Annotated in this window: 50 protein-coding genes and 1 tRNA gene (1 of these 51 running past the window's edge); 35 read left to right on the top strand and 16 right to left on the bottom strand. The window is 65.7% G+C overall.

The window, feature by feature from the left end; all coding sequences use genetic code 11:
- Positions 1 to 349, top strand: partial view of a hypothetical protein gene (locus NQJ30_RS01575; RefSeq protein WP_255767981.1) — the 3' portion only. Its footprint begins 32 nt before the window's first position; the window shows 349 of its 381 coding nt (coding positions 33–381); its start codon lies beyond the left edge, outside the window; its stop codon occupies positions 347 to 349.
- A gap of 77 nt (positions 350 to 426) precedes the next feature.
- On the opposite strand, the gene NQJ30_RS01570 is transcribed toward NQJ30_RS01575, so the two are convergent.
- Both NQJ30_RS01570 and NQJ30_RS01565 read right to left on the bottom strand, forming a co-directional pair.
- Positions 427 to 2,022, bottom strand: a complete 1,596-nt coding sequence (locus NQJ30_RS01570) for a S53 family peptidase (protein ID WP_255767980.1) — start codon at positions 2,020 to 2,022, stop codon at positions 427 to 429.
- Positions 2,023 to 2,072: 50 nt separating this feature from the next.
- The gene (locus NQJ30_RS01565) at positions 2,073 to 3,194 is read right to left on the bottom strand and encodes an AI-2E family transporter (RefSeq protein WP_255767979.1); all 1,122 of its coding nucleotides are present in this window, start codon (positions 3,192 to 3,194) and stop codon (positions 2,073 to 2,075) included.
- Positions 3,195 to 3,497: 303 nt separating this feature from the next.
- On the opposite strand from NQJ30_RS01565, the gene groES reads away from it, so the two are divergent.
- Together groES and groL are read left to right on the top strand one after the other, a co-directional pair.
- Positions 3,498 to 3,791 carry a co-chaperone GroES gene (gene groES / locus NQJ30_RS01560; protein ID WP_003805290.1) on the top strand — a complete coding sequence of 98 codons (294 nt, stop codon included), beginning with the start codon at positions 3,498 to 3,500 and terminating at the stop codon, positions 3,789 to 3,791.
- A gap of 78 nt (positions 3,792 to 3,869) precedes the next feature.
- Complete coding sequence (groL, locus tag NQJ30_RS01555) at positions 3,870 to 5,480, top strand: chaperonin GroEL (protein ID WP_255767978.1); 1,611 nt, start codon at positions 3,870 to 3,872, stop codon at positions 5,478 to 5,480.
- Between the two features lie 66 nt (positions 5,481 to 5,546).
- Here groL and NQJ30_RS01550 read toward each other — a convergent pair whose 3' ends face one another.
- The gene (locus tag NQJ30_RS01550) at positions 5,547 to 6,146 is read right to left on the bottom strand and encodes a dihydrofolate reductase family protein (RefSeq protein ID WP_255767977.1); all 600 of its coding nucleotides are present in this window, start codon (positions 6,144 to 6,146) and stop codon (positions 5,547 to 5,549) included.
- Between the two features lie 63 nt (positions 6,147 to 6,209).
- On the opposite strand from NQJ30_RS01550, the gene NQJ30_RS01545 reads away from it, so the two are divergent.
- Positions 6,210 to 7,733, top strand: coding sequence for an ATP-dependent DNA ligase (locus NQJ30_RS01545; protein ID WP_255767976.1), 1,524 nt, complete (start codon positions 6,210 to 6,212; stop codon positions 7,731 to 7,733).
- Positions 7,734 to 7,739: 6 nt separating this feature from the next.
- On the opposite strand, the gene NQJ30_RS01540 is transcribed toward NQJ30_RS01545, so the two are convergent.
- A complete protein-coding gene (locus NQJ30_RS01540) occupies positions 7,740 to 8,708 on the bottom strand; it encodes a DUF389 domain-containing protein (protein WP_255767975.1) in 969 nt (322 codons plus the stop codon).
- Between the two features lie 133 nt (positions 8,709 to 8,841).
- Between NQJ30_RS01540 and NQJ30_RS01535 the strand changes: the two genes are divergently transcribed.
- The 3 genes from NQJ30_RS01535 to NQJ30_RS01525 all read left to right on the top strand — a co-directional run bounded on the left by NQJ30_RS01535 (position 8,842) and on the right by NQJ30_RS01525 (position 14,492).
- A complete protein-coding gene (locus NQJ30_RS01535; RefSeq protein ID WP_304663743.1) occupies positions 8,842 to 10,908 on the top strand; it encodes an acyltransferase family protein in 2,067 nt (688 codons plus the stop codon).
- 225 nt (positions 10,909 to 11,133) lie between these two features.
- Positions 11,134 to 12,645, top strand: coding sequence for an IMP dehydrogenase (guaB, locus tag NQJ30_RS01530; protein ID WP_255767973.1), 1,512 nt, complete (start codon positions 11,134 to 11,136; stop codon positions 12,643 to 12,645).
- Complete coding sequence (locus NQJ30_RS01525) at positions 12,588 to 14,492, top strand: ABC transporter ATP-binding protein (protein ID WP_374113207.1); 1,905 nt, start codon at positions 12,588 to 12,590, stop codon at positions 14,490 to 14,492. Before guaB ends, NQJ30_RS01525 begins: the two co-directional genes overlap by 58 nt.
- Here NQJ30_RS01525 and NQJ30_RS01520 read toward each other — a convergent pair.
- Complete coding sequence (locus NQJ30_RS01520; protein WP_255767971.1) at positions 14,489 to 15,109, bottom strand: hypothetical protein; 621 nt, start codon at positions 15,107 to 15,109, stop codon at positions 14,489 to 14,491. The two genes, NQJ30_RS01525 and NQJ30_RS01520, sit on opposite strands and share 4 nt — an antisense overlap.
- Before the next feature lie 47 nt (positions 15,110 to 15,156).
- On the opposite strand from NQJ30_RS01520, the gene NQJ30_RS01515 reads away from it, so the two are divergent.
- The 7 genes from NQJ30_RS01515 (at position 15,157) to NQJ30_RS01485 (ending at position 26,050) form a co-directional block, all read left to right on the top strand.
- Positions 15,157 to 16,293, top strand: a complete 1,137-nt coding sequence (locus NQJ30_RS01515) for a GuaB3 family IMP dehydrogenase-related protein (protein ID WP_255767970.1) — start codon at positions 15,157 to 15,159, stop codon at positions 16,291 to 16,293.
- An 83-nt stretch (positions 16,294 to 16,376) separates the two neighbouring features.
- Positions 16,377 to 18,116 (top strand): glycerol-3-phosphate dehydrogenase/oxidase, encoded by a 1,740-nt coding sequence (locus NQJ30_RS01510; RefSeq protein WP_255767969.1) that lies wholly within the window; start codon positions 16,377 to 16,379, stop codon positions 18,114 to 18,116.
- A 46-nt stretch (positions 18,117 to 18,162) separates the two neighbouring features.
- Positions 18,163 to 18,651, top strand: a complete 489-nt coding sequence (locus NQJ30_RS01505; RefSeq protein WP_255767968.1) for a PTS sugar transporter subunit IIA — start codon at positions 18,163 to 18,165, stop codon at positions 18,649 to 18,651.
- 117 nt (positions 18,652 to 18,768) lie between these two features.
- Positions 18,769 to 19,629, top strand: a complete 861-nt coding sequence (locus tag NQJ30_RS01500; protein ID WP_255767967.1) for an SURF1 family protein — start codon at positions 18,769 to 18,771, stop codon at positions 19,627 to 19,629.
- Complete coding sequence (locus tag NQJ30_RS01495) at positions 19,626 to 20,126, top strand: DUF3817 domain-containing protein (RefSeq protein WP_255767966.1); 501 nt, start codon at positions 19,626 to 19,628, stop codon at positions 20,124 to 20,126. Before NQJ30_RS01500 ends, NQJ30_RS01495 begins: the two co-directional genes overlap by 4 nt.
- A gap of 102 nt (positions 20,127 to 20,228) precedes the next feature.
- Complete coding sequence (gene guaA / locus NQJ30_RS01490) at positions 20,229 to 21,818, top strand: glutamine-hydrolyzing GMP synthase (protein WP_255767965.1); 1,590 nt, start codon at positions 20,229 to 20,231, stop codon at positions 21,816 to 21,818.
- Positions 21,819 to 21,946: 128 nt separating this feature from the next.
- Positions 21,947 to 26,050 carry a DUF4011 domain-containing protein gene (locus tag NQJ30_RS01485; RefSeq protein WP_255767964.1) on the top strand — a complete coding sequence of 1,368 codons (4,104 nt, stop codon included), beginning with the start codon at positions 21,947 to 21,949 and terminating at the stop codon, positions 26,048 to 26,050.
- 16 nt (positions 26,051 to 26,066) lie between these two features.
- Here the strand turns inward: NQJ30_RS01485 and cpaB are convergent, their stop codons facing one another.
- From cpaB to NQJ30_RS01470, 3 genes are all read right to left on the bottom strand, one after another.
- The gene (cpaB, locus tag NQJ30_RS01480; protein WP_255767963.1) at positions 26,067 to 26,813 is read right to left on the bottom strand and encodes a Flp pilus assembly protein CpaB; all 747 of its coding nucleotides are present in this window, start codon (positions 26,811 to 26,813) and stop codon (positions 26,067 to 26,069) included.
- A 182-nt stretch (positions 26,814 to 26,995) separates the two neighbouring features.
- Positions 26,996 to 27,262 carry an FmdB family zinc ribbon protein gene (locus NQJ30_RS01475; protein WP_255767962.1) on the bottom strand — a complete coding sequence of 89 codons (267 nt, stop codon included), beginning with the start codon at positions 27,260 to 27,262 and terminating at the stop codon, positions 26,996 to 26,998.
- Positions 27,263 to 27,398: 136 nt separating this feature from the next.
- Positions 27,399 to 28,019, bottom strand: a complete 621-nt coding sequence (locus tag NQJ30_RS01470; protein ID WP_255767961.1) for a 5-formyltetrahydrofolate cyclo-ligase — start codon at positions 28,017 to 28,019, stop codon at positions 27,399 to 27,401.
- Between the two features lie 142 nt (positions 28,020 to 28,161).
- On the opposite strand from NQJ30_RS01470, the gene galU reads away from it, so the two are divergent.
- The 6 genes from galU (at position 28,162) to NQJ30_RS01440 (ending at position 32,532) form a co-directional block, all read left to right on the top strand.
- Positions 28,162 to 29,067: a UTP--glucose-1-phosphate uridylyltransferase GalU gene (gene galU, locus NQJ30_RS01465; RefSeq protein ID WP_255767960.1), complete on the top strand. Its 906-nt coding sequence runs from the start codon at positions 28,162 to 28,164 to the stop codon at positions 29,065 to 29,067.
- 5 nt (positions 29,068 to 29,072) lie between these two features.
- A complete protein-coding gene (locus NQJ30_RS01460; RefSeq protein WP_255767959.1) occupies positions 29,073 to 29,690 on the top strand; it encodes a GNAT family N-acetyltransferase in 618 nt (205 codons plus the stop codon).
- A 108-nt stretch (positions 29,691 to 29,798) separates the two neighbouring features.
- Positions 29,799 to 30,719: a hypothetical protein gene (locus NQJ30_RS01455; RefSeq protein ID WP_255767958.1), complete on the top strand. Its 921-nt coding sequence runs from the start codon at positions 29,799 to 29,801 to the stop codon at positions 30,717 to 30,719.
- An 82-nt stretch (positions 30,720 to 30,801) separates the two neighbouring features.
- A tRNA-Ala gene (locus NQJ30_RS01450) sits at positions 30,802 to 30,874 on the top strand.
- Positions 30,875 to 31,148: 274 nt separating this feature from the next.
- A complete protein-coding gene (locus NQJ30_RS01445; protein WP_255767957.1) occupies positions 31,149 to 31,352 on the top strand; it encodes a helix-turn-helix transcriptional regulator in 204 nt (67 codons plus the stop codon).
- The gene (locus tag NQJ30_RS01440; RefSeq protein WP_255767956.1) at positions 31,345 to 32,532 is read left to right on the top strand and encodes a type II toxin-antitoxin system HipA family toxin; all 1,188 of its coding nucleotides are present in this window, start codon (positions 31,345 to 31,347) and stop codon (positions 32,530 to 32,532) included. The genes NQJ30_RS01445 and NQJ30_RS01440 overlap by 8 nt, the downstream gene beginning before the upstream one ends.
- 90 nt (positions 32,533 to 32,622) lie before the next feature.
- Here the strand turns inward: NQJ30_RS01440 and NQJ30_RS01435 are convergent, their stop codons facing one another.
- The gene (locus NQJ30_RS01435) at positions 32,623 to 33,789 is read right to left on the bottom strand and encodes a cytochrome P450 (protein ID WP_255767955.1); all 1,167 of its coding nucleotides are present in this window, start codon (positions 33,787 to 33,789) and stop codon (positions 32,623 to 32,625) included.
- Between the two features lie 276 nt (positions 33,790 to 34,065).
- Here NQJ30_RS01435 and NQJ30_RS01430 point away from each other — a divergent pair, with 276 nt between their 5' ends.
- A complete protein-coding gene (locus NQJ30_RS01430) occupies positions 34,066 to 35,661 on the top strand; it encodes an ABC-F family ATP-binding cassette domain-containing protein (RefSeq protein ID WP_255767954.1) in 1,596 nt (531 codons plus the stop codon).
- A gap of 20 nt (positions 35,662 to 35,681) precedes the next feature.
- On the opposite strand, the gene corA is transcribed toward NQJ30_RS01430, so the two are convergent.
- The gene (corA, locus tag NQJ30_RS01425; protein ID WP_255767953.1) at positions 35,682 to 36,677 is read right to left on the bottom strand and encodes a magnesium/cobalt transporter CorA; all 996 of its coding nucleotides are present in this window, start codon (positions 36,675 to 36,677) and stop codon (positions 35,682 to 35,684) included.
- Between the two features lie 23 nt (positions 36,678 to 36,700).
- Entirely contained in the window at positions 36,701 to 37,186 is a 486-nt protein-coding gene (locus NQJ30_RS01420) for an Lrp/AsnC family transcriptional regulator (protein WP_255767952.1), read from the bottom strand.
- 168 nt (positions 37,187 to 37,354) lie between these two features.
- Between NQJ30_RS01420 and NQJ30_RS01415 the strand changes: the two genes are divergently transcribed.
- Complete coding sequence (locus NQJ30_RS01415) at positions 37,355 to 38,593, top strand: MFS transporter (RefSeq protein WP_255767951.1); 1,239 nt, start codon at positions 37,355 to 37,357, stop codon at positions 38,591 to 38,593.
- A gap of 11 nt (positions 38,594 to 38,604) precedes the next feature.
- Here the strand turns inward: NQJ30_RS01415 and NQJ30_RS01410 are convergent, their stop codons facing one another.
- Complete coding sequence (locus NQJ30_RS01410; RefSeq protein ID WP_255767950.1) at positions 38,605 to 39,108, bottom strand: Lrp/AsnC family transcriptional regulator; 504 nt, start codon at positions 39,106 to 39,108, stop codon at positions 38,605 to 38,607.
- 141 nt (positions 39,109 to 39,249) lie between these two features.
- Complete coding sequence (locus tag NQJ30_RS01405) at positions 39,250 to 40,506, bottom strand: MFS transporter (RefSeq protein WP_255767949.1); 1,257 nt, start codon at positions 40,504 to 40,506, stop codon at positions 39,250 to 39,252.
- 127 nt (positions 40,507 to 40,633) lie between these two features.
- Between NQJ30_RS01405 and NQJ30_RS01400 the strand changes: the two genes are divergently transcribed.
- The 8 genes from NQJ30_RS01400 (at position 40,634) to NQJ30_RS01365 (ending at position 48,599) form a co-directional block, all read left to right on the top strand.
- Complete coding sequence (locus NQJ30_RS01400; RefSeq protein ID WP_255767948.1) at positions 40,634 to 41,620, top strand: LysR substrate-binding domain-containing protein; 987 nt, start codon at positions 40,634 to 40,636, stop codon at positions 41,618 to 41,620.
- Positions 41,621 to 41,727: 107 nt separating this feature from the next.
- Positions 41,728 to 42,645, top strand: coding sequence for an N-acetylglucosamine kinase (locus tag NQJ30_RS01395; RefSeq protein WP_255768191.1), 918 nt, complete (start codon positions 41,728 to 41,730; stop codon positions 42,643 to 42,645).
- 186 nt (positions 42,646 to 42,831) lie between these two features.
- Entirely contained in the window at positions 42,832 to 43,932 is a 1,101-nt protein-coding gene (locus tag NQJ30_RS01390) for an ABC transporter ATP-binding protein (RefSeq protein ID WP_304663730.1), read from the top strand.
- Positions 43,932 to 44,642 (top strand): ABC transporter permease, encoded by a 711-nt coding sequence (locus NQJ30_RS01385; protein WP_255767947.1) that lies wholly within the window; start codon positions 43,932 to 43,934, stop codon positions 44,640 to 44,642. Before NQJ30_RS01390 ends, NQJ30_RS01385 begins: the two co-directional genes overlap by 1 nt.
- Entirely contained in the window at positions 44,639 to 45,385 is a 747-nt protein-coding gene (locus NQJ30_RS01380; protein WP_255767946.1) for an ABC transporter permease, read from the top strand. The genes NQJ30_RS01385 and NQJ30_RS01380 overlap by 4 nt, the downstream gene beginning before the upstream one ends.
- Complete coding sequence (locus tag NQJ30_RS01375; RefSeq protein ID WP_255767945.1) at positions 45,382 to 46,338, top strand: ABC transporter substrate-binding protein; 957 nt, start codon at positions 45,382 to 45,384, stop codon at positions 46,336 to 46,338. Before NQJ30_RS01380 ends, NQJ30_RS01375 begins: the two co-directional genes overlap by 4 nt.
- Before the next feature lie 136 nt (positions 46,339 to 46,474).
- The gene (locus NQJ30_RS01370) at positions 46,475 to 47,695 is read left to right on the top strand and encodes a pyridoxal phosphate-dependent aminotransferase (RefSeq protein WP_255767944.1); all 1,221 of its coding nucleotides are present in this window, start codon (positions 46,475 to 46,477) and stop codon (positions 47,693 to 47,695) included.
- A 49-nt stretch (positions 47,696 to 47,744) separates the two neighbouring features.
- The gene (locus NQJ30_RS01365; RefSeq protein ID WP_255767943.1) at positions 47,745 to 48,599 is read left to right on the top strand and encodes a polyphosphate kinase 2 family protein; all 855 of its coding nucleotides are present in this window, start codon (positions 47,745 to 47,747) and stop codon (positions 48,597 to 48,599) included.
- Here the strand turns inward: NQJ30_RS01365 and NQJ30_RS01360 are convergent.
- Both NQJ30_RS01360 and xseA read right to left on the bottom strand, forming a co-directional pair.
- A complete protein-coding gene (locus NQJ30_RS01360; protein WP_190989285.1) occupies positions 48,596 to 48,814 on the bottom strand; it encodes an exodeoxyribonuclease VII small subunit in 219 nt (72 codons plus the stop codon). The genes NQJ30_RS01365 and NQJ30_RS01360 overlap by 4 nt on opposite strands.
- A gap of 13 nt (positions 48,815 to 48,827) precedes the next feature.
- Complete coding sequence (gene xseA, locus NQJ30_RS01355) at positions 48,828 to 50,132, bottom strand: exodeoxyribonuclease VII large subunit (RefSeq protein WP_255767942.1); 1,305 nt, start codon at positions 50,130 to 50,132, stop codon at positions 48,828 to 48,830.
- 198 nt (positions 50,133 to 50,330) lie between these two features.
- Here xseA and NQJ30_RS01350 point away from each other — a divergent pair, with 198 nt between their 5' ends.
- Both NQJ30_RS01350 and NQJ30_RS01345 read left to right on the top strand, forming a co-directional pair.
- The gene (locus NQJ30_RS01350; protein ID WP_255767941.1) at positions 50,331 to 51,182 is read left to right on the top strand and encodes a hypothetical protein; all 852 of its coding nucleotides are present in this window, start codon (positions 50,331 to 50,333) and stop codon (positions 51,180 to 51,182) included.
- 9 nt (positions 51,183 to 51,191) lie between these two features.
- A complete protein-coding gene (locus NQJ30_RS01345; protein ID WP_255767940.1) occupies positions 51,192 to 52,268 on the top strand; it encodes a 4-hydroxy-3-methylbut-2-enyl diphosphate reductase in 1,077 nt (358 codons plus the stop codon).
- Positions 52,269 to 52,375: 107 nt separating this feature from the next.
- On the opposite strand, the gene NQJ30_RS01340 is transcribed toward NQJ30_RS01345, so the two are convergent.
- A complete protein-coding gene (locus tag NQJ30_RS01340; protein WP_255767939.1) occupies positions 52,376 to 53,605 on the bottom strand; it encodes a DNA recombination protein RmuC in 1,230 nt (409 codons plus the stop codon).
- A 140-nt stretch (positions 53,606 to 53,745) separates the two neighbouring features.
- Between NQJ30_RS01340 and ychF the strand changes: the two genes are divergently transcribed.
- The 3 genes from ychF (at position 53,746) to NQJ30_RS01325 (ending at position 57,510) form a co-directional block, all read left to right on the top strand.
- Entirely contained in the window at positions 53,746 to 54,831 is a 1,086-nt protein-coding gene (gene ychF / locus NQJ30_RS01335; RefSeq protein ID WP_255767938.1) for a redox-regulated ATPase YchF, read from the top strand.
- Positions 54,832 to 55,020: 189 nt separating this feature from the next.
- Positions 55,021 to 55,326 (top strand): hypothetical protein, encoded by a 306-nt coding sequence (locus tag NQJ30_RS01330; RefSeq protein ID WP_255767937.1) that lies wholly within the window; start codon positions 55,021 to 55,023, stop codon positions 55,324 to 55,326.
- A 309-nt stretch (positions 55,327 to 55,635) separates the two neighbouring features.
- Positions 55,636 to 57,510, top strand: coding sequence for a hypothetical protein (locus NQJ30_RS01325; RefSeq protein ID WP_255767936.1), 1,875 nt, complete (start codon positions 55,636 to 55,638; stop codon positions 57,508 to 57,510).
- The last annotated feature ends 161 nt before the right edge of the window (positions 57,511 to 57,671 follow it).

Genomic DNA, 57,671 nt, shown 5'->3' with positions numbered 1-57,671 from the left:
AACGCCCCAAAACAGCCGCACGGATCTGGTGAAGATCGCCCGCCCCGCCCTGATTGCCGGAGCCGCGGTAGCCGTTGTCTGCATCGCCCTGCTGGTGATCATCTTCTTCCTGGACACCTTCAACGCCACGGTGTATTCCGTGGGCGGCAAGGACATCCAGGACGCCACGGACGAAGCCCGGCAGATCCGGGACCTGTACTCCGGGGCCCGCGTGGGCGCCATCATCCTGCTGGTGATTTCGCTGCTGGCCGCCGTGGGCGGCGCCGTGGTGCTCTACCTCAAGCGCGGCACCGCTGATGAAGGTGACGACGGCGACGAGGACGTGGATTTCGACGACCTCGCGGGCTGAGGCGGCACCCCGTCAGGCACGGCGGGGTGCCGCAGTTGCGGGCGGTCCTGAACGTCCCAGCCCTGCTCCGCGCCCCCTTAACTGCCGGAGTTGATGGCCGCCAGCAGTGCCTTTCCGTCCGGGCTGCCGAGGCCTGTGCACGGATCCCAGCCGGCAGCGGCCTGGTAGGTGCCGTTGTTGCCGGCAGTGACATCGCGGAACCCCGCCGTCCGGCTGTAGAGCAGCGGCTGGATCTGCCCGAAATGCCGGTTGGTTGACTGGGCAAACAGCGTGATGAGGGCGGCCCAGAGGGGCGCGACGGCGCTGGTTCCCCCGATGACCATGTCCTTGCCGTCCACCCTGACCTTGTAGCCCGTCTGCGGGTCCGCGACCCCGCTTACGTCCGGGACCCCTCGGCCCCGGCCCCCGGGGACGGGTTTCGGGACCGGCGTGTGGTGGCCGCCGTGGGTGGCTGCTTTTTTCTGCCACGCCGGGGTGGGGAAAGTATCGCTGTAGCCGCCTCCGGTGGCTGAATGCGGTCCGTCGTTCCAGACGGTTTCGGCGCTGATGGTTCCGGTGGAGGGGTTGGCATCGAGGCGGGTGCCGCCGCAGGCCAGCGCGTGCGGGCTGGAAGCGGGGAAATCGGCGTGGTCTTTGCCGTCCGTCGCCCCGTCGGTGCTGCCGTTATCCCCGGCCGCCGCAGTGACGGTGACGCCGAGAGCTGAAGCATCCGCCAGGGCCTGGTCAAAGGCCGTCCGGGCCTGGGCGGTCCATTCGTCCTCGCTCTGGCCCCAGCTGATGCTGATGGCCGCCGGCGTCGGGGTTGCGTGGGACGCGTTGATGATGGCGTCGAGGAAGCCGGCGTCGGTGTTTGGTGCGAAGTAGACCAGGACGGCTGCCTTCGGGACCAGGGCGCCGACCACCTCGATGTCGAGGAGTACTTCGCCGTCCGCCCCGGTGGGATCCTGCCCCGGCTGGTTGGCGGCGCCGTCGACACCAACGGCGGTGACGGTGGGCCCGGTGATCCCCAGGCCTGCGAAGTAGGTGTCCAGGTCCGCCTGGCCGAAACCGCCGCCGAGTTCGATGATGGCGACGCTCTGGCCGCTGCCGTCGGCGCCGGCGGGGAAGTCGTAGATCCGTGCCAGTTCCGGCGGGGTGTAGCTGGTACGGGCCGCGGCCAGCGGGATGGCGTGGAACTGCGCACGTGCCTGAGGGCGGTCGTCCAGGCCCAGCACGGCCGTGACGATTCCGTCCAGTTCGCGCGGGATTCTCAGCGTGCCGGTCCGGTGCCGGTGGGTGATGTCGTGCCCGTGGGGGCCGCTGCTGGTCACTTCTTCCAGGCGGGTGCCGAAAAAGCGGCTTAACTGTTCGACGGTTCCGGCCAGCCGCAACCGGCGGGAGGCCGGGTCGGCGTCGAGGATTTCCGCGCCGAGCCGGGTGAACGTATCGGTGGCAAGCCGCAGGTCGTCGGCGGCGGCTCCGTGGCGGTCCGCGAGCTCCTCGCGGGACATCGGTTCGGCGGGCATCTGCGTCAGCGGTTCCTGACGGCGCAGGATTACCGTCACCTCGATTCTGCGGGCTGGATCGACAGGGCCGTGCGTGGCCTGGATCCTTGCCGCTGCCGGGCGTTCCGAGCCGGCGAGGGGGACGCTGTCCCCGGCGGGTGCGGGCGTGGCGTTGCTGTGCTCAGACATGAAATTGCTCCATCCGTAGGAGGGTCATAGTTCAGGGTAGGGCGCTGCGCTTAGTTTGTGGTCCGGCTCGCTGCCACCGTCCGGTAGATGGTCCAGCCGACGGCGGTGAGCGGGACCGCGAGCAGGGCGCCAATGACGCCGGCCAGTGTTGCCCCTGCCGCCAGCGCCAGGATGATCACCAGTCCATGGATCCGCAGGACGCGGCCCATGAAGATGGGCTGCAGTACGTGATGTTCGAACTGATTGGCGACCACCAGGATGATCAGGACTATCAGGGCGGGCACGGGGCCGTTTTCCACCAAGGCCACCAGGACCGCCAGGCTCCCGGCGGCGGTGGCCCCGATGATTGGTACGAAGCCGCCAAGGAACACCACCGCAGCCAGGGGCACCGCCAGCGGAACCCGCAGGATCAGCAGTCCTGCCAGGACCATGACGGCGTCGATGGCGGCGATGATCAAGGTTCCACGCACATAACTGCCCAGCACCAGCAGGCTGCGTTCGGCGGCCAGGTGCGCTGTCCCTCGGTGGCCGGCCGGAAGGAAGCCGATGAGGAAGGTCCGGATTTTCTCTCCGTCCTTGAGGAAGAAAAACAGGATCACGGCGGTGAGGACGGTGCCGGCGGCGATCTCCCCGGCGGTCCGCAGGCCCGTCAGGGCGTCGGCGCCCAGGCTTCCGCCGGAGAGGAACTTCTGGAATTCGGCCTGGGCTGCACTGATCTGGTCCTTGGAGAAGGGCAGCGGCCCCGTGGTGATGGACTTTTGCAGCTCGGCGATGCCGGCTTCCGCACGGACCGCGAGGGCTCCGGCCTGCTGCCGGACCAGTGTCACGATTCCCCCGATAATTCCGGCGCTGGCGGCGAGGATCACCAGGAACGAGGAGAGCACGGCCAGGGCCCGCGGCCATCCGTGGCCGGCCAGCCACCGGACGACGGGCGCCATGGCTGACGCCAGGATCAGGGCAAGCAGGACAGGAGTGGTGACCAGCGGAATCCGGGTGGCGGCGACAACCGCCGCCCAGGCGACGGCGCCCACGGCGAGTACTTGGATGGACCGGACTGCGGCCTTGCCCAGGCCATCCCCCCACAGCACGGCCATTCTGGCCGAAAACGAGGGCGGCGGTGGCTGGGGTGACGGAACGCCGTTGGATGTGCCGGGGGTTTCGTTACTGTCCATCAGGCCATTATCCGAACCTGCGCTGATATCAAACAGGCCGGCCCGCCGCGCGCCCGCGGCCGGTGAGGTCCGGGCAGCGGTTTCCAGAGCAACAGGTTGTTCACCAGGGACATAATTCTGGCACTCGCCTTGACCGAGTGCTAACGAGTACATAGAGTCGTCATTAGCACTCTCCCTAGGAGGGTGCTAACACATGAAGAGCTGCCAGCCAGGCTGCTGCCGGCACCGCGACGACGGTTTGCCAGCCACGGCGACGCAGCTCAACTGTCCACGAATTTCGCTGACGTAGAAGGAGAGGTCCGAGTGTCGGTCTCTATTAAGCCTCTTGAGGATCGTATTGTTGTCCGCCCGCTCGAAGCCGAGCAGACCACGGCTTCCGGCCTGGTTATCCCGGACTCCGCACAGGAGAAGCCGCAGGAGGGTGAAGTTGTTGCAGTAGGCCCCGGCCGCTTCGAAGACGGCAACCGCGTTCCGGTCGACGTAGCCGTTGGCGACGTCGTTATCTACTCCAAGTACGGTGGAACCGAAGTCAAGACCGGCGGCACCGAGTACCTCGTGCTGTCCGCCCGCGACGTTCTGGCGATCGTCGTAAAGTAACTTTTTTGGATCCCCGTGCCGCTGACCATGCATTCCGCTGGTCAGCTGCGCGGGGTTCTGTCTTGAAAGGACAAAACCATGGCAAAGCAGCTTGCGTTTAACGACGCTGCCCGCCGGTCGCTTGAAGCCGGCATTGATAAGCTCGCCAACACTGTCAAGGTGACGCTCGGCCCCCGCGGCCGCAACGTTGTCCTCGACAAAAAGTGGGGGGCGCCCACCATCACCAACGACGGCGTCACCATCGCCCGCGAAGTTGAGCTTGATGACCCGTACGAAAACCTCGGCGCACAGCTGGCCAAGGAAGTAGCCACCAAGACCAACGATGTTGCCGGTGACGGCACCACCACGGCAACCGTGCTCGCCCAGGCCCTGGTCAAGGAAGGCCTGCGCAACGTTGCTGCCGGCGCCGCTCCGGGCCAGATCAAGCGCGGCATCGAGGTTTCCGTGGAAGCCGTGGCAGCCCGCCTGCTTGAGAACGCACGCCCCGTCGAGGGCACCCAGGTTGCCAACGTTGCTGCCATCTCGGCGCAGAGCGACGAAATCGGCGAGCTGCTCGCCGAGGCTTTCGGCAAGGTCGGCAAGGATGGTGTGATCACCATCGAGGAGTCCTCCACCACGCAGACCGAGCTGGTCCTCACCGAAGGCATGCAGTTCGACAAGGGCTACCTGTCCCCGTACTTCGTGACCGACACCGAGCGCCAGGAAGCTGTCCTTGAAGACGCCCTCATCCTGATCAACCAGGGCAAGATCTCCTCCGTCCAGGACTTCCTGCCGCTGCTGGAAAAGGCGCTGCAGAGCTCCAAGCCGCTCTTCATCATTGCCGAAGACGTCGAGGGCGAGGCCCTGTCCACGCTGATCGTCAACCGCATCCGCGGCACCCTGAACGTGGTTGCCGTCAAGGCCCCGGGCTTCGGCGATCGCCGCAAGGCCATGCTGCAGGACATCGCCACCCTCACCGGTGCACAGGTCGTCTCCCCGGAACTGGGCCTCAGCCTGGACACCGTTGGCCTTGAGGTGCTGGGTACCGCCCGCCGCATCACGGTCACCAAGGACCACACCACCATCGTTGACGGCGCCGGATCCGCAGAAGACGTCGCAGCCCGGGTTGCCCAGCTGCGCGCCGAGCTGGCCCGCACCGATTCCGACTGGGACCGGGAAAAGCTCCAGGAGCGCCTGGCCAAGCTGGCCGGCGGCATCGGCGTGATCAAGGTTGGCGCAGCCACCGAGGTTGAGCTGAAGGAAAAGAAGCACCGCATCGAAGATGCTGTTTCCTCCACCCGCGCAGCACTCGAAGAAGGCATCGTGGCCGGTGGCGGTTCCGCCCTCATCCACGCGCTGAAGGCCCTCGACGAAGACCCTGCAGTGCAGGCCCTCGAAGGCGACGCCGCCGCAGCTGTGGGCATCGTCCGCCGCGCGCTGGTTCAGCCGCTGCGTTGGATCGCCCAGAACGCCGGCTTCGACGGTTACGTTGTCACCGCCAAGGTTGCCGAACTCGAAACCAACAACGGCTTCAACGCCAAGTCGGGCGAGTACGAAGACCTGATCGGCGCCGGCGTCATCGACCCCGTCAAGGTCACTCGTGCGGCACTCCGCAACGCGGCGTCCATCGCTGCGCTGGTTCTCACCACCGAGACCCTCGTGGTGGAGAAGCCGGCCGACGAGGACGAGCACGCAGGCCACAGCCACTAAGGCCCCACCCGCGTCTCCGCACAACAAAAACCGGTCCAGCTTCCGCTGGACCGGTTTTTTGTGCGTCTAGGCGCCCATCTCCCTGGTTTCAACGGCGCCGGCGCGCTCGTAGACCAGGGACACCGCACCCTTCGGGAAACTGCGCGCGGGCTCAGCAAGCCGGAAGGTAGCGGGGATGGTCCCGGCGTCGAACAGGCGTTTGCCCTGCCCCAGCGTGACTGGATAGAGCCAGAGGTGGAGGCGGTCCAGCACGTCAGCCTCAAGCAGCGAGCGGATGAGGACCCCGCTGCCGAACATGTGCACCTGATCGTATTCCTCGCGGAGCCGGCCGGCCGCAGCGGCGTCCGGAAGCACCGCCGTGCCCGCCCAGTCCGGATCGGTCAGGGTCCTGGACACAACAAACTTGGGCACCCGGTTCAGCGTGGCGCCGATGTCGTCGGATTGGTTCGGCCAGTAAGCCGCGAAGATGTCGTACGTCTTCCGGCCGAGCAGCAGGGCGTCGATGCGGGCGATCTCCGCACCAATGGCCGCGCCGGCCGCGTCGTCCGATACCGGCGCCTGCCAGCCGCCGTAGTCGAAGCCGCCTTCAGTGTCTTCTTCGCGGCCTCCGGGCGCCTGGTAGACGCCGTCGAGGGTCATGAACAGGTTCGCGACGATGATGCCCATGCGTTCATTCTCAAGCTGCGTTCCTGCCGCTGTCCAGCGTTTCGGTCGTGGCAGACTGGTGCCATGCTGCTCAACGAGCTCGTGAAAACCTCGGACGCTGTTGCGGCCACCCGGTCCCGGCTCGCGAAAGTCGAGGCACTGGCGGACCTGCTGCGCCGGCTTGAACCCGGGGACGTGGCCGCCGCCGTCGGAATGCTCGCCGCCAAGCCGCGGCAGGGCCGGGTCGGCATCGGCTGGCGCGGAATGACCGCGGCGATGGGGGAGCCAGCCGGGGAACCGGGCCTGACGGTCGCTGATCTGGATGCCGCACTGGATAACCTGCACGCCACCGCAGGTGCGGGGTCGGCCGCGGAACGTGCCGCCACCCTCCGGACGCTCACGGCGGCAGCCACCGACCGCGAGCAGGCCTTCATCGCCGGGGTGCTGCTCGGGGAACTGCGGACCGGTGCCCTGGAAGGGGTGTTGACGGACGCAATCGCCCGCGCCGCCGGGAAGCCGGTTGACTCAGTTCGCCGCGCCGCCATGCTGTCCGGGGACCTGGGCGGGACGGCACTGCTGGCCATCACAGGCACCGCAGCCGAGCTCGACGCCGTCGGCCTCGTCGTTGGGCGTCCCGTGCAGCCCATGCTCGCCGCAACCGCCGCCAGCGCCAGCGCGGCGCTGGAGGTTACAGGGGAAGCCTCCGTGGAATACAAGCTCGACGGCGCCCGCATCCAGGTGCATCGCCTCGGCGACGAGGTGCGCATCTTCACCCGCACCCTGGCCGACGTGACCCACCGGCTGCCCGAGGTGGTGGAGGTGGTGCGCGGACTGCGGGTCCGCGACGTGATTCTCGACGGCGAGACCCTCACCCTGGACGAGGACGGCGGCCCGCGGCCGTTCCAGGAGACCATGTCCCGCTTCGGGGCGGACGCCGCGCGGGCCACGGTGCTCCATCCGTGGTTCTTCGACGTGCTGCACCTGGACGGACGTGACCTGCTCGACGAACCGTTGTCCGCGCGCATCGGCGTGCTCGAGCGGATCGCCCCGGACTACCGGATTCCGGGGGAGGTCACTGCGGACGCGGCTGTTGCCGAACGGGTGTCCCGCGATGCGCTCGCGGCGGGGCATGAGGGCGTGGTGGTGAAAGCCGTGGGATCGGCGTATGCGGCCGGACGGCGTGGTTCCAACTGGATCAAAGTGAAGCCCGTCCTCACGTACGACCTCGTGGTGCTGGCCTGCGAGTGGGGCTCAGGGCGGCGCACGGGGCTGCTGTCGAACCTGCATCTCGGTGCCCTGGACCCTGCCGGCGAGTTCGGCGAACCGGGCGGCTATGTGATGGTGGGGAAGACGTTCAAGGGCCTTACCGACGCGCTGCTGAGCTGGCAGACCGGGCGGTTCCAGGAGCTTGAGGTGCGGCGCACTGCCGGTACTGTCTGGGTGGAGCCCGTCACCGTCGTCGAAATAGCGATCGACGGCGTCCAGCAGTCCTCCCGCTATCCGGGCGGGATCGCCCTGCGGTTCGCGCGGGTGAAGCGGTACCGCGAGGACAAAACGGCGGCGGAGGCGGACACCATCCAGACGCTGCGCGGGCTGCTGCGTTCCTAGCCCCGGTCATCCGCGGGTCCGCCGCAGCTGCCACCTCAGCTGCCGGGCCGCTGCTTCGGGTAGCCGTCTGGACACCACACGGTAGAACAGGAGGACGGCCACGGCGGACACAACAATTCCCACAAGGTTGAGCAGCAGTTGGAACGCCGACCCTGCTGCTTTCTGGAATTCGCCCAGGACCAGGGCTACCGCCACGAAACCGGCCGCCGGGACGGTGGTGACCGAGATAAAAACCCCGATGAGCGCCGCGGAACGGCGGCTGATGACGGAAAGCATTCCGGCGGCTCCGGCCAGGACGGCCACGATCAGTGAATACGGTCCCGGGTGGTAGATGAATTCGACGGCGGACCCGGTATCCAGCGCATCGGCGGGAAAGAGGCCCAGGGGGACGGACAACCAGGCAGTCAGGGCCGCCAGGAGCATGGCCACCGGAAAACCCACTCCCAGCGCCAGGGCGGCCCGGCGCCCCAGGGCCCACTGCCGTCTCGCCAGCGCCACTGCCAATGCGGCCAAGGGGCCGAACTCCGGACCCACGGCCATGGCCCCGACGATCGCGATAGTGGAGTTGGTCACGATGCCGATCGCTGCGAGCTGTGTGGCCAGTACCAGGAAGGCAAGGTAACTCCACGTGAGCCGGGAGTCCTCGCCCGTTTGGTGGCTGACTTCGTCCCAGATCATGGCGTCCGCACCATCTCCGGGCGCGGACGATTCCGCAGTCTCTGCACGCCGGGACAACACCAGTTCCGGCATGGCAATCACGATCGAGCCCACTTCCTGCACCTTGAGGACGTGAAGCTTCTCGAGCAGCTCCTCCACCGCCTCCCTGGCGGCCTGCACCTCGATGACATCGCCTTCGGGCAACACGGATGCGCCCGGGTAGAACGCCGTTTCAGCCGTTCCGACCTGTTCCTGGCAAGCCTGCAGCGCCACCGCCGACAGCTCTTCGGGCACACAAATCCGCAGCTGGACAATCACGCCCGCTCCCTTCCCTGGTAGTGGCCAGCTTAGTTCGTTGCGGCGCGCCGCCCCGGCGGGTCTGATTGGCCTTGGACGAGGCCTGTCCGTAGGCTTGATGTTTTTGCCAGCCGGTCTTGAAGGGTCACTTGTGTTGATTGCGGGAACAGAAGCTGCCCCCGGCGGTACGACCGGCCGCACCGGCACACCACGGAAACCCGGCTTCCGACCGGAAGTGCAGGGGCTCCGCGCGCTCGCAGTCCTGATGGTGGTGACCTACCACGTGTGGCTGGGCCGGGTCTCCGGCGGGGTGGATATCTTCCTCCTGATCTCTGCCTTCCTCCTGACTTTGTCCTTCGTCAGGAAGGTCGAATCGGGGACCTCCCTCAACCTCCTCCGGCACTGGCTGCACCTGTTCAAACGGTTGCTGCCCGCCGCCGTCGTAGTGATCCTCGGCGTCCTCGCCGGCACCTGGCTGGTCCTCCCGCAAAGCCGTTGGCCGGCAGTGCTGGACCAGGCCTGGGCCTCGCTGCTGTACCGGCAGAACTGGCTGCTGGCGGACACCGCAGTGGACTATTACGCCCAGGACCACGCCAGCGCGAGCCCGCTGCAGCACTTCTGGTCCCTGTCCATCCAGGGGCAGGTCTTTATCCTGTGGCCGCTCGTTTTCGCCGGATCCGCCGTGGTGTGGCGGCTCCTCCGGAGACACTTCAACACCAGCTATAGGGCCGTGCTGGCTGCCGCTTTCGGGGCCATCCTCGTTGCGTCGCTGGCCTATTCGGTTGACCAGACGGCCACCAACCAGGCGTACGCGTACTTCGACACCCGGGCCAGGCTGTGGGAATTCGCCCTGGGTTCACTCCTCGCCCTCGGCCTGCCGTTCCTGAATCCCGGCAAGATCCTTCGGCTCATCCTCGGCTGGGCAGGCCTGGCGGCCATGGTCTCCTGCGGGCTGGTACTGACCGTGGACCGGGCCTTCCCGGGGTTTGTGGCGCTCTGGCCCACGCTGGCGGCGGCAGCGATCATCGTGGCCGGCCAAAGCGGCAGCCGGTTCGGCGTGGACCGTTTCCTGAGCTGGAAGCCGCTGGTTTCGCTGGGCGACAACTCCTACGCGCTCTACCTATGGCACTGGCCCGTCCTGGTGCTGGCACTGGCCGCAACCGGCGTCGAGTCCCCGAACCTCAGCCAGGGCGGGGCGATCATCGGAGCCTCCATGGTCCTCGCCGTCCTGACCACCCGCTTTGTCGAAAAGCCGCTCCGCGAGTGGCGCTGGCCGCAGGTGCGCAGCTGGCGCACCGCCGTCGTCATTGCCGCCTGCTGCGCAGTGCTGGCCGGGCCGGTCGCGGTCTGGCAGACAAGCCTCACCGAGGAGGAGGCAGCCACCGCAGCGCAGCCCCGGGAAATGACGCCGGGCGCGGCCCAGCTCAGCCAGGGGAACGGCGGCACGCCTGCTCCCGCCGCGCGGATCATTCCTGCCCCTGCGGCCCTCGACAACGACTGGGCGGGGATCCACGCACCCTGCGTCGACGGCAATGCAACGCCGGACCCTGTGCTGGAAGGGTGCCGGCAGGAGATCCCCTCCGGCGACATCACCAAACGGATCGTTGTCCTCGGGGACTCGCACGCGCAGCAGTACCTGGCAGCCCTGGCCCCCATCGCGGAAGCCCGCGGCTGGGAACTGGTCACCCTGCTGATGCCGGCCTGCCGCTTCGGGGCCGAATCCGAGACCCGGAATGCCGAATGCAACACGTACAACCGCTCCAGCACGGCCTACGTGCTCGAACACCGGCCGGATGCCGTCTTCACGGTGGCCACCCTGACCCACGAGGAATCCCCGTTCGAGACCGAAGTGCCCGCCTATCTGGAAGGCATCCAGCCGATCGCCGACGCGGGCATCGAGATCGTCGGGATCCGGGACAACCCACGGTTCACCTTCAGCATGCCGGAGTGCGTGCAGCGCTACTCCCCGGAGGCACCGGCCTGCAATCCGCCGCTGAACGAGTCCCTGGTGGATCCTTCGCCGCTTGAGAGCTACCGCGGGAAGGTGGAAGGCCTGCACCTGATGGATGTCAGCGATTTTATCTGCGCCGGCGGCATCTGCCCGGCCGTGGTGGGCAATGTCTACGTGTATAAGGATGACAACCATCTGAGCCGGACCTATGTCGAAAGCATGATCCCGATGTTCGAGGAGCGCTTGCTCGCTGCCACCGGCTGGACGTGACGGCACGGCTGCCACGGCCCGGGGGAGTGCCCTTGCTCACAACGCGCTCCCGGAATAGGGGGATCGGCCGCGAGGTTCTAATATTTACACAAAGCTTTCCGCATGGCTTCCGTGCGTGAGGCACAAACTTATTAGGCCCCTGCACCGACCAGTCCCGTAATGACGGGCTGGTCATCAGCTGCAACCCCTACCCGAGAACCCCAGACCAAGGTAAGAGGCGCACTCATGACCCAGCCCGAGCACAACCCCTTCGGCTTCATCGGCCTGACCTACGACGACGTCCTGCTGCTGCCCGGCCACACCGACGTCATCCCCTCCGACGCTGATACGACGTCGAGGATCTCCAAGCGGATCTCCGTCCACACCCCGCTGCTGTCCGCTGCCATGGACACCGTCACGGAGTCGCGGATGGCCATCGCCATGGCACGCCAGGGCGGCCTGGGCGTCATCCACCGCAACCTGTCCATCCAGGACCAGGCCGACCAGGTGGACCGCGTCAAGCGCAGCGAGTCCGGGATGATCACCAACCCGCTGACCATCGGCCCTGAGGCAACCCTGGCCGAGCTGGACGAAATCTGCTCCCAGTACCGCGTGTCGGGGCTTCCGGTGGTGGATGAAGGCATGCGCCTGCTCGGCATCGTCACCAACCGCGACACCCGCTTTGTCCCGGAAGCCGACTTCCCGCTCCGGCTGGTCAGCGACGTGATGACCAAGATGCCGCTGATCACCGGCCACGTGGGCATCAGCCGTGAGGAAGCTTCCCACAAGCTGGCCACCAACAAGATTGAGAAGCTGCCGCTCGTTGACGAGCAGGGCCGGCTCAAGGGCCTGATCACCACCAAGGACTTCACCAAGGCTGAGCAGTACCCGCTGGCCACCAAGGACGACGAGGGCCGGCTCCGTGTTGGTGCCGCCATCGGTTTCTTCGGGGACGGCTGGGAACGCGCCATGGCCCTGATCGACGCCGGTGTCGACGCCTTGTTCGTCGACACGGCCAACGGCCACTCGCAGGGTGTCCTGGACATGATCCGCCGGCTCAAGTCGGATCCGGTGGCCGCGCATGTGGACATCATCGGCGGCCAGGCAGCCACCCGCGAAGGTGCCCAGGCCCTGATCGACGCCGGTGCGGACGGCATCAAGGTGGGCGTAGGCCCGGGCTCCATCTGCACCACCCGCGTGGTGGCCGGTGTGGGCGTCCCGCAGATCACCGCCATCTACGAATCCGCCAAGGCAGCCATTCCTGCCGGCGTTCCCCTGATCGCCGACGGCGGCCTGCAGTACTCGGGCGACATCGGCAAGGCGCTGGTAGCCGGCGCCGACACCGTCATGCTGGGCTCCCTCCTCGCCGGCTGCGATGAGTCCCCGGGTGACCTGATCTTCGTCAACGGCAAGCAGTTCAAGCTCTACCGCGGCATGGGCTCCCTCGGTGCCATGCAGACCCGCGGCAAGAACACCTCCTACTCCAAGGACCGCTACTTCCAGGCGGATGTCTCCGGCGACGACAAGCTGATCCCGGAAGGCATTGAAGGCCGTGTGGCCTACCGCGGCCCGCTGGCCTCGGTGGCCTACCAGCTGGTTGGCGGCCTCCGCCAGACCATGTTCTACGTAGGCGCGCCCACCATCCCGGAGCTGAAGGCGCGCGGCAAGTTCGTCCGCATCACCGCGGCCGGGCTCAAGGAATCGCACCCCCACGACATCCAGATGACGGTGGAGGCTCCGAACTACGGTTCGCGCTAACGGGCGTGTCTGAGCTGCGGCCCGCCCGCACGCCCAGCCGGAAATTGACGGTGGGGCCCTACGCCCGGGCCGTGGCCCAGGTGCTGCGCGTCAGCTTCCGGGCCTCGCCTGCCGCCGTCGTGATGAAGGTTGTGGGGTCGCTGATCTCGGCGACCCTGCCGCTGGTCACCACGTACTTTGCCGCGCTGACCACCACCGCCTTGGCGGCGGCCTACGCGGGCAATGCCGCGGCGGGACAGCAGGCAATCATTTACGTGATAGTCACGGCCGCCCTGGGGCTTTTCTGGGGTGCCTTCGGCAGCCTGGACCGGTACATCCAGCAGCTCATGAGCTTTAAAGTGGGCGCCATCGTGGGCGACCAGATGTACGAGCGGTTCCTCGCGCTGGAGTTCTGGCGGTACGACGACAAAGAGACCGTGGACCTCTACGACCGCGCCAAACGGTTCTCGGATTCCTATGCCCGGGTCCTGGACCGCATCGCCGCGATCTTCACCCAGCTGGTCTCGGTGATCCTGGCGATCGGTGCGCTGCTGCTGGTCAGCTGGTGGATCGCCGTGATTGTGCTCGTGGCGATCGTGCCCAGTGTGTACCTGCAGTTCAAGCTGTCCCGGGAACAGATCGCGCACTGGAACACGCAGGTGGATTCGCGCCGCCAGCGCCGGATGATCGAAACGAACCTGCTCCGCCCGCAGCACATCGCCGAGATGCGCCTGTACGGGATCGTGGCTTACCTGATGGACCTCCGTTCCCGGCTGCGCGACGCGGACGAACGCCGCCGCCTGGACTTCCAGAAGCGTTACATTCCCAAGCAGCTGGCCGCCGACGCGCTGCAGTACGGCGCCGAAGTGGTCTCGCTGATCTGGGTGGTGGGGCAGATCATCGCGCATGCTCAGCCGGTGGGCCAGTTCCTGTACGTCCAGCAGATTGTCAGCCGCGCCCTGTCCACGGCCAACAACCTGGTGTCGTCGCTGAGTTCCATCGATGAGGACCTAGCGAACCTCAAGGACTACGAACTTTTCATGGCCCTCCCGGTCCACTCGCGCCACGCACCGGCCCTGCTGCAGGCCCCCGGGACGGTGGAGCTGCGGGACATCCGGTTCACCTACACCGGCAGCGACCTCGAGGTGATCCGCGGCATCAGCATGACCATCCGGGAAGGGCAGCACGTTGCCATCGTGGGGGAGAACGGCGCCGGGAAGTCCACCCTGATCAGGATCCTGGCCGGGCTTTACGCTCCGGATTCCGGGCAGGTAATGCTCGACGGCGTGGATCTCGCCGCCGTCGATGTCACCTCCTGGCACCGCCACCTGGCGGTGCTGAGCCAGGAATTCCTGAAGTACGAGTTCGCGACAGCCGCGGAAAACATCCGCTTTGGTGACGTCGATTCACCCCGGGACGATGACCGGATCCGGCGGGCGGCCGCCGACGCCGAAGCCCTCGAATTCATCAACAAACTGCCGCACGGGCTGGACAACCACGTCAGCAACTGGATGGAGGATCCGCGCGGCCGGAAAGGCAGCGGGCTCTCCGGCGGGCAGTGGCAGCGCCTGGCGATGGCCCGAAACTTTTACCGCGATGCTGCTTTCATGGTGATGGACGAACCAACGTCAGCCATCGACGCGCTGGCGGAACACCGGATCTTCACCCGGCTGTTTGCGGACCGCAGCAGCACCATCATTGCCATCAGCCACCGCCTCGCCACCATCGAGAAGGCGGACGTCGTCTACATGCTCGAGGACGGGCAGGTGGTGGAGCAGGGCACCCACAAGGAACTGGTAGCGCTGCGTGGCCGGTACTTCAGGATGTTTGAGTCCCAGCTGAGCCTTGATCCCCAGAGCGGACCCTAGCCCCCTTCAGCGGTCCCGGCCACAATGGTGGTCCGCACCCGGGACACGCCGGGCCGGGCCGGAACGCTGCTGAACCCGAAATTCACGCCGGGCCGGATGGGAGCCAACGCGCCGGCGTCAACGCCGTCCCAGCTCACGACGGCGGAGCTGACCCGGTGCAGATCAGTCACGCCATAATATTCAAGCCTGCCGCTCCCGGCAGTTCCGGCCGTCCTGGCCCCGGGACTGAGGAGCGCCGCCAGCGGACCGATGGCCCGCAGCCAGGCCGGGTGCACGGCGAGGGGCCGCGGCACCGCGCGGAGGACGGCGCCGAGGAGGGTCCTGCGGCCGATGCCTGCCTGCAGTGCCAGGGGGCCGGCGTCGACCCTTAAGAACCGATCCGTCAACACCACGTTCACTTCAACCACAACGACCCGGTCAAAGTTGTAGGTGCCGGAAATGAAGCCGGCCACCTCCTGCGTGGGGGCCAGCAGGAGCCGGTCTCCTGACGGGTGCTCGATCATAACGTCCGCGAAGGACCCGAAGGGGGAATGCTGCCAAACGCCCACAACGGCCCGAATTCCGGACTGTGTTCCTATGCCGGCAATGTGCCCGTCGAAGATCCAGCGCTTTCCCATACGACACTGTAGCCAGCACAGCACCGGGGCTGGGATAACCTAGAGCAGTGACTTACGAGATCGAGATCGGCCGTGGCAAGCGTGGGCGTCGTGCCTACTCCCTGGATGACATTGCGATCGTCCCCAACCGTCGTACCCGCGACCCCAAGGACGTGTCTGTCTCCTGGCAGATTGATGCGTACAAGTTCGAGATGCCGGTGATCGGGGCGCCGATGGATTCGGCCATGTCACCCGAGACGGCCATTGCGCTGGGACGTCTGGGCGGCTTGGGTGTCCTGGACCTGGAGGGCCTCTGGACCCGCTACGAGGATCCGCAGTCCGTCCTTGATGAGATCGCCGCGCTCGAGGACGAGGTCAACAGCCCCGCGGTGACCGGCCGTATGCAGGAGCTCTACCAGGCTCCCATCCAGCCCGACCTGATCACGTCCCGCCTGGCCGAGATCCGCGCCGCCGGTGTGACCGTGGCCGGATCGCTGACACCGCAGCGCACCCAGGAACACTACAAGACCGTGGTGGCCGCCGGCGTCGACATCTTTGTTATCCGCGGGACCACCGTCTCCGCAGAGCATGTCTCGAAAGACGACGAACCGCTGAACCTGAAGCAGTTCATTTACGAACTCGACGTACCGGTGATTGTGGGCGGCGCGGCAGGCTACACGCCCGCCCTGCACCTGATGCGGACCGGCGCGGCCGGCGTCCTGGTCGGCTTCGGCGGGGGAGCCACCGGTACCACCCGACGCGCGCTGGGAATCCATTCGCCCATGGCGTCCGCGATCTCCGACGTCGCCGCCGCCCGCCGTGACTACATGGACGAATCGGGCGGACGCTACGTCCACGTCATCGCCGACGGCGGCATGGGCACCTCGGGTGACATCGTCAAGGCAATCGCCATGGGCGCCGACGCCGTCATGCTCGGCAGCGCGCTCGCACGGGCCGAAGAGGCTCCGGGCAAGGGCTGGCACTGGGGCCAGGAGGCACACCACCTGGAACTGCCCCGCGGCGACCGGGCCAACGTGGGCACGGTGGGGCCGCTCCAGGAGGTGCTCTTCGGGCCGGGCCATCACACCAACGGCACGTCGAACCTCATCGGTGCGCTCCGCCGTTCGATGGCCACCACGGGGTACTCGGATCTGAAGGAGTTCCAGCGCGTCGACGTCGTGGTGTCCCCGTACGTAGGTAACTAAGGGTCCCCGAACGCCTGCCCAACTGCGCGGCAACGAAGTAGTGTGGGGTTACTACCGGCAGCAGCGGCAAGGGGAGGCGTTCCATGAACAGTGTTCCAAACGAAGGCGGTGCCCTGGGGCCCGCAGCCCGGGAAGCATCGATTGCCCGGCTGAAGGCAACGTCCGAGCCCGGCAATGAACTGGACATCCTCATTGTGGGCGGCGGGATCGTGGGCACCGGGTCGGCCCTGGACGCGGTGACCCGAGGCCTGAGCGTGGGCATTGTGGAGGCCAGCGACTGGGCTGCCGGCACGTCGTCGAGGTCATCCAAGCTCATCCATGGCGGCCTGCGCTACCTGGAGATGCTGGACTTCGCGCTGGTCAAGGAAGCATTGCAGGAGCGTGGACTGCTGCTGTCAGAGATCGCCCCGCACCTGGCCCGGCCCGTGCCGTTCCTGTACCCGCTGACCAAGCCCTTCCTCGAGCGTCCCTACGTGGGGGCCGGCATTGCCCTCTATGACCTGATGTCCGTCTCCAACGGGCACCGGCGGGGCGTGCCGTTCCACAAGCACCTCAGCCGGCGGGGTACCCTCCGGGCCGCGCCCAGCCTCAAAAACGATGCCTTTGTGGGGTCGATCCGCTACTACGACGGCCAGGTGGACGACGCGAAGTACTGCGCCAACCTGATCCGGACGGCAGCCCACTACGGCGCCCACGCGGTGAACCAGATGGCCGTGGTGGACTTCCTCCGGGAAGGCGAACGCGTGGTGGGCGCCAAGGTGGTCAACCATGAGGACGGTTCGTACTTCAACATCCGTGCCAAGCAGGTCATCAACGCCACCGGGGTGTGGACCGACGAAACCCAGGCGATGGTCACGGACCGCGGGCAGCTGAAGGTCCGGGCGTCCAAGGGCATTCACCTGGTGGTGCCCCGCGACCGGTTCCAGTCCACCGTTGGCCTGATCCTGCGGACCGAAAAATCGGTGCTGTTTGTGATCCCGTGGGGCCGGCACTGGATTATCGGGACCACCGACACCGACTGGCATCTGGACAAAGCCCACCCGGCGGCCTCCAGCAAGGACATCGATTACATCCTCGAACACGTCAACAAAGTGCTGAAGCGGCCCCTGACGCGCGAAGACGTCGAAGGGGTTTACGCAGGGCTCCGTCCGCTCCTGGCCGGTGAGAGCGACTCCACCGCGAAACTCTCCCGCGAACACGTGGTGGCACACCCCGTCCCCGGCCTGGTGGTGGTGGCCGGCGGCAAGTGGACCACGTACCGCGTGATGGCCAAGGACGCGGTGGACGAGGCTACCCGCACCATGGATGAGCGGGTCCCGCCGAGCTGCACCGAAACCATCCCGCTGCTCGGGGCGAGCGGCTTCAAAGCCGCCTGGAACCGCAGGAGCAGGACAGCCGAGGAATACGGCGTCCATGTGGCCAGGGTGGAGCACCTGCTCAACCGCTACGGCTCCATGACGCCCGAAGTGCTCGCCATCATCAAGGAACGGCCAGAACTCGCGGAGCCGCTGCCCGGCGCCGACGACTACCTGCAGGCGGAAGCCGTCTACGCGGCCACCCACGAAGGCGCTCGGCACGTCCATGACGTGCTGACCCGGCGGACCCGGATTTCCATTGAAGCGTGGGACCGCGGCGTGTCCGCCGTGCCTGTAGTCGCTACACTGATGGGCGAAGTTCTTGGCTGGAGCGACGTGCAGCGCGAAAGCGAAATAAAGCACTACATCGCCCGGGTTGAGGCCGAACGGCTGAGCCAGCAGCAGCCGGACGACGAATCAGCCGACGCCGCCCGCCTCGGCGTGGAGGACATTGTCCCGTTGCGCTGAGGGGCCGTCAGCAACTCCACACCTCACCTGACCGAAGGAACCCGCCTTGGCCGAACCACTTGACCGGTACGATGCCGATCTGACCACCTCCGAACTGGTGATTCTGGAGTTGGAGGCAACGGACAAGGCAGATGCTGCGGCGCAACTCGCGGAACGGCTCTTCGCGGCCGGCCGGGTTACGGACCTGGCGGGCTTCCTTGAGCACGTCAACGCCCGGGAACACCAGCTTGCCACCGGCCTGCCCGGAGGGATCGGCCTGCCCCACGCACGCAGTGAGTACGTCTCGCGGACGTCCATCGCCGTCGGGATCACCAAATACGGGCACGCGCTGGACTTCGGCGCCGCAGACGGTCCCGCCACCGTCATCCTGCTGATTGCCACCCCGGCCAGCTCGTTTTCGGATCACCTGGAAGTGCTGGCCACGTTGGCCCGCTCACTGTCCAAGGAGTCCTTCCGGGAGTCACTGCGCCGGGCCTACGACGCCGAAGTCATCGCAGAGCTGATCAACTCCAGCCTGGTGTTCTTCGACCACTAAGTGGGGCAGGCCCTTTCGTGTCGACTGCGTCGCCACGCAGGGACCCTGCTGCCCCACTCAAGGGGCAGGGACCGGCACGTTTAGTTGTTCTACAGCGGAACGAAGTACGGTTAAGGGGTGTGGAAAACAGCCCTTAAGCCCCGATGGATCGCCGGCCTGGTGTTCGCGATCGTCGTCTCCGGGGTGTTTGTCCTGCTCAGCCAGTGGCAGTTCGGGCGGTCCGTGCAACCTGAGGTTCCAGTCAACCCGGCCACCGAAGATACCAGGGCGCTCACGGAGACCCTTGAGCCTGGAAACTTCTTCCCCGGGACCGCGTCCGACCAGATGGTTTCGGCGGAAGGCACGTATGACCCCGTAAAACAGGTCCTGGTTCCGGGACGCCTCAAGGACGGAAACACAGGGTACTGGGTGGTTTCCGCCTTCGCCGTCAAAGGGGCGCCTGCCCTCAGCGGCGTAGCCGCTTCCCCCGAGACATGGATACCGGTCGCCCGCGGCTGGGTGGCTGATCCCGCCGACGCCGGCGCCCCGCCGTCGGGCACCGTCCGCCTGACCGGACGGCTTCTCCCGTCCGAATCACCGCTGCCTGCCACCGCGCCGGAAGCGGGACGCGCCACCGCCGTCTCGGTCGCCGAACTCATCAACTTCTGGGATATCAGCAGCTACCCGGGATTTGTCGCCGCCACCGCCGAAGTCACGGACGGCACCGACGTGAGCGCGGCGGCGGCCGGCGGCGACCTCAAGCCGCTGAACATCGGTCCGCAGCCGCCGGCACAAAAGGTCAACTGGCTCAACGCCTTCTACTCCCTCGAGTGGGTGGTCTTCGCCGGCTTCGCCCTGTTCATCTGGTGGCGGCTGGTGCAGGACGACTACCGGCGCGGCCTGGAAGAGGACCTCGACGACGACGTCCACGATGATGTTCCGCCCACACCTCCCAGCCCACCAACCTCTGAACAGATCCAACAAAAGGTAAAGCCATGATCGAACCGAAACCGGCCGTCCAGCAGGGTTCCGCCCAGGGAAAAAACAAGAAACGCCGCTTCGGCGGCACCGAGGCACAGATCCGGTCCGCGCTGAAGTTCTACAAAGTGATGGCCTACCTGACCGGCGGGATGCTGCTCCTGCTGTGCGCCGAACTGGTGGCACGGTACGCGTTTGGCCAGTACCTGTTCGCAGGCGGAACAAACGCCGTCACCGGCCAGCCCTTCGGCCTGGGCTTCGCCGACGCTGAACCCCAGGGCGTCCTGGGCGGGGTCAACGTTTCCGTTGCCGTGCTGATTGTGCACGGCTGGATGTACGTGGTGTACCTGATCTCCAACTTCCGGCTCTGGACGCTGATGCGCTGGCCGTTCCTGAAGCTGATCCTGCTGGCACTGGGCGGCGTGGTGCCCTTCCTCTCCTTCTTCGTGGAGAAGAAATTCCACGCCGAGGTCGAGGCCGAACTTGCCGCCCACCCGCAGGCGGCGCAGCGGTACTGACGCCCGGCAGCGGCGGGCGAGCCCCCGCCGTCGGACGTCTGCTCCGTCACACCCGGGGTCTGGAACGTGCGGCGGGGCAACCGCGCAAAGTAGGCTAGTACGGTGACTACTCCCACTGCATCCCAGACTTCCCAGAAGCCGGTGCTGGTTGTTGACTACGGTGCCCAGTACGCGCAGCTGATTGCCCGCCGCGTCCGGGAAGCGAATGTGTATTCGGAAGTGGTTCCGCATACCTACAGCACCGAGCAGCTCCTCGCCAAGAACCCCGCCGCCATCATCCTTTCGGGTGGCCCGTCCAGCGTGTACGCGGACGGTGCACCCTCCGTGGGCGCTGATCTGTTTGAGGCCGGGATTCCGGTATTCGGCATCTGCTACGGCTTCCAGGCCATGGCCAACGCGCTGGGCGGAAAAGTCGACAAGACAGGCCTGCGCGAGTACGGGTCCACCCGGACCACCCTCCTCGGCGAGGGCCGCTCCGTGCTGGCGGGCATGCCCCAAGACCAGAACACCTGGATGAGCCACGGGGACTCCGTGCACACGGCTCCCGAAGGATTCGAAGTGCTGGCCACCACCGCGGGCGCTGAAGTGGCTGCGTTCGCCAACGAGGAGAAGTGCCTGTACGGCGTGCAGTGGCACCCCGAAGTGAAGCACTCGGCGTACGGCCAGCAGGTGCTGGAGAACTTCCTGTTCAAGGGCGCGAAGCTCGAGCCCAACTGGACCACCGGGAACATCCTCGAGGAGCAGGTGGACCGGATCCGCCAGCAGGTCGGCGACGCCCGGGTAATCTGCGGCCTCTCCGGCGGCGTTGACTCCGCCGTCGCCGCCGCGCTGGTCCAGCGGGCCGTGGGCGACCAACTCACCTGCGTCTTCGTGGATCACGGGCTGCTGCGCGAAGGCGAAGCCGAACAGGTGGAGCGCGATTTCGTGGCCGCCACCGGCGTCAAGCTCTACGTGGCCAACGAGCAGGAGCGGTTCCAGGCCGCGCTTGCCGGTGTCAGCGATCCGGAAACCAAGCGCAAGATCATCGGCCGCGAATTCATCCGCGCCTTCGAAGAGGCTGAACTGGCCATCATCGCCGAGGCTGCGGCCGACGGCGAGAAAATCAAGTTCCTGGTCCAGGGCACGCTGTACCCGGACGTCGTCGAATCCGGCGGCGGCGAGGGTGCAGCCAACATCAAGAGCCACCACAACGTGGGCGGACTTCCCGAGGACCTGCAGTTCGAACTCGTGGAACCGCTGCGCGCACTGTTCAAGGACGAAGTCCGCGCCGTGGGCGCCCAGCTGGGCCTGCCGCAGGAAATCGTCGGCCGCCAGCCTTTCCCCGGGCCCGGCCTGGGCATCCGCATCGTCGGCGAGGTCACCAAGGAACGCCTGGACCTGCTCCGCAAGGCGGACGCCATCGCCCGCGCCGAGCTGACCGCAGCCGGGCTGGACAACGAGGTATGGCAGATGCCGGTGGTCCTGCTCGCCGACGTCCGCAGCGTTGGCGTGATGGGCGACGGCCGCACCTACGGCCACCCCATCGTCCTGCGCCCCGTGTCCTCCGAGGACGCCATGACGGCCGACTGGTCCCGCCTGCCGTATGACCTGCTTGCCCGGATCTCCAACCGGATCACCAACGAGGTGGAGGGCGTCAACCGGGTGGTGCTGGACGTGACCAGCAAGCCGCCGGGAACCATCGAGTGGGAATAGCAGTGTGAGTGGCCGGTCTCCGTCAGCGGAGGCCGGCCACTGCTCTTAGCCCTTGAAATCCCCTAATTTGGCCTGACCCAGTGTTGCGGTCTCTCATCCCGGCCGCTTTTGGCGCTACGCTCGAAAGCATGCCGGTATGGTCCAGGGCGTCACGTGCAAACGCAGAAAAGAAGGCAGTAGTGTCAGTTGGTCAAGGCCACCCGGAGGGTTCTGAGGAGCTTGGAAAATGGCTGTCCGGGCTCAAACCCGTCACCGGGGCAGACACCATGCTGCGTTTCACCAAGACCCCCGAAGGCTCCATTGACCTGACGCACGCCCACCCGTCCGGGCTGGCGCAGCTGATGGCGGGCCGCCGTACCAGGCTGTCCACCCTGATCCGGGACCACCAGCAGTACGTGGTGGCGGCCCGGGCATCCAGGAACATCCGCTCCAAAATTTTTGAACTGGCCAACGACCGCGGCATTGATGCCGGGTATCTGTCGGCGGGCACGGTGGTGTGGACCTCCGCCGTCGGCGGCAAGCCCCAGCGGATTTCCGCGCCGGTCATGCTCACCGCAATCTCACTCACGGTACGTCCCGGCGAGGACGACTACGAGCTGCAGCTCACCGAACAGGCCCACATCAACCCGGCGCTGGTCCGGCACCTGAAGAACGTCCACGGCATCGTTTTCGACGTCAACGCCGTCACCCGCCTCGCCTACAGCACGGCCCGCTTTGATCCGCAGCCGGTCCTGGACCGGCTTGCCACCCTGATCATGCCCATCCACGGCGCGGAGGCCCAGCACAATCTGCTGGTATCTACTTTTGCCGACCTCTCGGGCAACCTCGACGACCCCTGGATCAACGACGCCAACCCGCTCGTCACTGCATTGGCCAAAGCAGGCGGCGGCGAAGTGGTTGACGTTGAGGAACCGGACCCGTCGCGCTTTCCGGACGTGGACGACCGCCATCCCAGCGACGAACTCCTCCTCCTTGATGCCGACCCGGACCAGCAGTACGTCATTGACGCTGCCCGCGCGGGAGACTCCCTGGTGGTCAGCACCCCGCCGGGCACGGGCCAGACCCAGACGGCCCTCAACACCATCGGCGCCCTCGTGGATGCGGGGCGGACGGTACTGGTGGTGGGAGACCGCCGCGCCAGCCTGAACGAAGTCTCCGGCCAGCTGGAAGCCCTCGGCCTGGAGTCCATCCTCTTCCAGCTCTCGGGCACCGCCACGCCACAGCAGCTCAAGGCCCAGCTGGTGCGGGCCATCGTGCGCAACGAGAAGTCACTCGAACCGCAGCTGGGCAACCTGCACAAAACGCTCACCGAACACCGGCATGCGCTCAGGGACCACGTGGCCTCCCTGCATAACGTGCGCCAGCGGTGGGGCTGCTCGCCGTACCAGGCCATGCAGTCACTCGCGGAGCTGACGTCCATCTGCCCGGCCCCGGCCACCACTGTGCGGCTCAAGCGCAGTGTGCTGGACAGCATCCGTGACCGTAACGAGCTCGCCGGCAGGCTCCGCCGTGCCGCCGAACTGGGCAGCTTCAGCCGGGCCTCCACCACCAGTCCGTGGCACGGTGCCAGACTGCTCACCCGCAAGGAAACTGAGGAGGCCCAGGAACTGGCCCGCTCGGTGGCGACCAATCTTCCGATCCTCCGCGACCGGATGCACAGCGTGGCCGAGCACGCCGAGATCCGGCTGGGCAGTTCGTTCGCGGAATGGGGCGAGCAGCTCGAACTGCTGGTGGCTGTCCGCGAAAGTCTGGACAAGTTCACGCCGGACATTTTTGACCGGCCGGTCCATGACCTGATCTCCGCCACCGCGACTTCGGCCTGGCGCCGGGAGCGGAACATCGATATGGCTTCCATGCAGCGGTCCCGGTTGCGCCGCGTCGCCAAGGAATACGTCCGGCCGGGCGTGCACATCGCCGACCTCCACAGCTCGCTGGTGCTGGTCCAGGAGCAGCGGGCCCTCTGGTCCGGGTATGCCACCACACAGCGTCATCCGGCTGTCCCCTCCGGGCTCGCCGAAATGAACGTCATGTACCGGTCGCTGGACCGGGAGCTCACCGAACTGGGGGAGGCTCTCCGACACACGGCGGACGGCGGTTCGCTGGCAACCGCCCGCTACGAAGAACTCATGGAGCGGCTTGAACGGCTGGTCGCGGACACCGCCACGCTGAAGACGCTGCCGGAGCGCACCCTGCTCGTGGAAAACATGCGCGAACACGGCCTGGGTGAGCTCCTGACCGATCTGGCCGAGCGTGAGGTTCCGCCCGAGTCCGTGGCTGCCGAGCTTGAGCTTGCCTGGTGGCAGTCGGCCCTGGAAGCCATGATCAGCGGCGACGACTACCTGGCCATGTCCGACGGCGATGCCCTCCGCCAGCTTGAGGCCGAATACCGGCTCGCGGACAACGCCCACATTGCCAGTGGTGCCGCGCGCCTGCGCTGGGACCTTTCCGAGCGGTGGCGGGCCGCACTGGCGGAGCATCCGCGCCAGGCCCAGCTGCTGCGCAGCCTGCTCAAGGACGGGAGGGTGACGCTGGCCGCGCTGACGGCCCAGGCACCGGACCTCGTCCCCATGCTGGTGCCAGTATGGTCCGTGAGCCCGTACCTGATGACCGGTCTGCTCCCGGCAGAACAGCGCTTTGATGCCGTGGTCATCCTGGACGCTGAAACCACTTCGCTGCAGGCCGTCCTGCCGTCCATGGCACGGGCCAAGCAGGTCATTGCCTTCGGTGACGCCAAGATCGCCAGCCCCCGGACCTTCACGGTAGGCGTGGAGCGGCTGGCGGCCGGGGAAGCGGCGCACCAGCGCGTGGAAAGTGCCTACTCGGCACTGTCTGCGGTGCTGCCCGTCTGGCGCCTGAATTTTGTGTACCGTGCGGTGGACGAGGACCTCGTCCTGCAGTTGAGCAAGAATTTCTACGACGACGGCCTCCGCCGGCTCCCTGAGGGGCAAGCGGCCACGGGCCTGGACCGGGCGCTGACGGTGGAGTACCTGCCGGACGGGACGGGGCTGCCGAGCGCGGACCATGAGGGCGTCGAGTCCGTGGTGGCCGAGGTCAACCGCGTGGTGCAGCTGGTTTTCGAACACGCGAGGCTGCGTTCCCGCACGTCCCTTGCGGTGGTGACTGCCAGCCTGCGGCATGCGGCCCGGATCGGTGAGGCCATCCGGCTGCAGCTGCCCAACCACCCCACCCTGGCCGGATTCTTCGGCGGCGGGTCGGAGTCTTTCCGGGTAGTGGACCTTGAGCGGGCGCAGGGCCTTGTCCGCGACCACATCATTTTCTCGCCCGGCTTCGGCCGAACCCCGCACGGCCGGGCACTCCACAACTTCGGTCCGCTTTCCGCCGAGGGCGGTCGCGAAAAATTCGCGCTGGCCATGACGCGTGCGCGGCGGTCGATCCACGTCCTGACATGCTTCCAGCCCGAAGACCTCGACCACACCCGGCTTTCCTACGGCGCCGTGGAACTCTACGAGCTCCTGAACCGCGAAATCGCCGGAAAGACGGACCTCGGCACGCCTGCGTCGCGGGCCGCCGCCAGCGAACAGGCTCTCGGCGCCGACCCGCTCGTAGCAGACCTCGGTGACCGGCTGCGCGCCCGCGGGGCCCGCGTCTGGCACCAGTACGACGGCGTGATCGACGTGGTGGCGGCGGCGGACCCGCTCAGCACCATGGGGCAGGACGATGCAGACATCCCCTGGCCGGTGGCGATCGAGTCTGACGGCACCGAACAGTACCGCACCATGAGTGTCCGTGAGCGGAGTCGCCTGCGCCCGCAGCTGCTGGAACGGATGGGCTGGCGGTACATGCCGCTGTGGACCATCGAAGTCTTTACGGACCCGTCCACCTGCGCTGACCGGATCGCAGGCTACCTGGGCCTGGAGAATGTCATGCCCGCCGGACGCGGTACGGACTCGGGGGGATTCTTTGACGAAGATCTGGACTCGTCCCGCCCGGGAACGGCCGGATACGACAGGAACGAATACCAGGCCATGCGCCTGGAGAGTGAGGAGGTTGTTGTGAACACACAGAAACCCGGCCAGCCCGGCGCCGAAGCCGACGACCAGCCGGACACAATCGGCAACGGCCAGGCGCCCGCACCTGAGGTGGCGCAGACCGGTTCGGCAGCAGTTCTGCCGAACAAGGCCGCTGAGGACGATCCGCGGAACTGGGGCGACGGCAGCGACGACGATCACGACGCCTGGCTCAAGGAGAACAAGCCCCCGCACTGGGGCTGACAGCGGCACAACAACCTCACCCCGCCGCGCTGGCCGGTCCCACCAGGACAAAGAACAGCTTGCCCTGAGTGGACGCGCCGGCCAGGCGGGCGGCCTGTTCAGGGGCCGCGGCCACCACGATCAGCCCGTCAGTCTCGGCGGTGCCGAGCCACTGGCCTGTCTTTCCGCCTTGCCCCGATGTCCAGAGGACCGGTACGGCGGACGCGAGCACTTCGCTCGGTGACGTCTGCTCATAGCCGTTGGCGCCCGTCAACACAACGTTGATCAGCTGCCCCGGGGACACCAGCTGGATGGAGGACGGATCCGCCATCCTCAAGGGCACGGCAGCGGCACCCGGCGGGGCGCCCGTCAGGAGTGCCGGACCCAGCAGCTGGGAATCCGTCAGCAACTGGCCCTTCCGCAGCGGTGCTGCCAGTTGCTTGCCGGTGGCCACGGCCGGGTCGGCGATGGATCCGGCATGCACCAGCTGCGGCGGAATCCTCACAGGCGTCAGATCCCCTGCTGCCAACGCCGTGCCGACCGGCAGGTCGCGCACGGCGGCCAGCGTGGTTGCAGTGTCAGCCGGCGGGGGAGTGAGCTGATGGACAGTGATGCCGGCGGCAAGGCACAGCAGGAGGGCGATGGCCAGGCGCCGGTTCCGGCTTAGCCAGGACATGGCCCGGCGGCGGCCGTCCCGGCCTGTATTGCGTGAGCTAAGCGGGCTGCGGAGGGCGCGTGCGGCCGGAGAGGTCCGGCGGCCGGGGCGGAGGAGAGCGGCGGGCATGGCACCCACGCTATGTTCCGGCGACTGCGCCGCACAGCAGCAAAGGTGCCTATGTGGACAACTGTGCTGCCGACGTCGGACTCGGCGTCAGCAGGGCGCCGCTAACTGCCGCGACACCTGGCTTAGCGCGAGCGGATCACTGAAGCGCTAAGGGCCGGACCGTTACCGAAGAGAGGGCTGCGTCAGCTGGCTGCGGCTGCGGCGGGCGCAGCGGCGGGTGCCGGAGCGGGCGGCGCAGAGGGAGCGGCAGAAACCGTGCTGCTGCCCTTGGCATCGCGGGAGTCGGTCCGGTAAAAACCGGAGCCCTTGAACACCACACCAACGCTGTTGAACTTTTTGCGCAAGGCGCCCTGGCACTCCGGGCATGACGTCAGGGTGCTGTCGGTAAACGACTGGAAAACGTCGAAGGCGTGGCCGCAATCCTTGCAGGCGTAGGCATAAGTGGGCACTGATGATCCTCCTCTTGGGCAAACGAGAGGTCCTGCCTTGCCATGAACGAACGTGTCGCTCATTAGCAGTCTCAGGGCCTGAGTGCTAATTCTATCATCCTCAACAAGCGGCTTATGAGATTTGTTCCGTTGCTGGTCAGGACGCTGGGAGCAGTGGAACCAGGCCCGACGGCGTCAGGGCGGCAGGGACTTTGCGGTCAAACGTTTCGGCCGGGATGCTTCCGGCCGGCAGTACCTCGCCGTCGAAAACGATGGCCGTCAGCGGGATGTCTATTTCCGCGCCGGCGAGTGAGCCCAGCAGGACGTCGTAATAGCCGCCGCCCTGGCCAATCCGGTTCCCGCTGAGATCCAGGGCGGTGGCGGGGATCAGGAGGCCGGACACGGAAGCCATGGCGGAGAAGCCAAGACGGGCTCCGGCGGGTTCCAGTACCGGGGCAAAGCGGCTGCGGACAAACTCCGCCTCCGGCGTCCACCGGGTCCAGCTGAGTTGGCGGTCCGGTTCGCAGATCGGGAGCAGGACGGTGTGGCCCCGGCGGTGCAGTTCTCTGATCAGCGGCAGGGTGGGCGGTTCAGGCACCACACCCAGATAGGCGCAAAAGGTCGACGGCGTTGCATCGGCCAGCTGGTGGGCCCACCTGGCGCCGTGGATGGCAATCCGGGCGCCGGCGGTGTCCCGCTGACCGGTGTCCATGGCTGCGCGTTGTGCCCGGTGGCGTGCCCGGATGGTTTCCTTGGCCGCCCTGTCGCGCTCGGACATACTGCTCCCTCCTTCAGGTGCCGTGTTGCAAGGTCTTGAGGTGCCGGGTCCCGTGCTGCCGTGTTGCGGGGCGCCGCCTGCGGGGGCCGGCAGCGTTGACCGGAAGTTACTGAATGATCGGCCCCTCCGTTAGATTAGTCCAGTGACTACCTCTCAGCAGACTGTGCGCAAGGCCGTAATCCCCGCAGCAGGGCTCGGCACCAGGTTCCTGCCGGCCACCAAAGCCATGCCCAAGGAAATGCTTCCCGTGGTGGACAAGCCTGCCATTCAGTACGTGGTTGAAGAGGCTGTCAACGTTGGCCTCAACGACATCCTGATGATCACGGGACGCAACAAGCGTGCACTGGAGGACCACTTCGACCGGGTTCCTTCGCTGGAGGATACCCTCGAAGCCAAGGGCGATACGGCCAAGCTCGAGTCAATTCAGGCCGCCAGCAACCTCGGCGACATCCATTACGTCCGCCAGGGTGACCCCAACGGCCTCGGCCACGCGGTGCTGCGTGCAAAGCAGCACGTTGGCTACGAGCCGTTTGCGGTCCTCCTCGGTGACGACCTGATCGATGCGCGGGACGAACTGCTCAGCACCATGATCGACGTCCAGGCCAAGACGGGCGGATCCGTGGTGGCCCTTATCGAGGTGGAGCCGTCCCAGATCAGCGCCTACGGGTGCGCCGATGTCCAGGCCATCGACGGCGAAAGCTACGTGAGGATCAACAAGCTCGTCGAAAAGCCGGACGTGGCCGACGCCCCGTCCAACCTGGCCGTCATTGGCCGGTATGTCCTCCACCCCGAGGTTTTCGAAGTGCTGGAGCGTACCGGGCCCGGCCGCGGCGGCGAAATCCAATTGACGGACGCGCTGCAGGAACTGGCCGCCGGCGATGGTGAGGGTTACGGCGTCTACGGGGTGGTCTTCCGAGGCCGCCGTTACGATACCGGTGACAAGCTCAGCTACCTCAAGGCCTGCGTACAGCTCGCCATTGACAGCGACGACCTCGGCCCCGGCCTTCGGGAGTGGCTGCCGGAATTCGCCGCCGGCCTCACAAAATAGCTGCCGTGCGTCCCGGACCGATCTGGCCCGCCACCCTGGAGTGCGGTGACCTGGTCCTGCGTCCCATCAGGTACCGGGACAAGCGGGAATGGACCGAGGTCCGCTCACGCAACCGGGAGTGGCTGGAGCCCTGGGAAGCTTCCAATCCGGCGCCCGGCGGCCTCCTCCCGGATTACCGGCAGATGGTGCGGTCCCTGAAGCTCCAGGCAGCCCAGGGTACTGCCTTGCCGTTCCTGATCACCGAACGCACGCCACGGTCCGCGGCGCCCGTTATCGTAGGCCAGCTGACAGTGTCCTCGATTGTGTGGGGTTCGGCCATGATGGCAACCCTGGGTTATTGGGTTGATCAGGCCCGGGCCGGCCACGGGATCGCGCCCACGGCGGTTGCTCTCGCTACCGACCATTGTTTCCAGGTCCTTGGGCTGCACCGGATGGAGATCAACATCCGGCCCGAGAATGGCCCAAGCCTGCGGGTGGTGGAAAAGCTCGGTTTCCGCGATGAAGGGTACCGGCCCCGATTCCTGCACATCAACGGGGAATGGGCCGACCACCGATCGTTCGCGTTGACGGCCGAAGAAGTACCCGAAGGACTGCTCGATCGGTGGCTTGCATCGCGGGCCTGACCTGCAAAGGCTCTTCCGGCGTCATAAATCCAGTGATTTGCCACGTTGCCCGCGACACACCGAGGCTAATGCCGGAGCGGCTGACCGAATACTCATACGGTTTTGAGTGTGGACTTCCCTCTTAGCAGCTCAGTGATCCTTGTGGTTGCCGTTGTGCTCTGGATCGTCTGGGTGGCGCCTTACGTCCTGCGGAACCGACGGCACCCGGCCCAGGCCGCAGCTGACTTTTTCGCGGATGTTCCAGCTATTGAATCATCGGAACCGAGAGCCGGGATGGTCATGAAGATGGCCGCCCCGCAGGAGAAAGCCATGGATATCAGGAAGAGCCCCGAAGCCGTAGCCGCGCCGTCCGGCAGTGCAACGACCGGCGCGTTCCGGATCCGATACGGCCGGACCGCGATTGCCCTTGCCGGCGTCGCGGGATTGCTGACCACCTTTGTTTCAGCTGTCCTGCTGCTCTTTGGGCTGGGAACTGCCCTGCTGCCGGTGTCGGGTTTGGCCATCATGGTCTTGGCCGTGGTGCTGTTGCGTTTCCTCGCTGTGCGGGACCGCAAAGCCAGGGTGCAGGCCGCCTTTCGGTCCGCTATGAGCGCTCCGGTGCGCCGTGAGGAACCCGCCGCCGAGGTCCAGGAGAAGCCCCGCCCAGCCGCCCAGCCGGAAAGCCGGCTCTTTGACGCCGAAGCACATGCGCCTGCCCCGAAACCGCTCACCGCGATGGAACTCCGGGAAGCTGCCCTCGCCGTCGCTGTTGCCGCAGGGGATTCCAGCGCCGGGGAGGCAATGTCCGCGCCTGCCGCAACCACGTGGGAACCTGTGGACGTACCCAAACCCGTATACGTTGAGGCACCCAAGGTTGAGCGTCCTGCCCCCGAACCGCTTGACCTGCCGGAGGCGCCCAAGGCCGTGGGTAAGCCGTCCCTGAAGCAGGGAGCCCCCGCAGTCCCGCCGGTCCCGTCAGCCAAGCCGCTCACCAAGGCCCAGAGCGCCCTCAGCAACCTGGACGACGTCCTGCAGCGCCGGCGCGCCTGACCTCAATTTGGCAATGCATAAGGAATATTTGTAGCCTGAGTTCACCGGTGTCGCCGTTCCTCCCGGGGAGTGGGTCCGTTCCGGGGCTATAGCTCAGTTGGTAGAGCGCTTCGTTCGCATCGAAGAGGTCAGGAGTTCGAATCTCCTTAGCTCCACAATTTGTCAGGGAAGTGCTCCATCGAGGCCCAGCACCCGGGCCCCCGGATCGACCAACGTCTGGTCCAGCCCTGCGGTGCCACATCGACAACCTGCTGAAGCCAGGTCGTGTCGGTACACCAACCAGAAATATTATTCCGATTCGGTGGGCTTCAAGGCTTGTGGGCCAACTTGGATTCCCGGTTCGGAAATATCTTGCAGATTTGTCGTCTGGCAGGCAAAGTTGATGATGAAGACCGCCAGACCGGCAAGATATTTCAGAAAGGACCTGCGTTGGAGGATGCAGTCACACTCGGCACCGCCATCCGACGGGCCCGTAAAGAGGCGGGTATCACCCAGGAGACCCTCGCCGACCTGATCGGAACTTCCCCCCGGACCATTCATGCCATTGAAACCGGGACCGGCAATCCGTCACTGATAACCGTCGTCGGGGCCGCCAACGCTGTCGGGCTCCACCTGAAGGCCGTCGATGGCTAAGGACCTGGAACACCTCAAATTCATACGCGAGGCCGACGTATACAAGGCGGGAACCCTCGCGGGCCACCTCAACCGGACAGGCCGGGGCACGGTGACCTTCGCCTATTCTTCCGGCTATCTGGACCGGGGAGCCGGACCGGTGGCCACGACACTGCCGATATCCGCAGACGCAGTTGAGTCACCGAGTGGAGCCCTGCCAGCCTTCTTTGCCGGCCTGCTGCCCGAGGGGCACCGGCTGACTGTACTCAAGGATGCGGTGAAGACTTCTTTGGGCGATGAGCTGAGCCTGTTGCTCGCCGTCGGGGCTGACGTCCCGGGCGATGTCCAGATCGTTCCGGCAGGGGACACGCCGGTGGAACCGGCTGCCCTGGCTGATGCGGCCCACCCCGAAGATCTGGATTTTGCTGCCCTCGCCCGCGCCGTCGACCCGCACGGGCTGCCGGGAGTGCAATCCAAGGCCAGCGCCTCGATGCTGACCACCCCGCTGGCCCTTGCCGGCCGACGGTATCTGCTCAAGCTGGACCCGCCCTGGCATAAGCATCTGGTGCTCAACGAGTCCGCCCACCTGGCAGGGGCCAAAGCGTTAAAGATTCCCGTGGCCAAGAGCAGCATCGTCCACGACCGAAACGGCTTACCGGGACTGCTGGTGGAGCGGTTCGACCGCCTGAGCGGGGGCGGAATGGTCCGGCTGGCACTGGAAGACGGGGCACAGGTTCTTAATCTGCCGCCTGCCTCCAAATACTCGGTCAGTTCCGAGGACGTCGTTCAGGCTCTGGCAGGGCTGTGCAAGGCGAAGGCTGTTGCCGTCAGAAACCTGTACCTCCAGTTCGTTTTCGCCTGGTTGACCGGAAACGGGGACCTGCACGCCAAAAACGCTTCCATCCTCGAAGGCCAGCGGGGCTGGGTTATCGCACCGATATATGATGTCCCGTGCACGCTCCTTTACGGGGACGACAGTATGGCGCTAACTGTCGCGGGGCGCGCCAAAAACCTCAAGGCCAAGCACTGGCAGGAGTTCGCCGCCAACATCGGTTTGCCGCAGCGCGCAGCCACAGCAGCCAACAGGATCGCCCTCACTGCAGCGGCTGCAATCGACCTGGAGGCCCTGCCATTCACCGGTTCCCCTTTGAACGGCGCCCTGCGGGAGCTGCGGTTCCGCCGCGGGGAGCTCGACGACTGACCAGGACGGCACTTCGTCTTCGCCGGCCACGCATTGCGCGCGGTGCTTCCGGCACGGAAACTTTCTCCGACCCCTGCCGTCAGCTGTCCCTCAGGCCGGCTGCCAACTGACGGGAAGGTCCTTGAGCCCATAGATGATGGTGCTCTCCATCCGCTCCAGATGCGACCCCTCAACCACGGCAAGCCCCGGCAATCGGGACAGCAGGCCCTCCAGCGCAATCCTGGCTTCGAGCCGCGCCAACGGCGCGCCGAGGCAAAAGTGACCGCCGTGTCCGAACGCCAGATGCCTGTTTTGCGCGCGGTCGACGTCGAACTCAGCCGGCCGCTGGAACTGCCGCTCGTCGCGGTTGGCCGAGCCGATCCACGCCACAACCGGTGCGCCCGCGGGAATCAATTGGTCGCCCAGGGTTGTCTCCGCTACCGTCACCCGGTACATGGACTGGACCGGCGACCGGAAGCGCAGAACTTCCTCGATGGTCCGCGGAATCAGCTCTGGCTCCCTGACGACGCGGTCCATGGTGCCGGGCGACTCCGCGAGGCACAACACGGCGTTGCCGATCAGGTTGGTGGTGGTCTCGTTGCCGGCGACGAGCAGCAGGCTGCAGAATCCGAGCAGTTCCGGCACCATCAGCTTTTGACCGTCAATTTCGGCGGACAGCAGCGTGCTGATCAGGTCTTTGCCGCGCCGGCCCCTCCGTTGGTCGATCAGGGCCAGGAAGTATTCCGTCATCTCTTTGTTGGTGGCGAAGTGATCCTCACTGGCTGAACCGGCCCGTGTTTGGCTGACAATCACATCCGACCAGTACTTGAAGCGCTCACGGTCCTCGGCCGGGATGCCCATGAGTTCGGAGATCACTATGACCGGCAACGGATACGCCAGTTCTTTAATCAGGTCGGCGCTCCCACTGGCCGCGATCCCGTCGAGGAGTTCGTCCGTGAGCCCGGCGATGCGCGGAGCCAGCGCGTCCACAGCTTTGGGAGTGAATGCCTGGGTGACCAAGGAGCGAAGCTGCCGGTGTCGTGGGGGATCGGTGGAGATCAGGCTCGCGGCGAACAGCTGGCCGGTCCCGGATTCATCGTCACCGCCCATGCGCGAGGAGAACGTTGCGTATTCGGACAGCGCCCGCTCCACGTCGTCGTACCGGAAGACGTGCCAGCTTCCCGTTTGTTCGTCGTGAAAGACGGGGGCAGTTTCCCGCATTCGTGCGTAGTGGGGAAAGGGGTCGAGCTGATTTTCAGTGGACTGGATGAAGTCCATGGCTGGCCTCCCTGCTCGCCTGGGCGCTAATCGGCCTGTCAGACGCGGGGCCTCGGCCGGCGAAGCGTTGAACCTTGATTTTATCCAATGCCTGCTCCCGGGTCATTAGGGGGACCACGCGGATTTCGCTAACGGGAACGGCGGAGACCGCTAAGATCAGACAGGCCGCCTTGACCGCGCCGCACCGCTACCCCGCACATCCACTGAGTTGGCCGCGACCCTGAACCGGCCGGGTGTTCCACGCCCATCAGCCAGCACCTGAAGAGGACACCATCAATGAGTTTGATCCGGCTGAACGACGTCAATGTCAGTTTTGAAAGGACCCAGGTCCTCCGCGAAGCCTTTTTCAAGCTTGACGCCGGAGACCGTGTGGGCCTGATCGGCAAGAACGGATCCGGCAAGTCCACCATCCTCAAACTTGCCCTGGGCCAGGTTGCCCCGGACGCCGGAACGGTGGCCGTGGAGCTGGGGACCAGGTTGGCGTACTTCTCCCAGTTCTCCGAGCTGAACGGGGAGTCCACAATTTCCGAGGTCCTGGACGGCCTGTTCGCCCACGTGAAGGAGATCGAGGCCGAGCTCGCAGGAATCGACGCGGCCATCGCCGCCGACTCCTCCGACGCCGCGCGCCTGGAGGAACTCATCCACCGCCAGTCCGAGCTGTTTGAGGCCATGGACAGGCTGGACGGCTGGGACTACCAGCGCAGCATCGACAAAGTCCTCACCACCCTTGGCTTCAGCGAACACCACCGCACCTGCGCCATCGACGAGCTCTCCGGCGGCTGGCGGAACCGGGCGGCGCTCGCCAAGATCCTGCTGGAGGCCCCGGACGTCCTGCTGCTCGACGAACCGACCAACTACCTGGACGTGGCCGGCGTCGAATGGCTCGAAGGCTGGTTCAGGACCTTCAAGGGCGCCGCGATCATCGTCTCGCATGACCGGAAGTTCCTGGACTCCGTTGTCACCCGGATCATCGAGGTGGAGAACTACCACCTCCACGAATACCCGGGGAACTTCGCCGAGTACGTCGTGGCCAAGCAGTTCCGGCTTAAAAGCCTGGAAAGCCAGTTTGTCCACGAGTCGGAACTGCTTGCCTTCGAGGCCGAAGGCATCTCCGACCGCCGGGAGGCTGCCAAGGCGGCCGGCAAGGGCCTGGCAAACCAGCTGGCCAGGATCAAGAAGTCCCGGGCGCCCCGGCCCGTGGACCAGATCATCACGGAGATCTACGGCGGGCTCTACGTCAAGGACGTCCTGTGCCGGGTGGAATCACTGGGGAAAGCCTACGGTGGCAGGACACTTTTCAGCGGCCTGAGTTTCGAGATCGGCCGCGGCCACCGGATCGCGGTCATCGGCGCTAACGGCAGCGGCAAGACCACGCTCCTGCGCGCACTCACGGGCGAAGAGCCTGCGGATGCCGGTACTGTGGCCTGGGCCAAGGGCGCGGGCATGGTTTCGTACAACCAGGTGCTTGAAGACCTTGACGACGACGACACGGTCACCCATGCGGTGAACGCGATGCCGGACAGCCTGGCCCTGACGGCGACGAAGAAATCGGTCAACCGGTTCCTGGCGATGTTCCAGTTTTCCGAAGCAGACCTCAAACAGAGAATCGGCAACCTCTCCGGCGGCCAGCGGGCCCGCGTGGCGATGGCCCAGTGCCTGCTCTCGGGCGCCTCGGTGCTGCTCCTTGACGAGCCCACCAACCACCTGGACCTGTCGAGCACGCAGGTCATGGAGCGCGCCCTGCTCCACTTCCCGGGGGCCGTGGTGGTGGTCAGCCACGACCGGTTCTTCACCGACAAGATCGCCAACCGCAGGCTGGTGTTCAGCACCGCAGACTCGGGTCACGGGGCAGTTGACCTGCAGGCCAGCTAAACCGGGGATCCGGCGAAACCCTAAAGCCAGCCCTTCCGCTTGAAGATGGCATACATCAGCGTTGCCGTCGCTGCCATCAGCATGATGGCCATGGGGTAGCCCGCCGCCCAGTGGAGTTCGGGCATGTGGTCGAAGTTCATCCCGTACACCCCTGCCACGAACGACGGCGCGAAGAAGATCGCCGCCCATGAGGAGATCTTCTTGACCTGCTCGTTCTGTTCAGCGCTGGCCTCGTTCTGCCGGTTCGCCGTCAGGGTTCCGTCCAGCGTGAGGGCGTTCTGCAGCAGGTCACGGAACGAATCCGCACGGGAGATCACCCGTTCCACGTGGTCCTCCACGTCGCGAAGGCTGTGCTGCAACTCGGTGTTCACACCGTACTTTTCGAAGCCCCGCCTGAGCTGCTGCATCATCTCCGGCAGGGGATGGATGGCCCGCTGGAACTGGATGACTTCGCGGGCGAGCTCATAGATCCGGCGCGACACGCTGTTGTCCCCGCTGAACAGCTGATCCTCGATCTCGTCGATATCGTTTTCCAGGCCCGCCACCACAGGCGCGTAGTCATCCACCACCATGTCCAGCAGCGCGTACAGCACCGATTCCGGGCCGTGCCGGAGCAGGTCGGGGCGGTCCTCCAGACGCCGCCTCACCCGGCCCACGCCGGCCATTTCGGCATGGCGGATGGTCACCACGAAGTTTCGGCCGGTGAAGACGTGCAGCTCGCCGAACTCCACGGTCTCGGTGGAATCCAGGTAGCGGGCAGGCCGGAGGACCGTGAACAGGTTGTCCTCATAGCGTTCCAGTTTTGGCCGCTGGTGCGCCGAAATGGCGTCCTCCACTGCCAGGGCGTGCAGCCCGAACTCGTCGGCCACGGCAGCCATTTCCGCGGCGGTGGGCCGGTACAGCCCGATCCAGGCCATGCCGCCGTGGCGGGTGAGGGTTTCGAATGTCTGCTCCAGGCTTTGGGGCTCGGCGCTGCGGCGGCCGTCGACGTAGACGGCGTTGTCGATAATGGTCACGTCAGATCATCCATCCTGGAATCCTAGCCTTTGCCCGGTGCAGCCTGTGCCAGGCGGCTGATCAGGGGCTCGGTGCGGTAGGGGATATGGGTGTGCAGCGCCAGGACCGTTTCGGTCCGGATGACGCCCTTGATGCGGAGGATCTGGCGGAGTGCGGACTGCAGATTGTGCGTGTCGGTAGCCACCACGCGGCACCACACGTCCCCGCGGCCGGAAATCTCGTGGACCTCGAGAACCTGCGGCAGCAGGCGGAGGGCGCCCACCACTCCGTCCAGTTCCCGGTGTGTCACTTCGATCGTGACGAAAGCGACGACGTCGTACCCCACGGCCTCGAGGTCAATCTCGCGTCCGCCGTCATGCAGCACGCCTGCGCGGAGCAGCCGCCGGACGCGCGACTGCGCCGTGTTGCGGGCGATGCCGAGCAGTTCGCTGAGCTCCCCGATCTGGACTCGGGGATCGCGGATAAGCTCCAGCAGGATCTTCACATCGGTGGGGTCAAGAGTGTTCAAACTGTCACTTTCGGTAACCGGACGGGCAAAGAATTGACTATTTTGCTCAATTTAATCACGAAGCGCAGTTTGATGGGGCAGGAATGCCCCACGATTTAGTCATCAACGTACGCCCCGGGGTGCGTCCCACAAGGACCTCCAGCCCCAACAGATGCCAAGGCAACGCCAATGACCGTCTTCAGTGAACTCCGCATGCGCCCGGCCACAGCCGCGAACCGGGGATGGAACGCCTCCACCACCGCCCGGCTGGTGATGGCCGGTGCCGTCATCTCCCTGCTGTTGGTGGGCGCGAACCTGGCCACGCCCCTCTACCCGTTGCTGCAGGCCAACCTGGGCCTCTCGCCGCTGGGCGTCACCGCGGCCTTCGCCAGCTACGTGCTGGCGCTGGTGGCCACGCTGATGCTTGCCGGCCACTGGTCCGACCATATCGGCCGGCGCGCTGCCCTCATTCTCGCCGTCCTGGCGGGGCTGGCCGGAGGGTGGGTCTTCTCGCAGGCCGGGACACTGCTGGCGCTTTCGGCCGGGCGGGCGCTGCAGGGCGTGGCTGTTGCCCTTGCCACCGGTGCCAGCGCCGCGGCGCTGCGCGAACTGCTCCCGTCCCGCCCGGAATGGGCCTCCCGCTTTACACTGCTGGCAACAGCCGGGGGAGTGGCCGCGGGCCCCGTCATCGGCGGGCTGCTGTCGATGCTGCCCGGCCCCACCACCGCCCCCTACTATGCCCACTCTGTGCTGCTGGCCGGAATGCTCGTGCCCCTGTTCCTGTTGAACGCCCGGCCTGCCATCAAACCTCCGGCCGGACCGCGGCCCATCCTCGTCCTCGCTCCGCGCCGCCCGTCCGTGTCAACTGAGGCGAGGGGTGCCTTCTGGCTCGCGTCCGCCGTCGGATTCCTCAGCTTCGCCGTGTTCGGCTTCTGCCTGTCCTTGGCTCCCGGCTACTTTGCGCAGACCGTGGGCACCGACTCCCGCCCGCTGATCGGTGCCTTGGCGGGGATCACGCTGGGCGCGTCGGCGCTGAGCCAGCTGCTGGCAGTGCGAGGGCGCTTCGTGGTTCCGGCAGGCCTGGGGCTCCTGGGGATCTCGGTGCTGCTCCTGGCGTCAGCCGCAGCCGGGCACAGCCTGTGGCTCCTGGTGACGGCGAGCGTGTGCGCCGGGCTGGGGCAGGGCGTAGCCTTCCGGACCGTATTCAACGACGTGGCAGCCAAGGTGGAGGTCTCGCACCACGCCCAGGTGGTCAGCACCGTCTACGTCATCACCTACCTGGGCAGTGCCGTGCCGGTCCTCGGGCTCGGATGGGCCACCGCTGCGCTCGGCCTGCAGGCCGCAGTGGCCGTGTTTGTGGCGGTGTGCAGTGTTGCCGCCCTGGCACTCTCAGCGGTGACGTTCCGGACGGCCGTGCAGCGGCGGTAGCCGCAGCACGCCTATGCCGGCAGCGGACCGTGGTTGCCCTGGATGTGCTCGAACACCAGGGTGGTTTCGGTGTGGCCCACCACGGGGTCGGTGGCCAGATTGTCCAGCACCCAGTCCCGCAGGTCCTCGGTGGTTCCCACCGCAATGTGCAGGAGGTAATCCACCGAACCCGAGGTGTGGAACGTTGACAGTACTGCAGGCAGGTGCGGCACCCGGGCCGTAAAACGGTCGATCTGGTCCCGGTCGTGCGCCCTGAGCCTGACGGCCACCAGGGCTTGGACGGACCGGCCGATCGCGGAAAGGCTGAGTTTGGCTTCAAAGCCTTGGACGATGCCCCGTTCGGACAGCGCGCGGGTCCGCATCAGCGCCGTGGACGGAGCGATGCCCACCAGCTCAGCCAGCTGCTTGTTGGAGATCCTCGCATCGTCCACGAGGGCGGCAAGAAGCCGCTCATCAATGGCGTCCAGGGGTTCGAAATGACTGCCCGGCCGGACGTTCTTGGGGGTGCTGCTCATGGGATCTCCTCAACTGTGCTTGAGTTCATCCTAGACGGCGGTTTTCGCCCGATCATCCCCGGACTGCGCCCATCGCCGAATATTTGCCACGGATACGCGCCCTTAAGGGGCAAATAGTTCTGCGGCGAACGCCGCTGCTTCCTAGTTCGGTCTCGGTGCCTGCGCGCTCCGGAAGGGATGTACGACGGCGGCAGTCACCGCGGTGAGGACCGTCAGGACCACGACGGCGACGGCAAGCGCCGACCACCCGAGCGACTGGAAGAGCAGGCCGCCCGACCAGCCGATCAGGCTGGAGCCAAGGTAATACGCCAGGTTGTAGAGCGATGCCGCCTGGGCACGGCCGGTGGTGGCTATGCTTCCCGTCCAGCCGGAGCCGATGCTGTGGGCCGCGAAGAAGCCGCCGGTAAAAATCACCAGGCCGGCCAGGATGATGGCGAGCACCTGCGTCAGCGTCAGCGCGAGGCCTGCGGCCATCAGGACAAGGCCTGCCAGCAGCACGGTCCTGCGGCCGAAGCGTGCCGTCAGGCCGCCGGCCCACTTGGAGGTCAGGGTCCCCGACAGGTAAGCGAGGAAAATGAAACTGATCAGGGTGGCAGGCAACGCGAAGGGCGCCGCGGACAGGCGGAAGCCCAGATAGTTATAGACCGCCACAAAGCCTCCCATCATCAGGAACGCCTGGATGTACAGCGCCACAAGCCGGGGGTTCCGAAGATGGCCGGCCAGGGTTGCGAGGGCGCCGCGGAACCCGGCCGCCTTGGTGGCTGCGAAGCCCTTCGCCCGGGGTATGAGGATCAGGAAAAGCACGGCAGCCGCTGTTGCCAGCACGGACACCGCCAAGGCTGCTGCCCGCCAGCCCCACAACTCACCCGCCGGACCGGCCACCAGACGGCCGGCGAGGCCGCCCAGCGTGGTTCCGGCAACATAGCTTCCGGCCGCCATGGCGGCGTGGGCGCGGTTCACTTCCTCGTTCAGGTAGGCGATGGCGATCGCTGGTATCCCGCCCAAGGCCATCCCCTCGAGCAGGCGGAGGGTGAGGAGCATGCCGAAGCTGGGGGAGAGCGGCACCAGGAGTCCAAGGACGGTGGCGGCGGATATCCCCCAGGTCATGGCCTTGACCCGGCCTATCCTGTCCGCCAGGAAGGACCAGGGAATGACGGTGATGGCAAGGCCGACAGTCGCCAGCGAGATCGTCAGTGCCGCCTCCGCCGCCGTGACCTGCAGATCCGAGGCAATGACCGGCAGTACTGCCTGCGTGGAGTAGAGCTGGGCAAACGTCGCCACACCCGCGCAGGCCAGCCCAGCCAGGATCTTGCCGTAGGCAGCCGAGCCTTTGGGGTGGCCTGTCCAGCCGTCCCCTTGGGGCGCGGACGTTCCTGATGCGGTGGCGGTCTCTGGCATGAGTCAAGGCTAGGCTTTTTGAATTCATGCTTCCAATGCATGCTTTAGCTAAAATCAATAGCAGAAGTGGAACGTTTACGGCGCTCAGGGAAACGCTCAGGGAATCGCTCAGGGAAAGATGAATCCAATGATCACCGATCATCAGCAACTGGCCAGGCTCCTGCCACTGCTCCCCATCCTCGCGGAGCTCGGCCGCACGCAGCACGTCACCGAAACGGCCGAGCTCCTCGGAGTACCCCAGTCAACGGTGAGCAGGGCGCTGTCCCGCGCCAGCGCCGTCGTCGGAACTGAACTCCTGATCCGGGACGGGAGGGGAGTGCGCCTCACCGCGGCCGCCCGGACCCTGCTTCCCTACATCGAGTCAGCGCTGGCTGAATTCCAGGCGGGGCTTGATCGGGTCCGGCACGAATCGGACGTGGTGCGGGGAAAAGTTTCGCTGTCCTTTCAGCACACGTTCGGCGAAGCCACGCTGCCGCTGCTCATCAGCGCCTTCCGCAGCCGCCACCCGGAGGCGGGCTTCATCCTGCGGCAGGGGGCGCGGGACGCCTGCCTGGAGGAACTGGCTGCGGCACAGGCTGATCTTGCGCTCACAGCCCCGGTGCCGGCCGCCAGCAGAAGCATCGCCTCGGCTGCCCTGTACCGCGAGCCGCTGCGCCTGGTGGTGCACCACGGCCACCCCCTGGCAGTGAGCGCCAGCGCGGGGCTGAAGGACATCCGCCGGGACCCGTTCGTGGCGCTTGAGCCGGGGTACGGCATGCGCTCGCTCACCGACGCGCTGTTCCGCGAAGCCGGGTTCCGCCCCCGCATCGCCTTCGAAAGCCAGGACACGCATACTGCCCGCGGCCTCGTCTCCGCGGGCCTTGGCGTCAGCATCCTGCCGCCGGGCGGCAACGGGCCCGGGCGTCATGTCAGCCCGGAGACCGGAAACCTGGGCTGGGTTGAGCTGCCGCTGGAGTCGGGGCTCGCCTACCGGGAGATCGGACTCGGCTGGCGCCGGCGGAAGCCCGGACCGGACGCCGAGCCGGACTCGGTGAGGTATTTCCGCGAACTCGTCCTGCAGGAAGGGCCGGAACTGCTGGCGGGGCTGGTGGCCGCGCGCTCGCAGGGCAGCTGAGGACCGCCGCCCGGGACACGACGGCGGCCGTTCAGTAGGCTGATGAGGTGACTGATACCGAGCGCTCCCAAGCCGCACCGTCCGGAACCCGGCCCGAAACTGCTGCCCTGCCGCCGGCTGCTCCGCAAGGCCTGGCGGGCGTCGTTATCGGGCTGGACATCGGCGGGACAAAGACCCGCGGAGTCCGTTTCGAGGACGGCGTGGCCGTGGCGGACCAGACGGCCGGCAGCGCCAACGTCCAGAACGTCAGCCGGGAACAGGCCGCGCTGAACCTCGCGGATCTTTTTGCCCGCATCGGTGGCGGGCAGGTGGCACAGGTCTACGCAGGGGCCGGAGGAATTGATACCGACGACGACGCCGCCGCCCTCGCCGCGCTCATCTCGCCGCATGCCCCGGGAGCCAAGGTCACGGTGGTCCACGATTCCAGGCTGCTGCTCGCGGCCGGCGCTGCCAGCACCGGCGTGGCCGTGATCGCCGGAACCGGCTCCGCCGCCTGGGGCAGGAACTCGGCAGGGGAGGAGGCCCGGGCGGGTGGCTGGGGCTATCTGTTGGGGGATGAGGGGAGCGGCTACTGGCTGGGCCGGGAGGCCGTGCGGCACAGCCTGCGCCGCATGAACCAGGGGCTCCCCGCCGACCAGCTTACGGAGGCTCTACTTGCCGCTTGCGGCCTGGACCACCCCAACCGGCTGATTGCGCTGTTCCATTCCCCGGAAACCGGCCGCCGGTTCTGGGCCCAGCAGGCACGCCTGGTGGTGGAGGCGGCTGCAGCCGGCCATGGTGTGAGCGGGGAGCTCCTTGACCAGGCCGGCAAGGATTTGGCGGATCTGGCCGCGCAGGCCCTCCGTAAACTGGGAATCGAGGGCCCCGTCATCCTGGGCAGCGGGCTGGGCATGAACGTGGCACCGCTCCAGGACGCCTTCCGGAAGTATCTCGCGGCGGCCGGCATCACCGAGGTCCGCGTCCTGGACCAGGACCCGGTGTTCGGGGTCCTCCAGTTGGTGAAGGAACAGGCCGGAACCGCGTGACCGCCGCCGCACCCACCCAACGAGGGCAGGCCGCCGAACGAATGGTTACAGTAAGGATTCGCTTGCCCGGAATTGCCCGCGAATCCGGTTACGCTGGGAACTGATTGCGCTACGGTAATTATCAGTGACCTTACGGCCGCCGCTCCACCGTCCGATGCCGTCCAACAGAACGGGTAATGTCCGGGAATGGACCCAGCCATGATCGAGTTCCAGAGCGTCACCAAGCAGTATCAGGGCGGCAATCCTGCCGTGGACAGCCTCACTATTTCCATTGACCAGGGATCCATCACCGTTTTTGTGGGACCGTCGGGCTGCGGCAAAACCACCTCGCTCCGGATGATCAACCGCATGGTGGAGCCCACGTCCGGCGTTATCACGGTGGACGGGCGGGACGTCACCACCGTTCCCGCCGCGGAACTGCGCCGGTCCATGGGCTACGTCATGCAGTCCTCCGGCCTCATGCCGCACCGCTCCGTGCTGGACAACATCGCCACCGTCCCCCGCCTCAACGGAGTCCCGAAGGCCGAAGCCCGCAAACGCGCCACGGAACTGCTCGACGTCGTCGGGCTGGCCTCATCGCTCGGCAAGCGGTACCCGTCCCAGCTTTCCGGCGGCCAGCAGCAGCGCGTCGGCGTGGCCCGCGCGCTCGCGGCCGATCCACCGGTCCTGCTGATGGATGAGCCGTTCAGCGCCGTGGACCCGGTGGTGCGGGACGAACTCCAGCGCGAGCTCCTCCGGCTGCAGCAGGACCTCGCGAAGACCATCGTGTTTGTGACGCACGATATTGACGAGGCCACCATCCTCGGCGACAAGGTGGCCGTGTTTGCCGTGGGCGGGAAGCTGGCCCAGTACGCCAAGCCCGAGGAAATCCTGCGCGCCCCGGCCAACGACTTCGTGGCCTCCTTCGTGGGACGGGACCGCGGATTCCGGCACCTGGGGTTCACCACGTCTAACGACATCGCCATCCACCGGGTGCCGACCCTCGTGGCGCGCGGCGGAACGTTCGACGGCGATCCCGCCGCGGTCACGGACTGGCAGTTGGTGGTGGATGAGGACATGCGGCCCCTGGGCTGGGCGCGGCCGGGAACCAACACCGACCTCATCCCGGGAGGATCCCTGTTCCACCCGGGCGAATCCCTCCGGCGGGCCCTGGACTCCGCACTTTCTTCTCCCTCCGGCCAGGGCGTGGCCGTCGACGGCGAGGGGCGGGTCCTGGGGGCCATCCGGGCACAGGAGGTCCTGGAAGTCATCGAGGCCGCCCGGCAGGTCCGGCAGGCTGCACTCTGATGGAGTGGTTCCTCGCGAACAGCGGAATGGTCCTGGAGAGGGCGGGGCAGCACATTGTCCTGGCACTGATCCCGATGGTCCTGGGACTGGTCATTTCCATCCCGTTGGCCCAGCTGGCCCGGATCCATCCCGCGCTGCGGTCTGTTGTGGTGACGGCCAGTTCGCTGCTCTACACGATCCCGTCACTGGCTCTGTTCATCATCCTGCCTTCCATCCTTGCAACGCGGATCCTCGACCCCCTCAACGTCATCGTCGCGCTGACCATCTATGCAGTGGCGCTCCTGGTCCGGGCGGCCCTGGACGCCTTTGACTCCGTGGAGCAGGACCTCCGGCAGGCCGCCACGGCCATGGGCTACAAACCATGGCTCCGCTTTGTCCAGATCGACCTGCCGCTTTCCCTCCCGGTGATGTTTGCCGGGCTGCGGGTGGTCTCGGTCAGCAACATCTCCCTGGTCAGCGTCGCCGCGCTCCTGGGCGTGGGCAATCTCGGCATGCTGTTCACCGACGGGCTGCAACGGAACTTCGTCACCGAAGTGGTGGTGGGCATTCTTGCCATCCTGGTGCTCGCACTGCTGATGGATGCGCTGCTGGTCCTGCTCGAGAGGCTGCTGACTCCGTGGACCCGCGCCGTCAAAGCGTCCGGTCCGTCAGCTCCCGCCGGCGCGCAGTTCGTGGCCGACGCCAAGGTCCACGCGGGGGCGGGGCCATGAGCAACATCTTCACCGACACGTTCGCCTGGCTCGCCGATCCGGCCCACTGGGGCGGAAGTTCCGGCATCCCTGTCCGGCTGGTGGAACACCTCCAATACAGCGGGCTGGTGCTCGTCATCGCCGCCGCCATCGCGGTTCCCATCGGGTTGTACATCGGACACACCGGCCGCGGACGCGTCGTGGCGGTTGCGGTGGCAGGGGCCCTTCGCGCGCTGCCCACCCTGGGCCTGCTGGTGCTCTTTGCCCTCCTCGCCGGCAGCAGCCTGATGTCCCCGGTGTGGGCCCTCGTGATCCTCACCGTCCCGCCGCTTCTCGCCGGGACCTATGCGGGAATCGCCAGCGTGGACAGGACCGTGGTGGATGCTGCACGGGCCATGGGCATGACCGAGCTGCAGATCCTGTTCCGGGTCGAGGTGCCGAACGGGCTGCAGGTGATGTTCGGCGGCATCCGCACCGCCGTCCTCCAGGTCATCGCCACCGTGTCCGTGGTGGCGTACCTGCCCCTTGGAGGGCTGGGGCGCTACCTTTTTGATGGGCTGGTCCTGCAGGATTTTCCCCGGATGCTGGCGGGGTCGCTGCTCATCGCGGCGCTGGCCATCGTCGTGGACCTCCTGCTCGCCGCGGTGCAGCGGACCGTCCTCTCGCCCGGTCTTTCAACCCAAACCCGCGGTGGCCACCGGGCCACCGCCGATCTCCCAGCTGGCGCGCCTGCGCCAGCTGCTGCTCAAGGAGGCACTCCATGAAGAACACCGTCCGGACAACCATCACCCGCCGGGGACTGGCTGGCCTGGCCGCCGGCGTCGGACTGGCCGTGGCGCTGACCGCCTGCGGCGGCAGCAACCCGCTGGCCACTCCCAGCACCAGCGCAGCAAGCGGCGGCACGGGCGGCTCCCTGGTGGTCGGCTCCGCTGACTTCCCCGAGAGCCAGATCATCGCGGAGATCTATGCAGGCGCACTCAACGCTGCTGGCGTGACCACAACCACCAAGCCGAACATCGGTTCCCGTGAGATCTACGTCAAGGCTGTCCAGGACGGCTCCGTGGACCTCGTGCCCGACTACACGGGCAACCTGCTCTCCTACTTTGACGCCGCGGCCACGGAAGTCTCAGCCGACGATGTCTACAAGGCCCTGCCCGGCAAACTCCCTGACGGGCTTGCCGTCCTGGAGGCCTCAAAGGCTGAAGACAAGGACGCGATGGTGGTCACCAAGGCCACGGCCGAGAAGTACCAGCTCAAGTCCATTGAGGACCTGGCCAAGGTCTGCAAGGACCTGACCATGGGCGCGCCGGCCACCTTCGAGACCCGGCCCTACGGCTTCCCCGGGCTCAAGGCAAACTACAACTGCGAAATGAAGGGGCTCAAGCCGTTCAGCGATGGCGGCGGAAACCTGACGCTCCAGGCGTTGCTCACTGACGACGTGCAGGTGGCGGACATCTACACCACCACCCCGTCCATCGCGGACAACGACCTCGTGGTGCTGGCGGACCCGAAGAACAACTTCAAGGCCCAGCAGGTCCTGCCGCTGTACAACAAGGCCAAGATGACGGACAAGGCCAAGGAGGCGCTGAACGGCGTTTCGCGGATCCTGACCACTGATGACCTGATCAACCTCAACCGCGCAGTCAGCGGCAGCCAGAAGCAAAACCCCAAAGACGCGGCTGCCTCCTGGCTGAAGGACAAGGGCATCGTCAAGTAGCGCTTCACGTCTTGCGGTAAACCACGACGGCGGCTGCCGGACCCACACAAGTCCGGCAGCCGCCGTCGTCCGTGCTGCTGAGTGGTGTGTCCGAGGTCTCAATGGAAGCGCATCCTTCCTATGGCATATTTGATGAATGGCAGAATTCAAGCAGTCCACCAAGCTTCACAACGTCCTTTACGACATCCGTGGACCGATTCTTCAGGCCGCCCAGCAGATGGAGGCGGAGGGTCACAGAATCCTCAAACTGAACATCGGAAACCCGGCACCGTTTGGATTCGAAGCCCCGGACGCCATCCTGGTGGACATGATCCGTCACCTGCCGCACGCCCAGGGTTACAGCGACTCGCGGGGCATCTTCTCAGCCCGGACCGCCGTCTCGCAGTACTACCAGACCCGCGGCATCCAGAACATCCACGTGGACGACATTTACCTGGGCAACGGTGTCAGTGAACTCATCACCATGTCCCTGATGGCACTGCTCGACGCCGGCGACGAGGTGCTGATCCCGACGCCCGATTACCCCCTGTGGACCGCCTCCGTGGCCCTCGCCAGCGGAAAGCCCGTGCACTATCTCTGTGACGAGGAATCCGGCTGGCAGCCGGACCTCGAGGACATGGAAGCCAAAATTACGCCCCGCACCAAGGGCATCGTGGTCATCAACCCGAACAACCCCACCGGTGCCGTCTACCCGGAAGCCACGCTGAAGAAAATCGTGGAGCTCGCCGAGAAGCACGGCCTGGTGATCTTCGCAGACGAGATCTACGAGAAGATCCTCTACGAAGACGCTGTGCACACCAACCTGGCCGGGCTCACGGGCGACGACGTCCTGTGCCTTACCTTCAGCGGGCTTTCCAAGGCTTACCGTGTGTGCGGTTACCGCGCGGGCTGGATGGCCATTTCCGGGCCAAAAAAGGACGCTGCGGACTACCTCGAGGGAATCAGCCTGCTGGCGAACATGCGGCTGTGCGCCAACGTTCCGGCCCAGCACGCAATCCAGACAGCACTTGGCGGCTACCAGAGCATCAATGACCTGATCCTGCCGGGCGGCCGTCTGCTCGAACAGCGCAACAAGGCCTACGACATGCTCAACGCCATTCCCGGAGTCAGCACGCAGCAGGCCCGGGGCGCCATGTACCTCTTCCCGAAGCTCGATCCCGAGGTTTACCACATCCGGGACGACGAGAAGTTCGTCCTGGACCTGCTGCGCGAGCAGAAGATCCTGGTCTCCCACGGCCGGGCTTTCAACTGGGTCCGCCCGGACCATTTCCGGATGGTCACCCTGCCGCTGGTGAAGGACCTGGAGGAGGCCATCAACCGCATGGCGGACTTCCTGAGCAGGTACAAAGGGAACTAGCCTGTGGTGACGCGCATCTTGGCGCGCCGAACGATCGGGGAGGACTGCCGTGGCCGGCATCGTTGAATTTGAGAAGCATCCCGCCGACATGCTGAGGGTGGGGAAGGGCTTTTCGCTTGCGGGTGTCGATCCCGGGGCGACCCCCGGCTACAGCGGCAACAAAGCCGATGGTGAAGCGCTCCTTGCCGATCTGGACGGGAAGCTCTCAGCCTTGCAGGAAACCCTGTTTGCCGAGTCCCGGTTCGGCGGCAGAAGGCGGCTCCTCCTGGTGCTCCAAGCCATGGACACGGCAGGCAAGGGCGGAATCGTCAACCACGTCATGGCCACCATGGACCCGCAGGGAGTGCAGTTCAAGGCGTTCAAGGCACCCTCGGAGGAGGAGAAGTCCTATGACTTCCTCTGGCGGATCGAGAAGGCAGTCCCCGCGGCGGGCATGGTGGGCATCTTCGACCGGTCCCACTACGAGGACGTGCTGATTCACAAGGTCCACAATTGGGCGACGCCTGAAGAAATCAAGCGCCGGTACCGCGCCATCAACGAGTTTGAGCGGCGGCAGACGGACGCGGGCACCAGGATCATCAAGGTGATGCTCAACATCAGCAAGGACGAACAGAAGGCGCGTCTGCTGGCCAGGCTGGACGACCCCGCTAAGCACTGGAAGTACAGCAGCGGAGACCTGAAGGAGCGCGCCTTCTGGCAGGACTACATGGACGCGTACCAGGCCGCTTTTGACGAGACCAGCAAGGACCATGCTCCCTGGTATGTGGTTCCGGCCAACAAGAAATGGTATGCCCGGATCGCGGTGCAGCAACTGGTGCTGGGTGCGCTTTCCGAGATGAAGCTGGATTGGCCCAAAGCGGCGTTCGACGTCCCGGTTGAACGTGAGTTGGTGGACCGCTCCTAGAGGGGCTGGTCGCGGGCGGCCGCGAGGCGCTTGCGGGCGCCCTCCAGCCACTCCTCGCAACGCTTGGCTAAGGCCTCGCCCCGTTCCCACAACGCCAGCGATTCTTCGAGGCTGGCGCCGCCTGCCTCCAGCTTACCCACCACCAGCACCAGCTGTTCGCGGGCTTCCTCGTAGCTCAGGGCGTCGATTTCCGGGTCACGCTTCGTCTCGGGCATGTGCTTCTCCTAGTTAAGATTCGCGGTTAATTTCGCCGGTGGATGTTGCACCGAACTGGCCCTCGGCCACCCGCACGGACAGCACGGCTCCAGCAGGCGCCTCCGCGGGGTTGCGGACTACGGCATGGCCGGCGGCCTCTATGGGCCGGGCGGGCCGGCCATCGGCGAGTTCCACCACCGCGTAGCCGCGGTCGAGGGTTTTTTGCGGCGACAGTGACCGGACCTGGGCCTGCAGATGCACCAACTGGTCAGCCGCGCGCACCACGGTGGAGCTGACGGCCGCCGATGATCGCCGCAGCAGCCGTTCGATTTCCTCCGCGCGCACGGTGACCATCCCCTCCGGGCTGGCAAGGACGGGCCGGGAATGAAGTGAGGCGAGCCGGTCCGTTTCACGTTCCACTAGCCGTCCAATGCACCGGCTCAGGTATTCGCGCGCCTGGCGAACGCTCGCCAGTTCCTCGGCAACGTCAGGCACGATCCGTTTGGCAGCATCGGTGGGCGTTGACGCGCGGAGGTCCGCTACGTCGTCGAGCAGCGGCCTGTCGGCTTCATGGCCGATGGCGCTGACAACCGGAGTGGCCGCTGCGGACACGGCGCGGATCAGTTCCTCGCTGTTGAACGGCAGCAGGTCCTCCAGGGCGCCGCCGCCACGCGCAATGACAATGACGTCCACGTCCTCGCGGCCGTCCAGGTCGCGGAGGGCGCGGACAATCTGGGACACCGCGGTGTTGCCCTGGACGGCGACTTCACGGATTTCGAATTCGACGGCGGGCCAGCGCAGTGCCGCGTTTTGCAGGACGTCCTTCTTGGCGTCCGAATCGCGCCCGGTGATCAGTCCGATCCTGTGGGGAAGCATCGGGAGGGGCTTCTTCCGGGAATCGGCGAACAGTCCTTCGGCCGCCAGCGCCTGGCGCAGGCGTTCGATGCGTGCCAGGAGGTCGCCCAGGCCAACCGGCCGGATGTCCCGGACCTGCATGTTGAGGCGGCCGGTCTTGAGCCAGAACTCCGGCTTGAGCAGGGCCACCACACGCGAGCCGCGTTCCAGCGGCATGTTCTGCCGGTCCAGGACCTTCGTCCACACCGACGCCGGCAGGGAGACCTCCGCGTCCACGTCCCGCAGCGTCAGATAGGCGTTGCCGCCGCGGCGGTTCATTTCGATGACCTGGCCCTCCACCCAGGCGGCCGGCGCGCGGTCGATATGGAACTTGAGTTTCTGGGACAGCAGTTGCAGCGGCCAGGGATTATCCGGGGTGGTTTCAGCCGCCGTTGCGGGCAGGGTTGTGGCAGCGGTGCCTGGCAGGGCGGCCTGTTCAGACATGCGCGCTGCCCCGGGGAGCTGTGGCTGACGGCATGGCAATCCTTTGTTCGGCAGGTGCAGGTACGGCTTTTGGATAAGGTTGGATGGCGCGGGGTCATTCAACCTTATCCATAAGCTGTACCACCCGTGACTGACATCCGCTGTCCAGGAACCAGTCCTATGATGGCTTCGCCGCCGCCAACCAGTGAGGACCCGTTTTTGCGCACCTTCATCTCCGCCGTTGCTGCCGTTCTGGGCCTTCTGCTGTCCGCAGTTGCCGTTCCGGCGATCTGGGCTGACCGGAATATCGTCCAGGAAGACGGCTTCGTGGCGCTGGCCGCACCCCTTGGCCAGGACACCGGATTCCAGAAACGGCTAGCCGCGGCGACGGTGGGCACCATCGACACCGGTGCCGTACCGGACTCGCTGGCCGGTCTGGTCAGGCCCGTGCTGGAGGCTGCGGCCGGATCGCTGACAGGGCTTCCCGGTTATCCTGCCGCGTGGGAGGAGACCCTCCGCAGAAGCCACCGCCTCAGCTTTGCCGATCCCGCCTCGCTGCCGGCCGAAGCCAGTTCGTCGTCGTCCCTCACGCTGGACGTTGCGCCCTTGGTGGCACTGGCGACGGGGGAGATCTCGCATGCAACCGGTCTGCCGCTGGCTGCCCCGGAGCAAACGTTGATCAATGTGGGCCAGTCAGGCCAGCGCCAGCTGATCTCGGGCCTGACGGCTTATGCCCCGCTGGGTTATCCGCTGGTGGTCGGGGCGGGAATCGCCTTTGCCTTGGCGCTGGTTGCCGCCCGCCGGAAGTGGACCGTGCTCTTCTGTGTGGGTTTCGGCGCGCTGCTGCTGGCCGGGTTCTGGACGGTGGGCTCCACCATGGCGCGTGATGCGGTGCTGGGGACTGCCAGCGGAAATGAGGTCGCGGACATGTTCAAAAACGAGTTTGTCGCCGCGGCGTCCGGCAGCTTCGGATCATGGGTTACGGGCGCCCTTATTGCGGGCGGTGTGCTTCTGATTGCCGGCCTTGTGACCAGGGTCGCCTCGCCGGGGCGGCGACGCCCCAACCGGTAGCATGGAGGCATGACCTCCCCAGTTTCCCTTTCGATGCCAACGGTCCCGCGAAGGCGACGCTCGCCTGAGGAAGTATCTGCCGCAGCGCCGATATCAGGCCCCAAGAAGGTCCTGCTGGCAGCCCCCCGCGGCTACTGCGCCGGGGTGGACCGGGCAGTCATTGCGGTGGAAAAAGCCCTGGAGCACTATGGTCCGCCGGTGTATGTCCGGAAGCAGATCGTGCACAACGTCCACGTGGTGAGTTCGCTCGAGGCCCAGGGCGCCATCTTCGTGGATGAAACCGACGAGGTACCCGAAGGTGCGCTCGTGATCTTTTCCGCCCACGGAGTATCGCCGGCCGTCGTGCAGTCCGCAGAGGACCGCGGCCTGCGCACCATCGACGCCACCTGCCCCCTGGTGACCAAAGTCCACAAGGAAGCCGTCAGGTTCGCCAAGGACGACTTCGACATCCTCCTCATCGGCCACGACGGTCACGAGGAAGTTGAAGGTACTGCCGGCGAAGCTCCGGAACACATCCAGATCATCAACGGCCCGCACGAAGTGGACAAGGTCACCGTCCGGGATCCCGAAAAGGTCATCTGGCTTTCCCAGACTACGCTGAGCGTCGACGAAACCATGGAGACGGTCCGGCTGTTGAAGGAACGCTTCCCCACCCTGCAGGATCCGCCCAGCGACGACATCTGCTACGCCACCACCAACCGCCAGGTGGCCATCAAGAAGATCTCGCCCCAGGCGGACCTGGTCATCGTGGTGGGATCAGCGAATTCCTCGAACTCGGTCCGGCTGGTTGAGGTTGCCCTGGAATATGGCGCCAAGGCCTCTTACCGGGTGGACTTCGCCAATGAAGTGGACGAGGCCTGGTTTGAAGGCGTCGCCACAGTCGGCGTCACTTCCGGCGCTTCCGTGCCGGAAGTTCTGGTCACGGAAGTCCTGCGCCTGCTCGCGGACTACGGCTACGGCTCCGTGGAGGAAGTTGTCACCGCGGAAGAGGACCTGCTGTTCTCCCTGCCCAAGGAACTCCGGGCCACCCTGAAGGAAGCCGGCGACGTCAGCCGCGCCCTCGGCGGACGCCGGTCCCGAAACTGACAGACCGCAACTGACGTGCCTTGCCTCCCGGTACCGGGACGCAAGGCACGTCAGTTGCGGCTGCTTCCTCAGACCGCCCCGTCAGGCTGCTTCCTCAGACCGCCCCGTCAGGCTGCCTCGTCATCCTGCTGCAGCTCGGGCGCGGCGAGCGACCGCGGCGTGACCTCCAGCGCCGGAGGGGTCAGCAGGCCTGACTCGTCCATGGCGTTAAGTTTCCGGGCGGTGGGCAGGATCCGTGCCTCCAGTGTGCCGATTAGGGAGTTGTAACGGTCCACAGACGATTTCAGGGACGAGCCCAGCTTTCCCACATTCTCGCCCAAGGTTCCCATGCGCTCATACAGCTGTCGGGCGAGATCGAACAGTTCCCGCGCACTGTCCGTCAGCACATCCTGGCGCCATGTGAACGCCACCGATTTCAGGACGGCCAGCAGCGTGCTCGGCGAGGCAAGGACAACGTTCCGGGACAAGGCATGGTCCAGGAGCGTGGCATCCGCCATGAGTGCGGCCGCCAGGATGGATTCCGCAGGCAGGAAGCAGATCACCAGTTCGGGGGAGTTGCCGGGGATGTCCCAGTATTTCTTGTTGCCCAGCGCGTCCACGTGGGCACGCAGGGCTTTTGCGTGGGCCGCGAGGAGCGTCTGCTGGGATGCATGGCCCGTCGCGCCGGAACCGGTGGCGTCGGGGTGCCCCGAACCTGCTCCTGACCCGAGCTCCTGGGCTTCAAGGTAGGAGGACAGGGGCACCTTGGCGTCCACCACGAGCTGCTTCTGGCCCGGAAGCTGCACCACCAGGTCCGGCCTGATGGTCGAGTCTCCGCCGGCACTGTGAACCTGCTCTAGGAAGTCGACGTGCTTGAGCATCCCTGACGCTTCAACCACACGCCGCAGCTGCACCTCGCCCCACTGGCCCCGGGCACTGTTGGAGCGGAGTGCGGACTCGAGGGCGTGCGTGGACCGGATCAGCTGGGCATCGGAGAGCCGGGCCTCCTGCAGCTGCTGGGCCAGCTGGCCGTACTGCTCAAGGCGGTCCCGCTCGAGGAGCGCAACCTGCTGCTGCACGGCCGTGAGCTTTTCCGCAACGGGCGCCAGCGCCCGGAGGACGCTGCCGTCCTGGCTGCGCGACTCGCCGAGCTCCCGGTTCTGTACGCTGAGAAGCCGCCGCTCGGCGTCGGCCGCTGCGAACTGCGCGTTCACCTCGGAAAGGCGCGCCGAAACGGCGTCGAAATCCTCCTCCAGCGCGCTCGTGCGCCGGCGGAGGAACAGGTAGGTGGCAGCGGCGCCGGCGAGGGCACCGAGCAGCAGCATGAACAGGGCAAGAATCAGGGCTAAAGCATCCATAGGCTCACTGTGGCACGGCCCTCCGACATTTTGCCGAAGCGACATATTCCAGCCGACGTTCCGGCAGCAACCGCGCCGCCCCTCGCCGCTGTCAGCCCCGCTGGGGCCGACGGGTGCCGCACCCGGTAGAATCAATGCTCGTGGCTCTTACTATTGGCATCGTCGGACTGCCCAACGTCGGCAAATCAACTCTTTTCAACGCACTGACCCGCAACCAGGTGCTGGCGGCGAACTATCCGTTCGCCACCATCGAACCGAACGTGGGCGTCGTGAACCTGCCGGATCCCCGGCTCAAGCAGCTCGCTGAGATCTTTGGCTCCCAGCGGCTGCTGCCGGCGCCGGTGTCCTTCGTGGACATCGCCGGCATCGTCAAGGGCGCGTCGGAGGGCGAAGGCCTGGGCAACAAGTTCCTGGCCAACATCCGCGAAGCCGAAGCCATCGCCCAGGTGGTGCGCGTGTTCGATGACCCCGACGTCATCCACGTGGACGGCAAGGTGGATCCCCGTTCGGACATGGAGACGATCAACACCGAGCTGATCCTGGCCGACCTTCAGACCATCGAAAACGCCATCCCGCGCATCGAAAAAGAAGTCAAGATCAAGAAGCGGGAGGCCGCCGAGCTCGCAGCCATCAAGGCGGCGCAGGCGGTGCTGGAACGCGGCGATACCATCTTCTCCTCGATCAAGAGCGACAAGCTGGAGATGGGGCACCTCAAGGAGCTCAGCCTCCTGACCGCGAAGCCGTTCATCTACGTCTTCAATGCGGATGAGGGCATCCTGGGGAGCCCGGAGAAGCAGGAAGAGCTCCGTGCCCTGGTGGCGCCCGCAGACGCCATTTTCCTCGACGCCAAGCTCGAGTCTGACCTCGTGGAGCTGGACGAGGAAGAAGCCCGCGAAATGCTGGAGATGAACGGTCAGGACGAGTCAGGCCTGGACCAGCTGGCACGCGTCGGTTTCCACACCCTGGGCCTCCAGACCTACCTCACGGCCGGCCCCAAGGAAACCCGGGCCTGGACCATTCACCAGGGCGATACCGCTCCGCAGGCGGCCGGCGTGATCCACTCCGACTTCCAGCGCGGTTTCATCAAGGCTGAAGTGGTTTCCTTCGACGACCTCATCGAGGCCGGCTCCATGGCCGAGGCCAAGTCCCGCGGCAAGGTCCGGATCGAAGGCAAAGAATACGTGATGGCCGACGGCGACGTGGTGGAGTTTCGCTTCAACGTTTAGTTCCTGACCTTCAGGGACGTTCCGCGGTTGGCCGCCAAGAACACATGTTCTTGGCGGCCATTCACTTTCCCGGGTTTGCGCTTGGAATAGGTACCGCCCGTGGGCGTTCCGCAACGCCGCCCAGCTGAACCCGTAGCCGCAAGTTCCTGAGTGCCGTGCGGCAGGAACAATCGCTACGGCGAGAGCCTGATGGTCCAGGCCGCTGGGGTATGGGTCAAAGGATACGACGAAACGAGTTCAAGCCTCGTCAAGGCGCTGAATGGACTCAAAGGGACAGCCCCGACTGAACTCATTCAACGATTGGAAAATACTCTCAAGCTTCGCTATTTCGTGGTGCATGGTTTCTTTGCTGATGGCAGCTTCATCAATCACCCTGAAACAGGTAAGAAGTACGACTTCATTTCTATGGAGCGGAGTTGCAGGACGGACGCTCTCGAACGCGAAATTGTGGCCTTCACAAAGAATGCACTGGAGTGGTTGGCGCAGGAGTTCTAGGGGGCGAAGAAGAGTTGGAGGAACTCCATTCGAAGGTGCTGTTTATTGAGAACTAGGGACGGGACAGCATCTGTTTCGCTTCATTAGGAGTTGCGTTACCGCGACGGTTGGTCGCGTAACGGTGTACGTTGTGAAATCGCAACTGTGAGGAACCAATGGACCGCGCAGAACTGAAGTCGCAGGTCGATGAGCTGATGTGTCAGTATGACATCGGCGAGATCGATCACGAAACGTACGCTCTGAGAAGGATGGAGCTGACCAGCTCGCCGCAGGACTGCCCCCCGAACACTCGAATAGACGGAGATCCGCTTGGCTGCAATCGCTGGCATTGCCGCATTCATTATTGCTCTAGTGCTCAGCTACCAGATCTTCCCGAATCCGGGTACGGGAAGCACGAGCTACGCGGGCTCACGGTTTGTCTTCACAGTTGCGGTGACGATCGCGGTGTCGGTAATTGCGAGCAAGGGGAGTAAGAACCGACGTGAAGAGCAGGAGCGCCGCGACGCTGAGCTTGAGCGAGAGCGAGACCTAGCGGAGCGTGAAGCGAAGCAAGCGCGCATCCAAGCCGCCCTCGATCGCGAAGAGGCCCGCAGGTCTACTGCGGTAGCGGAGGCGAAAGCACGCGTGGGCTATCTTCGCACCCTTCTACACCGACGCGAACAGGAATGCCGGGACTCTGGGCACCGACACGGGCCTTTTGCGTTCGGTGTGGTGTCCGACGAACTCCTGGCAAACATCGTGTGGGAGAAGCTCAGCACCCCGGGGGACCAGCGGCTCACCATTACAGCCGATCAGATGGCATTACTGACCGGTGACCTGTACATCAACACGTATCGAAATCAGCACCGGGAACTCAACCTGGAGGGTTTGCAGTACGCGACGAATATCGATGCGTTGATTCTGCATCTGATGGACGATGAAGTAGATCTGACTCCCATTGCGGGGCTCGCTAATCTTCGCCGGCTCGAGGTCCGCGGAAGCAGCGGCATTTCAAACATCGATGCCATCGCTACACTCGATGGGCTACAGAGTCTCGCGCTTGCACACCTGGCGAACATCAAGGATTTTCGCCCGTTGGCGGGGCTCGAACGCCTCGCTCAGCTTGAACTCACTTCGTTGTCGGACGAATTGGAGTTTGATTCCATATCGGGGTTAACCGGGCTCACGCTGCTCGCGGTCGGTCGCATGAGTCGGTTCACTGACGTCACCGGTATATCGAATGTTCGGCAGTTGCGGGAACTGGTGCTCGTCTCCACCGGAAACCTCGAGGATCTTTCGCCCCTGGCCAAGCTCGGTAGGCTCGAAAAGCTCCGGCTGGAAGACACACACATCCGCGGCCTCGGCAAGGTTGGGAGGCTGAAGGCACTCAAGTCCCTCGTGCTTCGTAACGTCTCAGGTGTCGGGGACCTCGAAGCGCTCGCCAATCTCGGTGGGCTCGCGGAACTCGAACTCGCTGCCGTTCGCCTCGACCCCTACAAATATGAGGAGGTGGGCAGTCTCGATCTTGGTCCCTTGAGTCGGCTCGCCAGTCTCAGAAAAGCGAAACTGAAGCAGGGCGACACGCACACGATTTTCACCAACTGGGCTGCCATCTCCTCGTTGACGAGTCTGGTCGAGCTCGAGGTGGCAGTCGATATGGACAGGGATGGCCTCTTGGATGCCATCTCAAACCTTGCTGGGCTCGAGATTCTCCGCATTTCGGCAGCGGTCATACCCAACCTGAAACCTCTGGCGGCGCTAGGCTGGTTGAAGAGACTCGAGATCGAAGGTGAGTGGATGGAGTTCGGCCCCACGAGCCTTTATGACCTGCGAGAGCTTTCTGTGCTGCCGCGGCTACAAACTTTGGTCCTCGATACGTGCGGGGGTTGGGGCCTCTTGCGCGATATCGGAAGGTTTGAGGCTCTTTCGCACCTTGAACTGAAGAACTGCACGTTCTCGGATGATTATGCTGATCTCAGCCCACTGGCTAATCTCACCTCGCTCGAAACGCTGGTCCTGAGCAAGAACTCAAAACTTGTGCACGATCTTAGCCCGCTCGAGCAACATCCACGACTGAAAAGGCTCACGTTGACTGGGGGGCCTTACGATCGTCGGTGGGATACCTCGCGCTTGGAGCTTTTGCCGGGGCTGACAATCAGCACGAATACGCCGCCCACGAATTATTCTTGGAGGCCACACGCCTGACTACTGGTTGACCGTCGGGGCAGCCGCGTTGATTGCGGCCGTCACGAGCGCGATCGTCAGCATGTGGGGAGTTTCGCGAAACATCAAACATAAAGCGGTGATTGAAGAGAGACAAAACTGGCGTCAGGCTTTGCGTGAACTAGTCCCAGCATTCGTTGGCC

The sequence above is a fragment of the Pseudarthrobacter sulfonivorans genome, assembly GCF_024391045.1.
Classification (GTDB): domain Bacteria; phylum Actinomycetota; class Actinomycetes; order Actinomycetales; family Micrococcaceae; genus Arthrobacter; species Arthrobacter sulfonivorans_B.
Note: the sequence above shows the minus strand (reverse complement) of the source record. Positions and strands in the feature narration are given on the sequence as shown.

Excerpts from the sequence above, each read along its gene's own strand:
- guaB (WP_255767973.1), top strand. The coding sequence starts at position 11,134 with ATGACCCAGCCCGAGCACAACCCCTTCGGCTTCATCGGCCTGACCTAC.
- NQJ30_RS01360 (WP_190989285.1), bottom strand. The coding sequence starts at position 48,814 with ATGCCCGAGACGAAGCGTGACCCGGAAATCGACGCCCTGAGCTACGAG.
- NQJ30_RS01380 (WP_255767946.1), top strand. The coding sequence starts at position 44,639 with ATGAGCAACATCTTCACCGACACGTTCGCCTGGCTCGCCGATCCGGCC.
- NQJ30_RS01410 (WP_255767950.1), bottom strand. The coding sequence starts at position 39,108 with ATGAGCAGCACCCCCAAGAACGTCCGGCCGGGCAGTCATTTCGAACCC.
- NQJ30_RS01330 (WP_255767937.1), top strand. The coding sequence starts at position 55,021 with ATGGTCCAGGCCGCTGGGGTATGGGTCAAAGGATACGACGAAACGAGT.
- NQJ30_RS01400 (WP_255767948.1), top strand. The coding sequence starts at position 40,634 with ATGATCACCGATCATCAGCAACTGGCCAGGCTCCTGCCACTGCTCCCC.
- NQJ30_RS01415 (WP_255767951.1), top strand. The coding sequence starts at position 37,355 with ATGACCGTCTTCAGTGAACTCCGCATGCGCCCGGCCACAGCCGCGAAC.
- NQJ30_RS01570 (WP_255767980.1), bottom strand. The coding sequence starts at position 2,022 with ATGTCTGAGCACAGCAACGCCACGCCCGCACCCGCCGGGGACAGCGTC.
- NQJ30_RS01545 (WP_255767976.1), top strand. The coding sequence starts at position 6,210 with ATGCTGCTCAACGAGCTCGTGAAAACCTCGGACGCTGTTGCGGCCACC.
- NQJ30_RS01485 (WP_255767964.1), top strand. The coding sequence starts at position 21,947 with ATGCCGGTATGGTCCAGGGCGTCACGTGCAAACGCAGAAAAGAAGGCA.
- NQJ30_RS01520 (WP_255767971.1), bottom strand. The coding sequence starts at position 15,109 with ATGGGAAAGCGCTGGATCTTCGACGGGCACATTGCCGGCATAGGAACA.
- NQJ30_RS01405 (WP_255767949.1), bottom strand. The coding sequence starts at position 40,506 with ATGCCAGAGACCGCCACCGCATCAGGAACGTCCGCGCCCCAAGGGGAC.
- NQJ30_RS01385 (WP_255767947.1), top strand. The coding sequence starts at position 43,932 with ATGGAGTGGTTCCTCGCGAACAGCGGAATGGTCCTGGAGAGGGCGGGG.
- NQJ30_RS01390 (WP_304663730.1), top strand. The coding sequence starts at position 42,832 with ATGGACCCAGCCATGATCGAGTTCCAGAGCGTCACCAAGCAGTATCAG.
- xseA (WP_255767942.1), bottom strand. The coding sequence starts at position 50,132 with ATGTCTGAACAGGCCGCCCTGCCAGGCACCGCTGCCACAACCCTGCCC.
- NQJ30_RS01440 (WP_255767956.1), top strand. The coding sequence starts at position 31,345 with ATGGCTAAGGACCTGGAACACCTCAAATTCATACGCGAGGCCGACGTA.
- NQJ30_RS01470 (WP_255767961.1), bottom strand. The coding sequence starts at position 28,019 with ATGTCCGAGCGCGACAGGGCGGCCAAGGAAACCATCCGGGCACGCCAC.
- cpaB (WP_255767963.1), bottom strand. The coding sequence starts at position 26,813 with ATGCCCGCCGCTCTCCTCCGCCCCGGCCGCCGGACCTCTCCGGCCGCA.
- NQJ30_RS01345 (WP_255767940.1), top strand. The coding sequence starts at position 51,192 with ATGACCTCCCCAGTTTCCCTTTCGATGCCAACGGTCCCGCGAAGGCGA.
- NQJ30_RS01375 (WP_255767945.1), top strand. The coding sequence starts at position 45,382 with ATGAAGAACACCGTCCGGACAACCATCACCCGCCGGGGACTGGCTGGC.
- NQJ30_RS01565 (WP_255767979.1), bottom strand. The coding sequence starts at position 3,194 with ATGGACAGTAACGAAACCCCCGGCACATCCAACGGCGTTCCGTCACCC.
- NQJ30_RS01435 (WP_255767955.1), bottom strand. The coding sequence starts at position 33,789 with ATGGACTTCATCCAGTCCACTGAAAATCAGCTCGACCCCTTTCCCCAC.
- NQJ30_RS01370 (WP_255767944.1), top strand. The coding sequence starts at position 46,475 with ATGGCAGAATTCAAGCAGTCCACCAAGCTTCACAACGTCCTTTACGAC.
- NQJ30_RS01495 (WP_255767966.1), top strand. The coding sequence starts at position 19,626 with ATGATCGAACCGAAACCGGCCGTCCAGCAGGGTTCCGCCCAGGGAAAA.
- NQJ30_RS01550 (WP_255767977.1), bottom strand. The coding sequence starts at position 6,146 with ATGGGCATCATCGTCGCGAACCTGTTCATGACCCTCGACGGCGTCTAC.
- NQJ30_RS01510 (WP_255767969.1), top strand. The coding sequence starts at position 16,377 with ATGAACAGTGTTCCAAACGAAGGCGGTGCCCTGGGGCCCGCAGCCCGG.
- NQJ30_RS01340 (WP_255767939.1), bottom strand. The coding sequence starts at position 53,605 with ATGGATGCTTTAGCCCTGATTCTTGCCCTGTTCATGCTGCTGCTCGGT.
- NQJ30_RS01430 (WP_255767954.1), top strand. The coding sequence starts at position 34,066 with ATGAGTTTGATCCGGCTGAACGACGTCAATGTCAGTTTTGAAAGGACC.
- groL (WP_255767978.1), top strand. The coding sequence starts at position 3,870 with ATGGCAAAGCAGCTTGCGTTTAACGACGCTGCCCGCCGGTCGCTTGAA.